At 61.6% G+C, this 56,654-nt stretch carries 53 protein-coding genes, 1 tRNA gene and 1 other RNA gene (1 of these 55 running past the window's edge); 21 read left to right on the forward strand and 34 right to left on the reverse strand.

Annotated features, from left to right (window positions below; translation table 11 throughout):
- Positions 1–219: 219 nt before the first annotated feature.
- Complete coding sequence (gene hisN / locus ABRA89_RS13250) at positions 220–996, reverse strand: histidinol-phosphatase (protein WP_349941974.1); 777 nt, start codon at positions 994–996, stop codon at positions 220–222.
- 51 nt (positions 997–1,047) lie between these two features.
- Positions 1,048–2,052 (reverse strand): asparaginase, encoded by a 1,005-nt coding sequence (locus tag ABRA89_RS13255; protein ID WP_349941975.1) that lies wholly within the window; start codon positions 2,050–2,052, stop codon positions 1,048–1,050.
- Between the two features lie 203 nt (positions 2,053–2,255).
- Here ABRA89_RS13255 and ABRA89_RS13260 point away from each other — a divergent pair, with 203 nt between their 5' ends.
- From ABRA89_RS13260 to ABRA89_RS13270, 3 genes are all read left to right on the forward strand, one after another.
- On the forward strand, positions 2,256–2,996 hold the full coding sequence (locus ABRA89_RS13260) for a DUF3750 domain-containing protein (protein ID WP_349941976.1): 741 nt from the start codon (positions 2,256–2,258) through the stop codon (positions 2,994–2,996).
- A gap of 93 nt (positions 2,997–3,089) precedes the next feature.
- Entirely contained in the window at positions 3,090–4,040 is a 951-nt protein-coding gene (locus ABRA89_RS13265; RefSeq protein WP_349941977.1) for a carbohydrate kinase family protein, read from the forward strand.
- A 150-nt stretch (positions 4,041–4,190) separates the two neighbouring features.
- Positions 4,191–4,595, forward strand: a complete 405-nt coding sequence (locus ABRA89_RS13270; protein ID WP_349941978.1) for a c-type cytochrome — start codon at positions 4,191–4,193, stop codon at positions 4,593–4,595.
- An 88-nt stretch (positions 4,596–4,683) separates the two neighbouring features.
- On the opposite strand, the gene ABRA89_RS13275 is transcribed toward ABRA89_RS13270, so the two are convergent.
- From ABRA89_RS13275 to ABRA89_RS13285, 3 genes are all read right to left on the reverse strand, one after another.
- Positions 4,684–5,079: a thioredoxin family protein gene (locus ABRA89_RS13275; protein ID WP_349941979.1), complete on the reverse strand. Its 396-nt coding sequence runs from the start codon at positions 5,077–5,079 to the stop codon at positions 4,684–4,686.
- Positions 5,080–5,219: 140 nt separating this feature from the next.
- Positions 5,220–6,131, reverse strand: coding sequence for a class I fructose-bisphosphate aldolase (locus ABRA89_RS13280; protein ID WP_349941980.1), 912 nt, complete (start codon positions 6,129–6,131; stop codon positions 5,220–5,222).
- 159 nt (positions 6,132–6,290) lie between these two features.
- The gene (locus tag ABRA89_RS13285; protein ID WP_349941981.1) at positions 6,291–7,535 is read right to left on the reverse strand and encodes a Zn-dependent hydrolase; all 1,245 of its coding nucleotides are present in this window, start codon (positions 7,533–7,535) and stop codon (positions 6,291–6,293) included.
- 184 nt (positions 7,536–7,719) lie between these two features.
- Between ABRA89_RS13285 and ABRA89_RS13290 the strand changes: the two genes are divergently transcribed.
- Positions 7,720–9,276, forward strand: coding sequence for an ABC transporter substrate-binding protein (locus ABRA89_RS13290; protein ID WP_349941982.1), 1,557 nt, complete (start codon positions 7,720–7,722; stop codon positions 9,274–9,276).
- Positions 9,277–9,397: 121 nt separating this feature from the next.
- Here the strand turns inward: ABRA89_RS13290 and mfd are convergent, their stop codons facing one another.
- The gene (gene mfd / locus ABRA89_RS13295; protein ID WP_349941983.1) at positions 9,398–12,916 is read right to left on the reverse strand and encodes a transcription-repair coupling factor; all 3,519 of its coding nucleotides are present in this window, start codon (positions 12,914–12,916) and stop codon (positions 9,398–9,400) included.
- Between the two features lie 182 nt (positions 12,917–13,098).
- On the reverse strand, positions 13,099–13,419 hold the full coding sequence (locus tag ABRA89_RS13300; RefSeq protein WP_349941984.1) for an FAD assembly factor SdhE: 321 nt from the start codon (positions 13,417–13,419) through the stop codon (positions 13,099–13,101).
- A gap of 618 nt (positions 13,420–14,037) precedes the next feature.
- Between ABRA89_RS13300 and ABRA89_RS13305 the strand changes: the two genes are divergently transcribed.
- Together ABRA89_RS13305 and ABRA89_RS13310 are read left to right on the forward strand one after the other, a co-directional pair.
- Positions 14,038–14,493 carry a response regulator gene (locus ABRA89_RS13305; protein WP_349941985.1) on the forward strand — a complete coding sequence of 152 codons (456 nt, stop codon included), beginning with the start codon at positions 14,038–14,040 and terminating at the stop codon, positions 14,491–14,493.
- 49 nt (positions 14,494–14,542) lie between these two features.
- Positions 14,543–16,825 (forward strand): HWE histidine kinase domain-containing protein, encoded by a 2,283-nt coding sequence (locus ABRA89_RS13310; protein ID WP_349941986.1) that lies wholly within the window; start codon positions 14,543–14,545, stop codon positions 16,823–16,825.
- A 172-nt stretch (positions 16,826–16,997) separates the two neighbouring features.
- On the opposite strand, the gene ABRA89_RS13315 is transcribed toward ABRA89_RS13310, so the two are convergent.
- The 17 genes from ABRA89_RS13315 to ABRA89_RS13395 form a co-directional block, all read right to left on the reverse strand.
- Positions 16,998–17,642: a universal stress protein gene (locus tag ABRA89_RS13315; RefSeq protein WP_349941987.1), complete on the reverse strand. Its 645-nt coding sequence runs from the start codon at positions 17,640–17,642 to the stop codon at positions 16,998–17,000.
- 767 nt (positions 17,643–18,409) lie between these two features.
- Positions 18,410–19,699 carry a UDP-N-acetylglucosamine 1-carboxyvinyltransferase gene (gene murA, locus ABRA89_RS13320; protein WP_349941988.1) on the reverse strand — a complete coding sequence of 430 codons (1,290 nt, stop codon included), beginning with the start codon at positions 19,697–19,699 and terminating at the stop codon, positions 18,410–18,412.
- 97 nt (positions 19,700–19,796) lie between these two features.
- Positions 19,797–19,952 carry a hypothetical protein gene (locus ABRA89_RS13325; protein ID WP_349941989.1) on the reverse strand — a complete coding sequence of 52 codons (156 nt, stop codon included), beginning with the start codon at positions 19,950–19,952 and terminating at the stop codon, positions 19,797–19,799.
- An 11-nt stretch (positions 19,953–19,963) separates the two neighbouring features.
- Positions 19,964–21,298 (reverse strand): bifunctional folylpolyglutamate synthase/dihydrofolate synthase, encoded by a 1,335-nt coding sequence (locus tag ABRA89_RS13330; RefSeq protein WP_349941990.1) that lies wholly within the window; start codon positions 21,296–21,298, stop codon positions 19,964–19,966.
- 126 nt (positions 21,299–21,424) lie between these two features.
- Positions 21,425–22,381: an acetyl-CoA carboxylase, carboxyltransferase subunit beta gene (accD, locus tag ABRA89_RS13335; protein ID WP_349941991.1), complete on the reverse strand. Its 957-nt coding sequence runs from the start codon at positions 22,379–22,381 to the stop codon at positions 21,425–21,427.
- Between the two features lie 63 nt (positions 22,382–22,444).
- The gene (trpA, locus tag ABRA89_RS13340) at positions 22,445–23,269 is read right to left on the reverse strand and encodes a tryptophan synthase subunit alpha (RefSeq protein ID WP_349941992.1); all 825 of its coding nucleotides are present in this window, start codon (positions 23,267–23,269) and stop codon (positions 22,445–22,447) included.
- A 150-nt stretch (positions 23,270–23,419) separates the two neighbouring features.
- Positions 23,420–23,743 (reverse strand): divalent-cation tolerance protein CutA, encoded by a 324-nt coding sequence (gene cutA / locus ABRA89_RS13345; protein WP_349941993.1) that lies wholly within the window; start codon positions 23,741–23,743, stop codon positions 23,420–23,422.
- A 70-nt stretch (positions 23,744–23,813) separates the two neighbouring features.
- Entirely contained in the window at positions 23,814–24,086 is a 273-nt protein-coding gene (locus ABRA89_RS13350; protein ID WP_349941994.1) for a type II toxin-antitoxin system RelE/ParE family toxin, read from the reverse strand.
- Positions 24,083–24,361: a hypothetical protein gene (locus ABRA89_RS13355; RefSeq protein WP_349941995.1), complete on the reverse strand. Its 279-nt coding sequence runs from the start codon at positions 24,359–24,361 to the stop codon at positions 24,083–24,085. The genes ABRA89_RS13350 and ABRA89_RS13355 overlap by 4 nt, the downstream gene beginning before the upstream one ends.
- A 41-nt stretch (positions 24,362–24,402) precedes the next feature.
- Positions 24,403–25,623, reverse strand: a complete 1,221-nt coding sequence (trpB, locus tag ABRA89_RS13360) for a tryptophan synthase subunit beta (protein WP_349941996.1) — start codon at positions 25,621–25,623, stop codon at positions 24,403–24,405.
- Between the two features lie 2 nt (positions 25,624–25,625).
- Complete coding sequence (locus ABRA89_RS13365) at positions 25,626–26,306, reverse strand: phosphoribosylanthranilate isomerase (protein WP_349941997.1); 681 nt, start codon at positions 26,304–26,306, stop codon at positions 25,626–25,628.
- Positions 26,307–26,391: 85 nt separating this feature from the next.
- Complete coding sequence (hrpB, locus tag ABRA89_RS13370; RefSeq protein WP_349941998.1) at positions 26,392–28,857, reverse strand: ATP-dependent helicase HrpB; 2,466 nt, start codon at positions 28,855–28,857, stop codon at positions 26,392–26,394.
- A 4-nt stretch (positions 28,858–28,861) separates the two neighbouring features.
- Positions 28,862–29,527: an ATP-binding cassette domain-containing protein gene (locus ABRA89_RS13375; RefSeq protein WP_349941999.1), complete on the reverse strand. Its 666-nt coding sequence runs from the start codon at positions 29,525–29,527 to the stop codon at positions 28,862–28,864.
- The gene (locus ABRA89_RS13380) at positions 29,524–31,224 is read right to left on the reverse strand and encodes an ABC transporter permease (RefSeq protein ID WP_349942000.1); all 1,701 of its coding nucleotides are present in this window, start codon (positions 31,222–31,224) and stop codon (positions 29,524–29,526) included. Before ABRA89_RS13380 ends, ABRA89_RS13375 begins: the two co-directional genes overlap by 4 nt.
- 85 nt (positions 31,225–31,309) lie before the next feature.
- Positions 31,310–31,660: an HVO_A0114 family putative DNA-binding protein gene (locus ABRA89_RS13385; protein WP_349942001.1), complete on the reverse strand. Its 351-nt coding sequence runs from the start codon at positions 31,658–31,660 to the stop codon at positions 31,310–31,312.
- Positions 31,636–31,944 (reverse strand): toxin-antitoxin system TumE family protein, encoded by a 309-nt coding sequence (locus ABRA89_RS13390; protein ID WP_349942002.1) that lies wholly within the window; start codon positions 31,942–31,944, stop codon positions 31,636–31,638. Before ABRA89_RS13390 ends, ABRA89_RS13385 begins: the two co-directional genes overlap by 25 nt.
- Before the next feature lie 9 nt (positions 31,945–31,953).
- The gene (locus tag ABRA89_RS13395) at positions 31,954–33,174 is read right to left on the reverse strand and encodes an ABC transporter substrate-binding protein (RefSeq protein WP_349942003.1); all 1,221 of its coding nucleotides are present in this window, start codon (positions 33,172–33,174) and stop codon (positions 31,954–31,956) included.
- A gap of 236 nt (positions 33,175–33,410) precedes the next feature.
- On the opposite strand from ABRA89_RS13395, the gene ABRA89_RS13400 reads away from it, so the two are divergent.
- Positions 33,411–34,166 carry an SDR family NAD(P)-dependent oxidoreductase gene (locus ABRA89_RS13400; RefSeq protein WP_349942004.1) on the forward strand — a complete coding sequence of 252 codons (756 nt, stop codon included), beginning with the start codon at positions 33,411–33,413 and terminating at the stop codon, positions 34,164–34,166.
- 75 nt (positions 34,167–34,241) lie between these two features.
- On the opposite strand, the gene ABRA89_RS13405 is transcribed toward ABRA89_RS13400, so the two are convergent.
- Genes ABRA89_RS13405 through ABRA89_RS13420 form a run of 4 tightly spaced genes read right to left on the reverse strand, consistent with a single transcriptional unit; the run spans position 34,242 to position 37,938 of the window.
- Positions 34,242–34,898, reverse strand: a complete 657-nt coding sequence (locus tag ABRA89_RS13405) for a nucleoside/nucleotide kinase family protein (RefSeq protein WP_349942005.1) — start codon at positions 34,896–34,898, stop codon at positions 34,242–34,244.
- A gap of 15 nt (positions 34,899–34,913) precedes the next feature.
- Positions 34,914–35,519, reverse strand: coding sequence for a recombination mediator RecR (recR, locus tag ABRA89_RS13410; RefSeq protein ID WP_349942006.1), 606 nt, complete (start codon positions 35,517–35,519; stop codon positions 34,914–34,916).
- Positions 35,520–35,568: 49 nt separating this feature from the next.
- A complete protein-coding gene (locus tag ABRA89_RS13415) occupies positions 35,569–35,892 on the reverse strand; it encodes a YbaB/EbfC family nucleoid-associated protein (RefSeq protein ID WP_349942007.1) in 324 nt (107 codons plus the stop codon).
- 6 nt (positions 35,893–35,898) lie between these two features.
- Positions 35,899–37,938 (reverse strand): DNA polymerase III subunit gamma/tau, encoded by a 2,040-nt coding sequence (locus tag ABRA89_RS13420; protein WP_349942008.1) that lies wholly within the window; start codon positions 37,936–37,938, stop codon positions 35,899–35,901.
- Between the two features lie 175 nt (positions 37,939–38,113).
- Here ABRA89_RS13420 and ABRA89_RS13425 point away from each other — a divergent pair, with 175 nt between their 5' ends.
- Positions 38,114–38,716, forward strand: a complete 603-nt coding sequence (locus ABRA89_RS13425) for a methyltransferase family protein (protein ID WP_349942009.1) — start codon at positions 38,114–38,116, stop codon at positions 38,714–38,716.
- A gap of 43 nt (positions 38,717–38,759) precedes the next feature.
- Here the strand turns inward: ABRA89_RS13425 and ffs are convergent.
- Positions 38,760–38,857, reverse strand: an RNA gene (gene ffs, locus ABRA89_RS13430) — signal recognition particle sRNA small type.
- A gap of 75 nt (positions 38,858–38,932) precedes the next feature.
- On the opposite strand from ffs, the gene ABRA89_RS13435 reads away from it, so the two are divergent.
- A complete protein-coding gene (locus ABRA89_RS13435) occupies positions 38,933–39,355 on the forward strand; it encodes an HIT family protein (protein ID WP_349942010.1) in 423 nt (140 codons plus the stop codon).
- Positions 39,352–40,299 (forward strand): NAD(+) diphosphatase, encoded by a 948-nt coding sequence (gene nudC / locus ABRA89_RS13440; RefSeq protein WP_349942011.1) that lies wholly within the window; start codon positions 39,352–39,354, stop codon positions 40,297–40,299. The genes ABRA89_RS13435 and nudC overlap by 4 nt, the downstream gene beginning before the upstream one ends.
- 12 nt (positions 40,300–40,311) lie before the next feature.
- Here the strand turns inward: nudC and ABRA89_RS13445 are convergent, their stop codons facing one another.
- Both ABRA89_RS13445 and ABRA89_RS13450 read right to left on the reverse strand, forming a co-directional pair.
- Positions 40,312–41,250, reverse strand: a complete 939-nt coding sequence (locus ABRA89_RS13445; protein ID WP_349942012.1) for a prephenate dehydratase — start codon at positions 41,248–41,250, stop codon at positions 40,312–40,314.
- Positions 41,247–41,981: a 3-deoxy-manno-octulosonate cytidylyltransferase gene (locus ABRA89_RS13450; protein ID WP_349942013.1), complete on the reverse strand. Its 735-nt coding sequence runs from the start codon at positions 41,979–41,981 to the stop codon at positions 41,247–41,249. Before ABRA89_RS13450 ends, ABRA89_RS13445 begins: the two co-directional genes overlap by 4 nt.
- Positions 41,982–42,186: 205 nt before the next feature.
- On the opposite strand from ABRA89_RS13450, the gene ABRA89_RS13455 reads away from it, so the two are divergent.
- From ABRA89_RS13455 to ABRA89_RS13500, 10 genes are all read left to right on the forward strand, one after another.
- Positions 42,187–44,049: a c-type cytochrome gene (locus tag ABRA89_RS13455; RefSeq protein WP_349942014.1), complete on the forward strand. Its 1,863-nt coding sequence runs from the start codon at positions 42,187–42,189 to the stop codon at positions 44,047–44,049.
- Positions 44,050–44,249: 200 nt separating this feature from the next.
- On the forward strand, positions 44,250–46,328 hold the full coding sequence (locus ABRA89_RS13460) for an extracellular solute-binding protein (protein ID WP_349942015.1): 2,079 nt from the start codon (positions 44,250–44,252) through the stop codon (positions 46,326–46,328).
- Positions 46,328–48,193: an extracellular solute-binding protein gene (locus ABRA89_RS13465; protein WP_349942016.1), complete on the forward strand. Its 1,866-nt coding sequence runs from the start codon at positions 46,328–46,330 to the stop codon at positions 48,191–48,193. Before ABRA89_RS13460 ends, ABRA89_RS13465 begins: the two co-directional genes overlap by 1 nt.
- A gap of 170 nt (positions 48,194–48,363) precedes the next feature.
- A complete protein-coding gene (locus ABRA89_RS13470; RefSeq protein WP_349942017.1) occupies positions 48,364–49,497 on the forward strand; it encodes a microcin C ABC transporter permease YejB in 1,134 nt (377 codons plus the stop codon).
- 114 nt (positions 49,498–49,611) lie between these two features.
- Complete coding sequence (locus ABRA89_RS13475) at positions 49,612–50,736, forward strand: ABC transporter permease (RefSeq protein ID WP_349942108.1); 1,125 nt, start codon at positions 49,612–49,614, stop codon at positions 50,734–50,736.
- Positions 50,733–50,984, forward strand: a complete 252-nt coding sequence (locus ABRA89_RS13480; protein WP_349942018.1) for a hypothetical protein — start codon at positions 50,733–50,735, stop codon at positions 50,982–50,984. Before ABRA89_RS13475 ends, ABRA89_RS13480 begins: the two co-directional genes overlap by 4 nt.
- 31 nt (positions 50,985–51,015) lie before the next feature.
- Positions 51,016–51,444, forward strand: coding sequence for a type II toxin-antitoxin system VapC family toxin (locus ABRA89_RS13485; RefSeq protein ID WP_349942019.1), 429 nt, complete (start codon positions 51,016–51,018; stop codon positions 51,442–51,444).
- On the forward strand, positions 51,441–52,463 hold the full coding sequence (locus ABRA89_RS13490; protein ID WP_349942020.1) for a cation diffusion facilitator family transporter: 1,023 nt from the start codon (positions 51,441–51,443) through the stop codon (positions 52,461–52,463). Before ABRA89_RS13485 ends, ABRA89_RS13490 begins: the two co-directional genes overlap by 4 nt.
- Positions 52,464–52,494: 31 nt before the next feature.
- Positions 52,495–54,150 (forward strand): ABC transporter ATP-binding protein, encoded by a 1,656-nt coding sequence (locus ABRA89_RS13495; protein WP_349942021.1) that lies wholly within the window; start codon positions 52,495–52,497, stop codon positions 54,148–54,150.
- Positions 54,147–54,800 (forward strand): NUDIX hydrolase, encoded by a 654-nt coding sequence (locus ABRA89_RS13500; RefSeq protein ID WP_349942022.1) that lies wholly within the window; start codon positions 54,147–54,149, stop codon positions 54,798–54,800. Before ABRA89_RS13495 ends, ABRA89_RS13500 begins: the two co-directional genes overlap by 4 nt.
- Before the next feature lie 6 nt (positions 54,801–54,806).
- On the opposite strand, the gene ABRA89_RS13505 is transcribed toward ABRA89_RS13500, so the two are convergent.
- From ABRA89_RS13505 to ABRA89_RS13515, 3 genes are all read right to left on the reverse strand, one after another.
- Entirely contained in the window at positions 54,807–55,475 is a 669-nt protein-coding gene (locus ABRA89_RS13505; RefSeq protein WP_349942023.1) for an endonuclease III domain-containing protein, read from the reverse strand.
- Between the two features lie 213 nt (positions 55,476–55,688).
- A tRNA-Ala gene (locus ABRA89_RS13510) sits at positions 55,689–55,764 on the reverse strand.
- Between the two features lie 178 nt (positions 55,765–55,942).
- A complete protein-coding gene (locus tag ABRA89_RS13515) occupies positions 55,943–56,347 on the reverse strand; it encodes a TIGR02300 family protein (protein WP_349942024.1) in 405 nt (134 codons plus the stop codon).
- Positions 56,348–56,618: 271 nt separating this feature from the next.
- On the opposite strand from ABRA89_RS13515, the gene aroA reads away from it, so the two are divergent.
- Positions 56,619–56,654: the 5' portion of a 3-phosphoshikimate 1-carboxyvinyltransferase gene (gene aroA, locus ABRA89_RS13520; RefSeq protein WP_349942025.1), read on the forward strand. It continues 1,326 nt past the right edge of the window; only the first 36 of its 1,362 coding nucleotides appear in the window; the start codon lies at positions 56,619–56,621; its stop codon lies beyond the right edge, outside the window.

Here is a 56,654-nt window from a genome sequence, read left to right on the forward strand (position 1 = left end):
CGGCGATCTGTTCTCTTTCGAGAGATGAAAGATGGACGTAGGATGGCAACGCAACACTCCAATTGGTCTGGACAACCGAGCCGATCATACATCGGCTCTGGGGTGTTGCACTTCGCGCTGGAACTCAGGCTCTCGCCGTTCATAGCTGCGTAAAACCGAACGATAGTCGCGCTCTACGCGATATCCACCGCTCAATAGGAGCGGATTGGCCGCCTCCCCCTAGCCGTTCAGCATCTCCATCGCCGCCGCATGCAGTTCCGGCGTTGCTGCGGCGACGAGATCGCCGCCCTCTTCCATGCGCCCGCCGCTCCAGTTGCTGACGACACCGCCAGCCCGTTCGATAATCGGGATCAGAGCGACGATGTCGTAGGGTTTCAGATCCCGTTCCACCACGAGATCGGCGTGCCCTGCCGCGAGCATGCAGAAGCCGTAGCAGTCCGTACCGAAGCGCGTGAGCTTCGTTCTCGCTTCCAAGGCCTCGTACCGCTCGCCAACCTCGCCAGTGAAATGGCGTGGCGTGGTCGAGAACATCACCGCGTCCTCGATGCGCTTCGTAGCCTTCACCGTAAGTCGCGTGACACCACCTCCCCGCAAATGCTCCGCGCCCCAGGAACCGGCTAGGTAGCGCTCGCCGGTATAGGGCTGGGACATGATGCCGGCTGTCGCCTGCCCGTCTTCCGTCAGACCGATCAGCGTGCCCCAGAGCGGAACGCCGGTGATGAAGAGGCGCGTCCCGTCGATCGGATCGATCACCCATTTGCGCGATCCTCCGCGATCCTCCCCGTATTCCTCGCCGAGAATCCCATCGTCGGGAAAGGTCTTTCGGATCAGTTCGCGAATTGCGCGTTCGGCACCGCGATCGGCCTCCGTCACTGGATCGAAATCCGTCTCCAGCTTGTTGTCGATCCCGATCTGGCGGCGAAACAGCGGCATCGTCACCGCATCGGCGGCATCGGCCAGTGCGAGCAGAAAATCGCGGTCGGAGACGGTGGTCATCAGGTCAGCTTTCCTTTGCGATCGATATCAATCCAGCTTTGAAGTCGGCCCTTATCGGCCCAGAACAGGACGCACTTCGCCGACTTCGATCTTCTCCCAGTTCTTCAGCACAGTGCGGCCGAGCGCGTCATAAGTTTGAGCAAGAGCCGCGTCCTCCGCACGAAATGCCTCGGCGATTACGGCAGCGGCCAGCGACTCGGCCGCCCGCGTTGCCCCGTCGTCGATCTTGAGGGCAAATCCCAGCCCGAGTTCTGGGATCGCGCCGCAATAGACGCCGTCGGCTCCGGTCTTCGCCAGCACGCGTCCGGGCGCGGCTTTCATCAACCGAAGGCAGGCGCGCTTGGTGCCGGACATCTCCCATGGATGCGCCATGCAGGCGTCGATCAGCCGCTGTCCGGCCCTTGCCCTGCCCGCATCGACTCCCTTGCCTGAGACGAGTTTGGCAAAGCCATGCGCGAAGGAGCAAAGCGGCGCTGCATAGGTGGGGATCGAGCAGCCGTCCGTGCCACAGACATCGGCGCCGAGTTCGGCTCCCGTCAGATCTTCGATGACCTGCCGCCCCCGCCTCTGCACAGGATGTTCTGCACCCACATAACCTTTGGGGTCTTCGCCCAGATGGGTGGCCGTGCAAAGGAAACCGGCGTGCTTGCCCGAGCAGTTGTTGTGCAGCGGTGTCGGGTTCTCGCCCGTCTTGGCGAGATCGATCGCCACCGGGAAGTCCAGCGGCCAGTGGCACCCGCATTCGAGCCGCGAGGCATCGAGCCCCGTCTTCGCCAGCATTCCTTCGGCGCGAACCACATGACCCGGCTCTCCCGAATGCGATGCACAGGCAAGAGACAGCTCGGCATCGCTCAGGCCGAAGCGATCCGCCGCGCCGGTCTCGACCAGCGGAATCGCCTGGAACACCTTGATCGCCGAACGCGGAAACACGAGCCGCTCGACATCGCCTTCGCTGCGAACGATCCGGCCATCGCCGTCGACGATCGCGAAGGCCCCGCGATAAAGGCATTCGGCGATTGAACCGCGTGTGGCTTCGACGAGAACGGGATTGGTCACTGGGCTTTTCGCCTTTCCTGGTCTTTTCTGTCAGTGCGGCGATGCGCCGGCGGGGGCTACTGCGTCATCGGGTCCGGAAGCTGCGATACGCGGCACGGCGCCCCATTTGCAACTCACTGCGCAGCTAGCAGGATGAACTCCGATCCGTATATCCTCGGCTGCTAGACGACTTCGCTTAAGCCCGCCACCGCTTCCACGCCGACATGAAAATCCTGCGAACCCTTCTTATTCTGTTTCTCGTCATTTTTGTCCTGCCCTCCGCCCTGTCGGCGGCGATCTGGTGGGTCGGGGACAATCCACGCTCCTGGCGCGAGGCAGACTGGTCGTCGGCCCGTGTATTACCCGCTGCGAGCGAAACGCCCGAACCTGCCGTCTATGTCATGGCCGCGCGAACGGGCGGGCTGAAAGGCGCAGTCGCGGAGCATTCCTGGCTTGTGCTCAAGGATGCCGGCGCATCGCGCTACGAACGCTGGGACGTCGTCGGCTGGGGCAATCCGGTGCGCCAGAACGCCTACGACGCGGACGGACGGTGGTATTCCAACGTCCCGCGCATCGTGGCGGAAGTTCACGGCGATGAGGCGTCCGCGCTGATTCCCCAGCTTCGCAAGGCGATCGGCGAATATCGGTTTTCCAATCGCGGCGATTACACGATCTTTCCGGGCCCGAACTCCAACACCTTTGTCGCGACGGTCCTGCGCGACGTTCCCTCCTTTCGCGTGATGCTCCCACCGGCCGCTGTCGGGCGGGACTTTCCCGTGGACGGATCGCTTGCCTCCTTTGACGAGGATCGATCGGAATTCCGCGCCTCGCTCTTCGGCTATGCAGGCCTTGTCGTTGGTCCGGAGGCCGGTCTGGAGATCAACCTCTTCGGTCTCGTCGCGGGAATCGACCCGCTGGATCTGTCCGTGAAGATCCCGGCCTTCGGCGCCTATTCCCTCTCCTGATCGGCTTGCGAGAATCCCCGACTTTCTTCCTCACTATGTCTGGCCTATCCATCCGGCTGCGATAAGGTGCCCGAAGAATCGGGAAGGAATGGCATGATGTATCTGTCCTGTGGCGACGCGTTGTTCGATCTGTTCGGTGGAAACGAGGGCGACGACATCGCCGCGATCGAACTCTCCGGCCGGGTGGGCGGATCGCCTCTCAACGTCGCCCTCGGCATTGCGCGTCTCGGCCATCCCGCCGGTTTCTTCACCAAGATTTCCAGCGACGTTTTCGGCAAGCGGCTCGCCGGCTTCATGGATCAGGAAAAGATCGACCGGCGCTATTCGATCCCGACCGAACGTCACACGACGCTCGCCGTCGTCTCGCTCGATGAGAACGGCACCGCCGTCTACGACTTCTACATCGAAGGCACCGCGGACCGGTCGATCGAGCCGAATGAACTTCCCGAAAACCTCGACGATGTCGTCGGCATTCATCTCGCATCCTACGCCACCGTCACCGAGCCGACTGCCTCGGCGCTCTCCGCCCTCGCGGAACGCGAAAGCGCGGCCAAGTTCATTACATATGACCCGAATATCCGGCTTTCGATCGAGCCCGACGTCGAGGTCTGGCGAGAGAAGGTTCGCCAACTCGTCCCCCATGCGACCTTGGTGAAGGCAAGCGAGGAAGACCTCGAAATGCTCTATCCGGGCCGCACGATCGAGGATGTTCAAGCCGACTGGCTTTCCATGGGGCCGGAGCTGGTCGTCATCACGCTTGGGGGCAAGGGCGCCAAGGCCGCATCACGCTCGGGGCTCAAGACCTTCGAGGAAAGCCAGCGAATCACCGTCGTCGATACGGTCGGCGCCGGCGACACCTTCCAGGCCGGACTGATTGCATGGCTGATGGAGAACGATCGCCTTTCACGCAAAGGCCTCGCGAACTGCTCCGAAGACGACATCCACGCCATGCTGAGCTTTGCCATGAAAGCCGCAGCCATCACCTGCTCCCGGCAGGGAGCCGATTTGCCGCGCCGGTCGGATCTCGGCCTTCCGCCGCTCTGACACGCTGGCTGTTAGCGGCCCCGGCCGGTGCATTTTTCCCGACTCTTGAGGCTTTTCTTAGTTTCTACTCTGGAACAATTGTAAACGGACCGCTTTGTCACATATGACTAACCTCGGCGGGTACCAAGCCACCACTATCGGGAGGACAATATGCGTTATCTCACTCTTTTCGCTGCAAGCGCCGGACTTGCCCTGGCGCTCGGTGCGCCGGCAAAAGCGCAGGATGCCGAAGCCGGCGAGCAGATCTTCAAGCGCTGCCAGGCCTGTCACAAGGTCGGCGAAGGCGCGAAGAACGGCATCGGCCCCGAGCTGAACGGCGTCTTCGGCGAGAAGCCCGGCGAGGTCGAGGGCTACACCTTCTCGTCCAATTTCAAGGAGTGGGCCGCCGACAAGGAGCAGTGGGACGACGAGCTGATGACGACCTGGCTCACCGACCCGCGCGGAACCGTGAAGGGCACGAAGATGGCCTTCGCCGGTCTGAAGAAGGAAGAAGAGGTCGCGAACGTGATCGCGTACCTGAAAACCTTCAACGAGGACGGCACGACCGCACAGTAAGCGGCTTTCTCTGATCGTATGACTTGAAAAGGCGTGGGCCCATCAGCCCGCGCCTTTTTCGTATGTCCTGCGGAGCGTCCCAAAGCTCCTATTCGGGAGCTTCAGTCTTCGCGCTGTTCTCGAGCCTGTCGAGCATCGGCTCAATTTCGCCGTAGAAATAATTCCGGCCCGGATAGCCCTTGAGGCGCCCCACTTCCTCGCCCGCATCGTTCATCATGACGAAGGTCGGCGTGAAGACGGCCGGTGCGATGTTCTCGTATCCGCCTTTGCGGTCGTCGGTGATGTCCACGCGCTTGAGGGGAGCGATCTTGCCCGCCTTGCTCTGCGGATAATCCGGCGCGATCTCCGCATCGAACTTCGCGCAATAGGGGCAGCCGTCCTGTTCGAATATCAGGAGTTCGGCCGCCGGAGATGCTGTGATCCAGCTCGCGACACCAAGCGCCGCCACTCCGGCAAGCCGCGAAACAGCCGCGATGAAATCCATGTCCGATCCTCCCCTGCCGACATAAACGATATCACGGATCGCTCGGCAGATTGAACCGGCCGGATGTGCTCTCATTGCCCAATGAAAAACGGCCGACCCGAAGGCCGACCGTTTGATGTCAATTCATCCGGAGCCGAGCTTCAGGCGTAGACTTCCATCACGTCGTTGAGGAGCTTGATCGCCTCCTTCTTCGAGCGCTGGAAGGAATTGCGGCCGATGATCGAACCGTTGCCGCCACCGTCGCGGATCGCACGGACCTCGTCCAGAAGCTCGGCCTCGTTCTTGTGTCCGCCGCCGGAGAAGACGACGATGCGCTTGCCGTTGAAGGCCGACTGCATGATGTGCTTGACGCGCTCGGCCGGCTTGCTCGTTTCGAGCGGATATTTTTCATATGTCGACTTCGCGGCGTCGAGATCGATGTGATCCGACGGCAGCTTCACCTTGATGATGGTAGCGCCCATCAGCGCCGCCATGTGCGCGGCATAGGCGATGATGTCGAGGCCGGTCTCCCCGTCCTTCGTCACCTTGCCGCCGCGCGGATAGGACCAGACGACGGTCATCAGGCCGCGCGACTTCGCCTGTAGGCTGAGCTCGCGCAGTTCCTCCAGCATCTCGTAGGAGGATTCCGAACCCGGATAGATCGTGAAGCCGACGCCGACGCAGCCGAGGCGCATGGCGTCTTCCACCTTGCCCGTCAGGGCCTGATCGTTGCCCGAAACGAGCGAATTGCCTGAATTGAGCTTGAGGATCAGCGGCACTTCGCCGGCAAAGGTATCCGCGCCCTGCTCCAGAAGACCGAGCGGCGCGGCATAGCCGGAAACACCGGATTCGATCGCGAGTTCGTAGAGATAATGCGGATCGTACGCGACCGGGTTCGGCGCAAAGCTGCGTGCGGGGCCATGCTCGAAACCCTGATCGACCGGAAGGATCACGAGACGGCCAGTGCCGGCGAGTCGTCCATGCATCAGAAGACGTGAAAGGTTCGATTTCAGCCCGGGCGTCTCGCCCTCGTACCAGGACAGGATGTTGCGGACGGTATCCGTTCTCAACATGGAATGCTCTCCTCCAAGCAGTTGAATCTCGCGGGCCGTTAACCGGCGGTCGTGGCCTACATGCCGCTTGATGGCGACGAGGTCCAGTCATCGGTCGTCACCCTGACCGATAAAAATCGGTTAGACTACGGATGCACCTCGGAAAAGCTTCGAAGATCGTTAAGTCCGAGCACCGGAAAGCTCGCGAAGCGTCTCCAGCAGAAGATTTGCGCCTGTGACGATTGCCGGCCACTCGGTTTGTTCTTCCGGCGCGTGGGAGATGCCGCCGATGCTTGGCACGAAAATCAGCGCCGATGGGCAGAGCGACTGCATCGTCTGGGCATCGTGTCCCGCACCGGACTCCATGCGCCGGTGACGGACGCCTTGCCGGATTGCTGCGGCTTCGATGATATCCGTGAGGCCGCCGTCGAGCTGGACCGGATCGAGCCAGGTCGCGGCGTCGAGGGTATGCTTCAAGCCATGCCGCAATGCCGAATCGGCCAGCGTGTTTTCGAGCATCCCCGCCAGCCGGCGCATCAACGCCGGGTCCGTATCGCGCAGAATGATGGTGAAGTGCGCCTCGCCCGGTATCGTGTGCGGAAAGTTCGGATCGAGCTCCACATGGCCGATCGTGATCCGCGTGGCTGCGGTTCCCTCGGCCCCTATGAGCGCCGGTATCTTCACCGCGAAATCGGCGAGGCCCGCGAAGGCGTCCGCCCGCATTGCCATAGGCGTCGTGCCGGAATGGTTGGCGCGTCCGATCAGCCTGCCGGAGAGCGAGGCCATGCCCGAGATCGTGTGGACGATCCCGATATCGAGGCGTTCTGCCTCCAGCACCGGCCCCTGTTCGATGTGGAGTTCGACAAAAGCTGCGATTTCGTCCTTCGATCGACGCGCATCGAGTGCCTGCAAGGGATCGAGGCCCTGCCCCCGCATCGCATCGCCAAGCAGCACGCCATCTGCATCACGTGCAGTCTGAAGCCATTCGTCGGTGACGAGGCCGGCGATCGCCCGCGAGCCGAGCATACCGCCAAAGCGTCCTTCCTCCTCCGCCGTAGCGACCACCTCGATCGCCTGCCGGGGCACCCACCCGGCGTCACGAAGCGAAAGCACCGACTCCAGCGCTGCTGCGACGCCAATCGCGCCATCGAACGCCCCGCCGGATGGCACCGTATCGAGATGCGAGCCAGCGACAATCGCAGGCCCATCGGGCGGCCCGAAGCGCCCCCAGACATTGGCGGCACCGTCGATCCGAACCGCCAGTCCTTCCGCCCGCATGAGTTCGGCAAACCATCGGCGAACCGCCATGTCCGCGTCGGAAAATCCGATCCTGTCGTAGCTGCCGGTGAGCGGATTGCGGCCAAAGGCATTGATGCCATCGAGGATGCTTCTCAGCCGCTCTTCATCGATCCGAATGTCTGGCATCAAAGCTCGCTCCCCCGATTCACTCCTGCCGAAAAAAGCCCTTGTGAGACCGATGTCACGCCACCGCCGTCTTCAGGGCGAATGATCGAGCCCGGCCACCGAAGCTTTAAGTTTTAAACACTTGCCGGTTGTCAGCCCCAAGGCGAGCCTGTCTACTGGCCGCCAGGAATTAAGAGGAGTGACCATGAAACGGCTCTTGGCTGCCGCCATCGCGGCAATCGGACTTTTGACGACCGCACCCGCGAGCGCGCAGAGCGATCCGAACGTGCTGCTCGTCGGCCAGATCGCCGAGCCGAAATCACTCGACCCCCAGGCCGTCACGGCCGTCAACGACTTTCGCATCCTGGTCAATCTCTATGACGGTCTCGTCCGCTTCAAGAAAGGCACTCTCGAAGTCGAACCGGCGCTTGCGACCGACTGGACCATCTCCGAGGATGGAACGACCTACACCTTCAATCTTCGCGAGGACGTCACCTTTCAGGACGGCACACCGTTCAACGCCGAAGCGGTGAAGTTCACCTTCGATCGGATGCTGAAGGACGACCACCCCTATCACGACACCGGCCCGTTCCCCCTCGCCTTCTTCTTCTCCACGGTCGATACGGTGACCGCCGTTGACGAGACCACGGTGGAATTCAAGCTGAAGGAGCCGTTCGCGCCGTTCCTGTCCAATCTCGCCTATCCGACCGGCCTCATCGTCTCGCCGGCCGCTGTTGAAGAGTATGGCGCCGATTTCGGGCGCAATCCGGTCGGCACGGGTGCCTTCAAATTCGAGGAATGGCAGGCCAATCAGCGGGTCGTCGTCACCAGCTTTTCGGACTACTGGGAAGGCGCGCCGGCCCTTCAGGCCGTAGTGTTCCGCCCAGTCGGCGACGCCAACACACGCGTCGCGGAGATGCTTTCCGGTGGTCTCGACTTGATGGTCGAGGTGCCGCCCGACAGCCTTCAGACCTTCGAGGACGACGCCAATTTCAAGGTCGACGAAGAGGCTGGACCGCATCTCTGGTTCCTGATCCTCAACACCAAGGAAGGCCCCTTCGCCGACAAGAAGGTTCGCCAGGCGGTGAACTACGCCATCGACAAGCAGGCGATCGTCGAGAACGTGTTGCAGGGTACGGCCGATGTCGCGGCAGGACCGATCCCCCCAGCCTTCGAATGGGCGAATGATGGCTCCGTCGAGCCCTATCCGCATGATCCGGAAAAAGCGAAACAGCTCATCGCCGAAGCCGGTGCCGAAGGCGCCGATCTCACCTTCTATGTCGCCGAAGGCGGCTCCGGCATGCTCGATCCGGTGGCTATGGCAACGGCGATCCAGGCCGATCTCGCCGAGGTTGGCCTCAAGGCCAATATCGAGACCTACGAGTGGAACACCTTCCTCTCCAACGTGAATCCCGGTCTAGAAGGCAAGGCCGACATGGCGGAGATGGCCTGGATGACGAACGATCCGGACACCCTGCCCTTCCTCGCGCTGCGCTCCGACGCACTGCCCTCCGAAGGTGGCTTCAATTCCGGCTATTACTCGAACCCCGAGGTCGATGAGCTGCTCGAAAAGGCCCGCCGCACGACCGATCAGGACGAGCGCGCCGAATTCTACAACCAGATTCAGAAGCTCGTGCACGACGACGCCCCCTGGGCCTTCGTCGCGAACTGGAAGCAGAACGCAGTAACCCGCGCAGAGGTGCAGGGCTTCTCGTTGGAGCCGAGCTTCCTCTTGATTCTAAAGGATGTCAGCAAGGGCTGAGACGGATCGAGCCTTCATTCGCCGAGGTCTGACCTCGGCGACGCTCCTCTAATTCTTCTAAACGCAGTGACCTCGGGAAAGCGCCCGAGGTTGTCCCTGATGGCTCAGGCTTCGACCAGCATCAAGCCGCCTGCTTCTGTCCCTCGTCCACCATCTTTGCCAGCTGACTGGCGATCGTGGCTGTCCCGTTGAGCCGCTTCTGAGGCGTCGGCCAGTCCCTGATGAGCACGATGGACTGATCGGGCCGGATCTTCGCGCTTGAGCCCTGTTCGGAGATATAGCGGATGAGCGCGGCCGGATTGGCGAAGTTTTTCTCGCGGAACTGGACGACGAGGCCCTTCGGCCCAGCATCCAGCTTCTCGATATTCGCCTTGCGGCACATCGCCTTGATTACCATCACCTTCAGGAGATGCTCCACCTCGTCGGGCATCGGTCCGAACCGGTCGATGAGCTCGGCCCCGAAAGCGTCGATCTCGCGGATTTCGGTGAGTTCGGCCAAGCGACGATAGAGCGTCATGCGCAGCTGGAGATCCGGCACGTAGCCTTCCGGGATCATCACCGCCGTGCCGACGGCGATCTGCGGCGACCACTGGCCGGCTGTTTCCGGCTCCGCGCCCTTCATTTCGGCGACCGCCTCTTCCAGCATCTGCTGATAGAGTTCGTAGCCGACCTCCTTCACATGGCCGGACTGCTCGTCGCCGAGGAGGTTGCCTGCGCCGCGCTGGTCGAGATCGTGGGTCGCGAGCTGGAAGCCCGCACCGAGCGTGTCGAGCGATTGCAGCACCTTGAGCCGCCGGTCCGCGCCCTTGGTCGGCGTCTTGTTCGCCGGGATCGTCATCAGTGCGTAGGCGCGCTGCTTGGAGCGCCCGACGCGGCCCCTGATCTGATAGAGCTGCGACAGGCCGAACATATCCGCCCGGTGGACGATCATGGTGTTCGCCGTCGGCACGTCGAGGCCCGATTCGACGATCGTCGTCGAGAGCAGCACGTCGTACTGGCCCTCGTAGAAGGCGTTCATGATGTCGTCGAGCTCGCTCGCCGCCATCTGCCCATGGGCGACGGCGACCTTCAGCTCGGGCACCTGATCGTCGAGGAATTCCTTCACGCCGGCGATGTCCGAGACGCGCGGGCAGACATAGAAGCTCTGGCCGCCGCGATAACGCTCGCGCAGCAGGGTCTCGCGGACCACCAGCGCATCGAACGGCGCGACGAAGGTGCGCACGGCCATGCGGTCCACGGGTGGCGTCGTGATCAGCGAGAGTTCGCGAACGCCCGTCAAGGCCAGCTGAAGCGTGCGCGGGATAGGCGTCGCCGAGAGTGTCAGCACATGGACGTCCGACTTCAGCTCCTTCAGCCGCTCCTTGTGCTTGACGCCGAAGTGCTGCTCCTCGTCGATGATGAGGAGGCCGAGGCTCTTGAAGTCGACGCCCTTGCCGAGCAGCGCATGGGTGCCGACAACGATGTCGACCGTGCCCTCCTTGATGCCCTTTTTCGTTGCCGCCAGCTCCTTGCCGGTCACGAGACGAGAGGCCTGTGCGACATTGAGCGGCAAGCCGCGGAAGCGCTCGAAGAACGTCTTGAAGTGCTGGCGGGCGAGAAGCGTGGTCGGCACGACGATCGCCACCTGAAGCCCGTTCATCGCCGCGACGAAGGCCGCGCGAAGAGCAACCTCCGTCTTGCCGAAGCCGACATCGCCGCAGATCAGCCGGTCCATCGGCCGGCCGGCGGCAAGATCGTCCACCACCGCATCGATCGCATTCGCCTGATCGTCGGTCTCCTCATAGGGGAAGCGTGCGGCGAATTCGTCGAACAGGCCCTCGGGAGGGTTCAGCTTGGGCGCACCGCGCATCGCGCGTTCGGCTGCGACGCGGATCAACCCGTCCGCCATGTCGAGAAGGCGCTTCTTCAGCTTGGCCTTGCGCGCCTGCCAGGCTCCACCGCCCAGCCGGTCGAGGGTCGCCTCGGTGCCCTCGCCGCCATAGCGGGACAGAAGCTCGATGTTTTCGACGGGGAGGAACAGGCGGTCATCGCCGGCATAGCGCAATTCGAGGCAGTCATGCGGCGCGCCCGCCGCCTCGATCTGTTTCAGGCCGACGAAGCGCCCGATGCCGTGATCCACATGAACGACGATATCGCCCTCGTCGAGCCCCGACACTTCCGAGATGAAGTCCGATCCGCGCCGCTTGCGCTTGGAGCGCCGCACCAGCCGGTCGCCGAGAATGTCCTGCTCGCCGACCACCACCATATCCGGCGTCTTGAACCCGGCTTCGATGCCGAGGATCGCGGTCACGACGAAATTCTTCGGGGCCTCGCGCACCTGTTTCAGGTTTTGCACCGGCTTGATCTGGCCAAGCCCGTGCTCCTCCATCACCTGCGTCAGCCGGTCGCGCGAGCCTTCGGTCCAGGCCGCGAGGACGACGCGCTTTCCGTTCGCCCGTTCGTTGGAGATGTGGTCGACGGCCGCCTGGAAGACGTTGGCGTTCTCCGCCTGCCGCTCGGCCGCAAAGTTTCGGCCGCGCGAGACATCGAGATTGAAAACCTCACGGGTGCCGGTCTCCGCCGAAGCATAGGCCGAGAAGCGGATCGGATCGACGATCGCCAGAGCGCCGTTGAGTTCGTCGTCGGTGAGGTAGAGTTCGCCCGGCTCGACCGGATTGTAGACGACGCCCTCGGCGCTTTTCGCCGCGTTCTCGCCGCTGGTGCGCTTCCTTGCCTCGTAGTGATCCTCGATCACCGCGCGCCGTTCGGCAACGCTTTCGATCGTCAGATGATCGAGGACGATCGGAAAGCCGTCGCAATAGTCGAACAGCGTATCGACACTCTCATAGAAGAATGGAAGCCAGTGCTCCATGCCAGCAAAGCGCTTGCCCTCTGAGATCGAGGCATAGAGCGCATCGCCCGGCTGGGCGGCGCCAAAGCGCTTCACATAGTTCGACCGGAACCGGCTGATCGTCTCCTTGGTAAGCGAGACCTCGGAGACCGGCGCCAGCTCGAAGCTCTTTCTCTGCTCGGTGGTGCGCTGGGTCGCCGGATCGAAGGCACGGATCGTCTCCAGCGTGTCACCGAAGAAATCGAGCCGCACCGGCTCTTCCGAGCCCGGCGCGAAGAGATCGAGAATGCCGCCGCGGACCGCGAACTCACCGCGCTCGCGCACAGTCGCCACCCGTTCGAATCCGCCGCGCGACAGGGCCTCGACGATGTCGTCCATCCGCGCGGAGCCGCCGGCCTCCGCCTTGATCGCCTCGCGCGCCAGAACATCAGCCGGCGGCATCTTCTGGAGAAGTGCGTTCGCCGTCGTCAGGATCACAGCGCGATGCGGGTTCTGTCTGAGCGCGTTGAGGGATGCCATCGCCGACAGCCGCCGCGCCGCCGCCTCGCCGGAAGGCCCGACGCGATCATAGGGAAGGCAGTCCCAGGCCGGCAGGGTGAGAACGGGAAGCTCCGGCTGCACGAAACGCAGCGCGTCCTCCACTTCGCTCATGCGCGTGCCGTCGCGCATCACGAAGACGATCGGCTTCTTGCCCCCTCGATCGCGCGCGATCTCGGCAAGAAGGAAGGCCTCGGTGCCGTCGAGCACATTGCCGACTTCAAGCCCGCCACCCTTCTTGAGGGCACGCTTCAATGGTTCGGGAAGGTTCATCGGCTGGCGTCTTTATCGCGGATCGTAAGGGGAAGCTTTTCAGCGTGTCGCTTCAATGGCCCTTTGCGCCGCCCGGTTCAAGGGCAGATGCGTTGCCCTGCGTCATCGCAGTGCTGAAGGCCACCGCGCTCCGCCATCATCCTCGGGACGGGAGCGGAAGATGACGATTACCGGAGCGAGACTCACGCTCCCTTCTCTGCCAGCGAGAGGTCCTCAACGTCGAACCGCGTGTAGAACTCCTTGATCCGCCGAAACACAGGCGTGTCGTAATTGCCCGGCACCGGCTTCTCGCCCGAGACCCATTTGAAGATCTCCGGGTCTGGCGCCAGCATCAGCGCTTCGTAGCTGTCCATGTCGTCGTCGGAAAGCGTCGCGATCTCGGCATCGGCGAAGCGGCCGAACACGAGGTCCATCTCCCGCGTACCGCGATGCCATGAGCGGAACAGTGCCTTTTTCCGGCGCGTGTCGAGATCCTCGGACGAGCGTACGGAACCGGTTTTCATGAGGCTGCCTTCGTCTTCATCTGGCGGGTCACCTCCAGATAAAGAGGATCGGGGAACAGCACAAATCCGCAGGTCGCCGCAGGCGAGACGCTTTCTTTCAGCTCGCGTCGAGACGCTCTCAAACGACCCTTGGGCTTTTCAGCGCGGCAAGCAGGTCCTCGCAAGAGGATTGGGCCGAGTTCCAGCGGCATACACCTGCAAAGCGGTCCGGAAAACTCTTCTACACCACTGTCCTCGAACGGCTCGTGTCCTGATCGACGCCTCGTGCGTCGGCTACCACAAGCGCCGCCCACCCAGCCGGACGCCTTATTGGTTGCAAGACACTCTCGCCCCTTTACAGCGCGAAAATCGCCTTACATGATCGACTAGACAGACGCCGCAAAGCGTTGCGATCGGTAGCGCTGCTGACTGGTTCACGTTTGGGAACTAACTTGAACCTTACGCGCTTCTAGAGCCGCGAAGCGCGCGGATGTACCCACGGCTGGATTTCGCCTACGTACTTCTCGTTTTACCGCGGTGGCTCTCAAAGGCGGCATGTGCAGAAGCTTAATAAGGCTTTACTAACGCTGCCGAAATCGAGATAAGCCCGCGTACTTTAGTGAAGGTGACTGATCGCCCATGACCATTGCCGCCCATCAGGAGTACAGCCTATCTGCTCCCGCGTCTCCGGGCGCGAGTGGACACTCTGCTGATGCCAAGCCCCGTTCGCTCGATATCCTCATCGTCGAGGATGAAATCCTCATCGCAATGGACGTCGAACAGTCGGTCGAAGAGGCCGGGCACAAGGTTATGGGTATCGAGACGACGGCGAGTTCCGCCGTCAAGGCCGTTGAGATGGCACGCCCCGATGTGGTGCTGATGGACCTCAAGCTCGCCGACGGCTCCTTCGGCGGGGATGCTGCCCGCGAAATCCTCCAGCGTTTCGGTATCCACTCGATCTTCATCAGCGGTAATCTCGATTCAGCGACACGCAGTCGACTGGCCGATCTCGAACCGATCGCGATGCTTTCCAAGCCATTCCGCGCCGAAGAGCTTCTCCAGGCGCTCAGGTCGGTCATGCAAACACAGAACTGACGTCTTTCGGGTCGGGTACAGACCCAGTGCCGAGTAGTGAGTAAGTGCGTTGGACGGCAAACCGAACCTGGCAGAAGATGAGTCGCCATCGGCCGATCGGCCGTCCCGGCATGTCTGGGACCTGACTCTTGCCCGTTCGATCCTTCTCGCAAGCCTTGTCGGAATCCTCATCGTCGTCGGCTTGAGCGCCGCAATTTGGCGGAGCCAGTGGGATCAGGCGATCGACAGGGCCAGCGCCGAAGCGCGTCGAACAGCGTTCTTCCTGTCTCAGCACGCGGAGCAGCTGTTCACCGTGACTGATCTCGCTCTCGAAAATGCGGTTCAGGTTGCCGATGAGGGCGACTGGGCAACGGTCGGGACCTCGCGTTCGGCCTATGAGCAGCTTGTCGCCCTGCGAAACGACATCGCCTATATCGACGACCTCTGGCTCAATGACGCCACCGGCGCGTTGCGGCTCACCAGTTTCAAATATCCGGCGCCACAAAGCAGCGCCGCCGACCGTGATGCTTTCAGGGCGCAAACCGAAAAGGACGCTGGTCTTTACGTCGGCGAGCGCATTACCGGGCGGGTGACTGCGAAGGGCACGTTCTTGATCTCGCGCCGGATCACCAACGAGGCTGGCGAATTTGCCGGCACCGCCCTTGCCACGGTCGAACTTGGCTACTTCAACGACTACTGGCGCCAGCTCACGCTGTCGGATGGTATGCGGGTCACGATTTTCCGGGCCGAGGACATGGGTGTCCTGACCTCTTGGCCGGAGCTTGGATCGGTTCCTGCCGATATGGGCTCACTCGCCAAGCAAGTTGGCGAAGCGGACAAAGCCGGCGAAATTCAATTCGCTGAAGCGGATGACATGCGGTTCGGCTCTTATCAACGGGTCGGCGACAGGCCGGTTTATGTGCGCGTCACCCAGTCGAGCAACGCGCTGGCGGAAGACTTCTGGAAGCGTTTCCGTCCGCTCGCCCTCTTCGCTGGCATCGGACTCCTGCCACTTCTCGCGCTGATGGTCGTCGCCTGGCGCATGGCGGTTTCCGCAGAGACCGCCCGCCTTCAGCTCGATCGCGAGGTGCGTCAGCGCACCTCCGATCTACGAGCCGAAACCCGTCTTCTCGACACGCTCAACCGGTCCGGCCTGTCACTCAGCGCCAAGCTCGATCAGGCGGGCATCGTCCAGATGGTCGTCGATTCCGCGACCGTTCTGTCGGGCGCCCGCTACGGTGCTTTCTTCTATCTCAAGAGCCAGCCGGACGGCGAACATCTCCGTCTCTACGTCCTCTCCGGAGCGAAGAAGGAAGACTTCGCCCGGTTCGCCGATCCGCGGGAAACAGCTGTCTTCGCGCCGACCTTCGTTGACAACCGCATCATCCGTTCGGACGACATCACGAACGATCCACGGTATGGGCGCGGCCTCGAAAACGGCGAACGGAATAAAAGCGAGGCTGCGGAGAGCGAGGACTATCCAGGCGGAATGCCACACGGTCACCTGCCGGTGCGCAGCTATCTGGCCGTTCCGGTGGTCAATTGGGAGGGCAAGGCGCACGGTGCCGTGCTTCTCGGCCATCCCGAGCCCGGTCGCTTCAGCAAACGCCATGAGGAGCTGATCCGGGGCCTTGCCGCCCAAGGCGCCATCGCGCTCGACAATGCCGGGCTCTTCGAGGAAGCCCAACGCGAGATCACGGCCCGCCGGGCAGCCGAGGATGAGCAGCGCATCCTGATCGACGAGCTGAACCACCGCGTGAAGAACATGCTCGCGACGATCAAGGCCGTCCTTAAGCTGTCATCGCGCTCAGCCTCGGATGTCACGTCTTTCACGGAGACCTTCGTCAACCGTCTCTCTTCGCTCGCCGCCACCCATACGATCCTCACAGAGGGCATGCGGCAATCGGCAGATCTGCGCGAGCTGATCGAGAACGAGGTCGCGCCCTTTGTCGCTAATACACATGAGGACGACGCGGGCGCGCGCGTCGTTCTCGATGGCCCCTCCGTCGAACTGCCGGCGACTATCGCGGTGCCCCTCGGCATGGGACTGCACGAACTTGTCACCAACGCCGTCAAATACGGCGCTCTCAGTGTCCCGGCAGGACGCCTGTCTATCGCTTGGTGGATTGTTGAGACGCCCGAGCACAGAACGCTCGAACTGCGCTGGCGAGAGAGAAACGGTCCGCCTGTCTCACCGCCTGATCGTAAGGGATTCGGCTCCCAGCTCCTGCAGCGCGTTCTGGTCGATCAGATCGGCGCCGAATGCGAGTTCGACTATGCTCGGCAAGGTCTATCGGCAATCATCCAGGTCGAATTGCCGGTGGTCTGTGCAAACGCGGACCAGTCCCAGTAGCGTTAAGTGGATCGTCGAGTGACCCCGGCTCCTGTTCAGAGACAGGAAGTCGTTCACCGCCTTGTGGACGATGAACTGTTTTGTCCGGAGCTATCAATCGGCTTCCATCCGCAATCTTCCTTCGCCGATCACTTATGCTTCGGTGATCGGCAATTTTCAGACAGTGGATCTTTTACCGCAATATGTGGACGGCGCACGGAGTGCTTCGCGTGACCCGGCCGGCCGTTGAGCCCAGGAACCAGTCTCTCACGCCAGGTTTATGGGAGCGGATGACGATGAGATCGTAGTTTCCCTCCTTCGCAGTCGAAATGATTCTGGCAGGCGGTTCACCGATGAAGGTTTTGACTTCGATATCGTCGAAGTCTTTCAAGATCTTCGCGAGCGCTTTCTTCGTCTTGTCGCTCGAGCGTTCGTAGACTTCTCCACCAACCTCAGCCACGACATAGTTGGGAATTCGGTTGATGACTGAGATTACGTGAATGATCGCGCCTTCGTCCGCAAGTGCTCGAGCGGCTGCGAGGGATTCCGAGGCAGCATCGAGATGATCGGGGGCAATCGCAATGAGAATCTTTTTGTACATGTGGGACTCCTTGTTCGGACGGAAGTGTCCTCCCTGATTTAGGTCGTGCCGGTCAAGTCGCGGTTTTCCGCCGGCGGCCCCATGTTTGACCGGCGAAGCGCTTCTCTTCGTCAGCGATCCTGCAAAATCAGCCTGTTGCCCGATAATTGAAGAAAATCGCCTTGGGCAGCGCCGCGCGAACCGACAGTCCCAAAACACCGACGCGCTCGACAGGAGGGAAAGCTCGGGCCGGGCCACAGTATTGATGATCGGGGTGAAAGACCGGACCTGGAGCCCGGTTTCATTTGCGTTGAGACTTTAAACCAACTCGGCACCGTAGCTCGAGCTGTTGGCGGAGTTTTCTTTTCGCCATCCAAGCCTTTGTGTGCGCACGGCCGCCATTCCGCCTACCGCTTAATCTCGCCGTCGTCAGCGATCGCGCACCTGATCTTCCTCAACCGTCATCCCACCAAACTAAAAACCTTATCCCCGCCCTCTGAACCACCCGCATAATCCCCCTCGCCACGCAGCCAGAGGGCACGGGTGATCGCCGGGATCGCTTCGGGTGCATGGCTTGCGGGTCTGCGGCGGTGTTCCTTCCGGAGGAACAGCGTCCCGGACGCCTCGCGGCTCCGTTGGTCCCTCGCGTATTACGGCGCGGGTGCGGATCGGTCCGCTTGAACGGGAGGCCGGCAAGGCTCCCCGTGAAGCACCAACAGCCGCCGATGGTTTGGGCCAAGCCCGACGTGGAACCTCAAGCTGGCATCCCCCGCCTCGGCAACGAGGCCGGCGTGCTGGCGGGGCGAAGCATCGGGCAAAGCGGGAACGATCGGCGAAGCGAGCGCGACAAATCCCGTGCGGAGCGCCGGAGGTGAGCCGCATACAAAACGTTTCGGAGGGCTCGCCTCCGGCGCTTCGCCGCCCTCATCGGGTGGCGCAATACCGAAAGCTCTCAACGCCCCGGCAGCGAAAGCGGCGCGGGAACGCCGAGCCATGTCCGCGATGAGGCCTGAACCGCGGAAGGATTAGCCGGAGATGCGGTCGATATCAGCACCGCAGGCGGTCAGTTTTTCTTCGAGCCGTTCGAAGCCGCGGTCGAGATGATAGACGCGATGAACCTCGGTCTCACCCTCCGCCACCAGTCCGGCGATCACGAGCGAAACGGAGGCGCGCAGATCGGTCGCCATGACCGGTGCGCCTTTCAGCGTCGGGACACCTTCGACGGTCGCCGTCTGGCCGGACAACGAAATTTTCGCGCCGAGCCGGGCAAGCTCCTGCACATGCATGAAGCGATTTTCAAAGATCGTCTCGGTGATATGCGAGATGCCCTCGGCCCGGGTCATGAGCCCCATGAACTGGGCCTGGAGATCGGTCGGGAAGCCGGGGAACGGATCGGTGACGACATCGACGGGGTGAATGCCGCCACCATTGCGCGTCACGCGGATGCCGTCTTGGGTATCCTCGACGCTCGCGCCGGCGTTCCGCAGGGCATCGAGCGCCGTATCGAGAAGGTGGGCACGGGTGTTGGTCAGCCTCACCTCGCCGCCGGTCATTGCGACGGCCATCGCGTATGTGCCGGTCTCGATCCGGTCGGGCAGCACCGAATGGCGTGCGCCGGAGAGTTGGGAGACGCCGGTGATCGTAATGGTCTGGCTTCCGGCACCCTCGATCTTCGCGCCCATGGCGTTGAGACAGTTGGCAAGATCGACGACTTCAGGTTCGCGCGCGGCGTTTTCGAGCACGGTTTCGCCCTTGGCAAGGCTTGCCGCCATCATCAGCACATGGGTCGCGCCGACGGAGACCTTGGGGAAAACGTACCGGTCACCGACGAGGCCGCCCTTGGCCTCGGCAATCGCGTACCCGCCCTCGATATCGATTTTGGCACCGAGCTTGCGCAGGCCGTCGATGAAGAGGTCCACCGGCCGTGTGCCAATCGCGCAACCACCCGGCAGCGAGACCTTCGCCTTGCCCATACGCGCCAGCAGCGGGCCGATGACCCAGAAGCTCGCACGCATCTTCGAGACGAGCTCATAAGGCGCGACCGTATCGACGATGTTGCGGGCGCTGAAATGGATGGTACGGCCGGTGGCGGCGCTCTGCCCGGCGCGTTTACCGGCCACGGTGTAGTCCACGCCGTGATTGGTGAGGATGCGGATCAGCTGCTCGACATCGGCGAGATGCGGCACGTTTTCGAGCGTCAGCTGGTCGTCCGTCAGCAGCGCGGAAATCATCAGCGGAAGAGCTGCGTTCTTGGCACCCGAGATGGGAATCGTCCCGTTGAGCGCGTTTCCGCCGCGTATGCGAATTCGGTCCATGTGTCGGTTCAGCCCACAAAAAGTCGAGGAATGATCAAATCCAGCGGTTCCTACACCAGCGCCGGAGGGATCACAAACATTCGGTCATGTCATGGTTTCAAGGGCGGATCATGATCGTGAGGCTGAAGACGACGAAACCAACGAGCGCGATTTTCCAGAAATCACCCCGCCGTTTCAGCCCCGGAAGGCCCAGGGGCCTCACAAGATGGATACCCATCAGGACGATGAAGAGAAGCGAGAAGACCTTGCTCACAATCGAGCCTTTCAGCGAGGTGCAAGCCCGCTTTTTTCGAGGGCCTCACCAACGAGATAGAGCGATCCGCAGATGAGGAAGCGCGGCGCAGGCTGGACCGCCCAGTGTTCCGAAACGAGCCGGATGGCGGCTTCGATGCTGTCGGTCGCTTCGGCGTCGAGCCCGGTGTCGAGGGCGAAATCGACGAGCTCGTTCGGATCGATCCCGGCATCGGTCGTCGCGAGCGGCACGGTGATCACCCGGCGGGCGATGCCGTGAAAAGCCTCGAAGAAGCCGGTCGGGTCCTTGGTGTTGAGCATGCCGCAAATCAGGAAGAGCGGTCGCGAGACCTTGTCTTCGAGATCGGCGAAGACCTCCGAGATCGCCGCCCCTGCCCCGGGATTGTGTCCGCCGTCGAGCCAGAGTTCACCGCCCTCGACGACTGCTTCAAAGAGCGGTCCGGACGTGATCTTGTGGAGGCGGCCGGGCCACTCGACGCTTGTCATGCCGGCTTCAATAGCCTGCTCGCTCGGCTTGAAGCCCCCCTTGCGAACGGCGGCGATCGCAGTCGCCGCGTTGGCGATCTGGTGGCGGCCATAGAGGCGCGGCAGCGGCAGGTCGAGGAGGCCGTCGTCATCCTGATAGACGAGGCGTCCGTGTTCTTCGAAGGCGAAGAAGTCCTGCCCGTAACGAGCAATCGGAGCCTTGTTGCGCTCGGCGATCCTGGAAATCACGTCGATTGCGATCGACTCGGGTTGGGGACCAACGACAAGCGGGACCCCCGGCTTGATGATGCCGGCCTTCTCGGCAGCGATCAGCTCGACGCTATCGCCAAGATAGGACTGGTGGTCGAGGGAAACCGGCGTGATCACGGTGACAGCCGGTTTTTCGAGAATGTTGGTCGCATCGAACCGGCCGCCGAGACCGACCTCGACGACAGCGGCATCGGCAGGATGTTCGGAAAAGAGCAGGAACGTCACGGCTGTCAGAATCTCGAAGACCGTGATCGGCAGGTCACCGACGGCTTTTCCGGCGCGAGACACCGCTTCGGCAAGAACATCGTCCGGCACGAGCATACCGCGCTCGCCATCACGTCCCAGCCGATAGCGCTCGTGCCACGAGACGAGATGCGGCGAGGTATGGACGTGGACGCTGGTCTTGTCCGCTTCCAGGATCGCGCGGCAAAAGGCGGAGGTCGAACCTTTACCGTTGGTTCCAGCAATATGGACCGTCGGCGGCAGTTTGAGATGCGGATCACCAAGCGACGCCGCAAGCTTGCGCACGCGATCGAGGGACAGGTCGTATCCCTTCGGCAGTCGAGCCAGCAAGGCCTCGATCTCCGCATGGGCCAATGAGGTCGTGGTCATCGCGCCGCCCTACGATGCAGGCTGCAGAAATGCAAAGGAAGGATCGTCACACTGGTCGCTTGACGCGCAGGTTCACGCGGTTCGGAAAGATGGGAGACCGGCAGAGATTGGAGACCTGTCGCCAAGTCAGGCCGCATCGGCGTTTGCGCGTTCGGTAGCATTCACGCTGTCGGCCTGCGACTGGGCTTCGCCCGTCGATCCATTTGCCGAGCGATCGGCTTTCTTCACGGTGGCCGGCTTCTTCGTCCAAATCTTCAATAGCGACGAAATCGTCGATTTCAACTCATGTCGATGAACGACCATGTCGACCATGCCGTGTTCAAGCAGATACTCGGCGCGCTGGAACCCATCGGGAAGCTTCTCGCGGATGGTCTGCTCGATGACGCGGGCGCCGGCAAAGCCGATGACGGCGCCGGGCTCGGCGATATGAACGTCTCCCAGCATCGCATAGGAGGCCGAGACGCCGCCCGCTGTAGGGTTCGTCAGGACGACGATATAGGGAAGCCCCGCTTCTTTCAGCATTTCCAGCGCCGCCGTGGTGCGGGGGAGCTGCATGAGCGAAAGAATGCCTTCCTGCATGCGTGCGCCGCCGGACGCCGAAAACAGCACCAACGGCTTCTTCTCGGCGAGTGCCGTCTCGAAACCCTTGATGATCGCTTCGCCAGCCGCCATTCCGAGCGAGCCGCCCATGAAGGCGAAATCCTGGACCGTCGCGATGATCGGGAGGTCTTCGATATCGCCCCGCGCGACAATCACTGCGTCGTCCACAGAAGTCTTCGAACGATATTCCTTCAGGCGGTCTGTATATCGCTTGGAGTCCCGAAACTTCAGAGGATCAGTTGCAACTTCCGGCAGATCGACCGTCTCGTAGAGGCCCTCGTCGAAGAACGCCTTCAGCCGGTCATGGGCACGGATTTTCATGTGGAAGCCAGACGACGGGACCACCCACTGATTGGCTTCGAGATCCTTGTGGAAGACCATTTCCCCGGTCTCGGGACATTTGATCCAGAGATTGTCCGGGACGGTTCGCGGCCCGAGCAGGCTCGAGAACTTCGGGCGAACGTAGTTGGTGATCCAGTTCATAGCTTAGCTTCGGGCTCGTTTCTTATGATCCGGGGCAGGATGTGGGCCAGAGCGAACGACTTCTCAAGCTTTGACGGTGCGCACGCCGCCAGCAATTTCGCGCACGATGCCGATTGCCGCGTCGACTGTCGAACTCGTAGCGGCGCCGCTGTCGAGCGAATTCTCGATCGCCGAAACAATCGCGGAGCCGACGACGACGCCGTTCGCACCTTTCCCGATCTCGGCGGCCTGCTCGGCGGTTCTCACGCCGAAACCGACACAGACAGGGAGATCGGTATGGTTCTTGATGCGCCCTACTGCAGCCGCGACCTTGTTCGCGTCGGGCGCCGCCGCTCCGGTGATGCCGGTGATCGAGACGTAGTAGACGAAACCGGAGGTGTTCTTGAGGACCGCCGGAAGGCGCTTGTCGTCGGTCGTCGGTGTTGCGAGGCGAATGAAGTTGAGTCCCGCATCAAGCGCCGGGATGCAGAGTTCGTCGTCCATTTCGGGCGGAAGATCGACGACGATCAGGCCATCGACGCCGGCTTCGAGCGCAGCCGGGATGAACCGTTCGACGCCGTAGATGTAGATCGGGTTGAAATAGCCCATCAGGATGACCGGCGTCTCGGCATCGGTTTCCCGAAATGCCTTCACGATGTCGATCGTCTTCTGGAGGCTTGCACCGCCCTTGAGGGCTCTGAGGCCGGCTTTCTGGATGGCCGGTCCGTCTGCCATCGGATCGGAAAACGGCATGCCGAGCTCGATGATGTCCGCGCCCGCCTCTGGGAGCGCCTTCATGATCGCGAGCGATGTTTCGTGATCGGGATCGCCGCCCATGACGAAGCTGACCATAGCGGGGCGGCCCTCGTCCCTCAGTCTGGCGAAACGGTCCTCGATGCGTGTCGTCATGATGCGCTTTCGGAAAGGCTGGTCGTCGGGCCAACGGTGAAAGGGATGTCCCACCATACCGTTGGCGTGGTTCGAATTCGCGCACTCATACGCGATCGTACCCGCCGCTGCCAAGCGGTCATCGCCAGCTGCAATCGAGCCAGTTGGCGATCAGGTGCCAGTGCAGGTCTCGTCGATCCAATCGCGCGTCGCCTGATCGACGAAGGGCACCGCAAAGCCGAAGATGGCGGGTGTCTCGTAGGGGTGATGTTCGCGGATCAGCTTCGCGATCCGCTCGAACAGATCGGCGCGCGTCTTGACGATCAAAGGCGTCTCATCGCCGCGATGCTGCTTGCCGTCGTACCAGTAACGGCTGTCGATCTCGCGGCCGATCTGGCAGCAGGCCGAAAGCTTTTCGTCGAGCAGGATATGCGCGAGCTGGCGCGCATCCTCGAGTGTCGGACAGGTGGTCTGGATTTCGATGATGTCGGTCATGGAGTTTCGCTCCCCGGGCCTTTCCAGAGCAGAATCTCGTGACCACGCAGGTCCCGAGCTACGGCCAGTCTTACGTTCGTTCAGCGCGATCGTCCCATACGCGCAAAACCTCCAGTCGCGCGTCTGAAACGCGGTAGACGACGATGAATGGCGTTCGCAAGATTACAAATTCGCAGCACTCATCGTCGCCCGGACGACCGGAGTATGGGTTGAACTCAAATGCTTCGAAAGCTTTTCTGTAGCGTTCCCTCGCTCCAGCCGCACCTTCGAGAAATATCCGCGTGTAGTAGCGCTTGAAACATATGAGATCTTCGACCGCTCTCTCGAGGAAGACGATCTTCATCGTTTGACGAAAATATCAGCCTTTGGAGGAGGAGGAACCCCATCATACGACCAAGTAGAAATCCAGCGATCGACCGCTTCCTTCGAGACAAACCGACCTTGGCCGGCCTCCGAGATCGCTTGCCGCACGGCTTCCCGCTTAGATCGACGGGATGCAAGATAGCTCGCGATGTCCTGTTCAGCGATATGTGACGCAGTCTGATTCGAAGCGCGCGCTTCGGCATCAAGATCAGCCTTTAGAGCGTCATCGAGCGGAACATTGAGTTCGATCGTCACCGCTTTCTCCTATTGGGCTCACCCAACGCTCGGCACTTGACTCACATCTCCACGCCGAGGTGCTTCGCAGCCGTATGCACATCCTTGTCGCCGCGGCCGCAAAGGTTCATCAGGATGATCTGGTCCTTGTCCATCTTCGGCGCGCGCTTGACCACTTCGGCCAGCGCATGGGCCGGCTCGAGTGCGGGAATGATGCCCTCGGTGCGGGTAAGGAGCTGAAAGGCTTCGAGCGCTTCGGTGTCCATGATCGGCACATATTCCACGCGACCTGAATCCTTCAGCCAGGAATGCTCGGGGCCGATGCCCGGATAATCGAGACCGGCCGAGATCGAGTGGCCTTCCTTGATCTGTCCGTCCGAATTCTGGAGTAGATATGTGCGGTTGCCGTGGAGGACCCCCGGTGCGCCGGCGGTGAGGGAGGCGCAATGCTCCTCGCCGTCGAGCCCCTTGCCGCCCGCCTCGACGCCGACCATGGAAACATCCTTGTCGTCGAGGAACGGGTGGAAGAGGCCGATCGCATTCGAACCGCCGCCGACGGCAGCGACGAGCATGTCAGGGTGACGGCCCTCGGCGGCCATCATCTGCTCCTTGGCTTCTTTACCAATCACCGACTGGAAGTCGCGAACGAGCTCCGGATAGGGGTGCGGGCCGGCTGCGGTGCCGATCAGATAATAGGTCGAGTCGACATTGGTCACCCAGTCGCGCAGCGCCTCATTCATGGCATCCTTGAGGGTGCCATGGCCTGCGGTTACCGGGATTACCTCAGCGCCGAGGAGCTTCATGCGGAAGACGTTCGGTGCCTGCCGCTCGACGTCGGTCGCGCCCATATAGACCACGCAAGGCAGGCCGAAGCGCGCGCAGACGGTGGCTGTCGCAACGCCGTGCTGGCCGGCTCCGGTCTCAGCGATGATCCGCGTCTTGCCCATCTTCCGGGCGAGCAGGATTTGGCCGAGGCAGTTGTTGATCTTGTGCGAGCCGGTGTGGTTCAACTCGTCGCGCTTGAAGTAAATCTTCGCGCCACCGAGCTTTTCCGTAAGCCGCTCGGCGAAATAAAGCGGCGACGGACGGCCCGTATAGGTGGCGTTGAGGCCGTCGAGCTCTCGCTTGAATTCCGGATCGGTCTTCGCCGCGTTCCAGTGATCCTGGAGGTCGAGGATCAGCGGCATCAGGGTTTCGGCGACGAAGCGGCCGCCGAACATGCCGAACCGACCTTCCTCGTCCGGACCGGCGCGAAACGAATTCGGCGTCAATGGCTGGTTCATCGTCACATATCTCCCTGCAACTCGTCTTCTCCGATCCGATCGAGCGCGTCGAAGAAACGCTGGATGCGGCCGATATCCTTGACACCGGGACCGCTTTCCACGCCCGAAGATATGTCGAGACCCGAGGGTCGCGCAATGCGCACCGCCTCTTGGACATTGTCGGCATCGAGCCCGCCCGAGAGCATGAAGGGGATGCTGCGGTCAAGCGCGGCCAGAAGTCGCCAGTCGAAGGAAACGCCGTTGCCACCGGGTAGGTTCGACCCCTTCGGCCGCTTGGAATCCAAAAGGATGCGATCGGCGATGCCGAGATAGGGGCTGATCCGTTCCAGATCCTCGATATCGGCGACAGGGAGGGCCTTCATGATGGAAAGACCGGTCGCCGTCTTGAGCTCGAACACGCGGTCGGGACTTTCGCGGCCGTGCAGCTGCACCCAATCAGGGGCGACCTCCGAGACCAGCCTGTCGACTGTCGCGTCATCGGGATCGACAGTCACCACGACCGTCTGCGCTTGTCCGTTCACATGCCTTGCAAGCGCGGCCATCTCTTCGATTGCGACATGGCGCGGGCTCTTTTCGAAGAAAACAAAGCCAATATGCGTCGCACCGCGCGCAAGCGAGGCGTCGATCGCTTCACGGGTAGAGAGGCCGCAGATTTTGACGTCCAGTTTGGTCATCCTGCCCATCCAATAATGCTGGGGCCAGCGGTAGCACCGGTTTCGGAGTTTTTGCAAAATCAGCTCGAAGAGCGGGGACCCCCGAACCTGCGAGCTAGCTCGATTTTCGCTTTGCTCGTGCCGTCGGCGCTGCGCCTGCCGGGTCTTCCGGCCATTCGTGTTTCGGATAGCGGCCTCTCAAATCAGCACGCACGTCCGACCATGAGCCCGACCAGAAGCCGGGCAGATCGCGCGTGATCTGGATAGGGCGATGGGCCGGCGAAAGGAGTTCGATCGTCAATGGAAGGCGGCCATCTGCGATGGCCGGATGATTCTTGAGGCCGAAGAGTTCCTGCACGCGGATGGAAAGAACGGGCGAATCCTCGTCGTAGCGGATCGGATGGCGGTTGCCCGTCGGCGCTTCAAAATGGGAGGGTGCCAGATCGTCGAGCCGGCCTTGAAGGTGGCCGGGAACGAGGGCATTCAGCGCCTGTTTTAAATGGCCTTCGGCGATGTCGGACAGAGCGGTTGCGCCGGGGACGAAAGGCGCCAGCCAGTCGCAGAGCGACCCATGGAGCGCTGCATCGGACAGGTCTGGCCAGGCATCGGGGTCGGACTTGGCGAGAAAGCGCAGACGGCGGAGCAGGCGCTCGCCCTCTTTGTCGAAAGGAAGCGCGTGGAACGGCAGGGATTTAAGCCCCTCCATCAACGTGTTCGTCGCATCAAGGCCGCTCGGGTTCGGTAGGGGTTTTTCGGAAAGGATGATCCGGCCAAGCCGTTCGATGCGCCGGGCGCGAACCGCCCTCGCTTGCTTGTCGAAGATCAACGTCTCCTCGGTTATGCCCAAGCTGGCGAACAAGTTTCCAAGCGCTTCGTCCGAAAGAGGGGCAGCCGAGAAGATGCGCCCTGCCCGCGCGGCTCCCTGAAGCTCGGCGACCACGACTGCGCGGTTCTTGGCGAGAGCCTCGATCGGATCGAGTTGGCCGCCGCGTCCATTGACGAGAACGTAGGAGCCAGGCGCGCCGCGCTGAACGGCGACACGATCCGGGTAGGCGAGCGCGAGGAGCGCGCCCGGTTCCTTCGCCGTATCATCTGAAGAGGCACTACCACCCTTCGGTGCGCTGTCCGCAATGCGGCGCGCAAGGTGTTCGGCGCCTTTCGCGCGCGGGCTTTTCTCGCGTTCAAAGCGTCTCAGGCGTTCGGAGAGATCGGCGTCGTTTCCACCCAGACCGCGTTCGGTTAGAAGGACGGCAAGCCGGGCAGCCGTCAGCCGGGCATCGTCCGGTGCGGCGACGACCATGCGAGCCAGTCGTGGCGGCAATGGAAGGGCGCGCATCGCCTCGCCGATTTCGGTCAGGCGGCCGTCCTCGTCGAGCGCACCGAGTTCGAAAAGCAGCTTCTTCGCCTCGGCCAATGCCGGTGCAGGCGGCGGGTCGAGAAAGGCCAACTCGGATGGATCGGCGACACCCCAGGCGGCGCAATCGAGAACGAGGCCGGAGAGGTCCGTCGCGAGGATTTCGGGCGGGTCGTAGGCTTGCAGCGAGGCGGTCTGCTCTGCGCGCCAGAGGCGGATCGCTATGCCCGGTTCGGTGCGGCCAGCGCGACCTGAGCGCTGATCGGCCGACGCTTTGGAAACGCGCACCGTTTCGAGGCGCGAAAGCCCGGTCGCGGGTTCGAAGCGGGGCCTGCGGGCAAGGCCTGAGTCGATGATGACGCGCACACCTTCGATCGTCAGCGAGGTTTCGGCGATGGAGGTGGCGAGGACGACTTTTCGGATACCGTTGCCAGCCGGTCGCACCGCCAGGTCCTGCGCAGCACCTTCCATGGCGCCAAACAGGGGAGCGATGAGAACGTTTTCGGGAACGCGGCCGTCGAGGCGTTCCGCGACCCGTTCGATCTCGCGCTGGCCCGGCAGGAAGGCGAGGATGCTGCCGGTCTCGGCCTCGAGCGCTTCGCGGATTGCGGCGGCCATGGCATCCTCAATCCGCTCTGTACCCGAATGCTCGCGATGGCGGATATCGACAGGAAAGGCCCTGCCTTGGCTCTCGATCACCGGTGCGTCGTTGAGGAGTTTTGCGACACGCGCACCGTCGAGCGTCGCCGACATGACGAGAAGCTTCAGGTCCTCGCGCAACGCGCCTTGGACGTCGAGTGCGAGTGCCAGACCGAAATCGCCATCGAGGGAGCGCTCGTGGAATTCGTCGAAGATGACGCACGCGATGCCGGAGAGCTCGGGATCGGCGAGGATCATGCGCGTGAAGACGCCTTCGGTGACGACTTCGATGCGGGTTTTGGCAGTGACCTTCGTGTCGAGGCGCATGCGCCAGCCGACGGTTTCTCCAACCGCTTCGCCAAGGATTTCCGCCATGCGCCGGGCGGCGGCGCGGGCCGCGAGACGACGCGGTTCGACGAGGATTATCTTGCCTTGGGACGGCGCTATTCGATTGAAAAGATGGAGCGGTGCGAGCGTCGTCTTGCCGGCGCCGGGCGGCGCGACCAGGACCGCGGCATCGCCCTGCTCCAGCGCCTCCGCGAGCTTCGGGAGCACTTCGGTGACGGGAAGCGACGGGAGATCTCGCACGGTCCTATTCCCTCGCCGGCGCGATTTCGACCAACGGACCGCCTGCGGCATCCGCATCCTCTCGGTCGTGAGTCACAAGCAAGGCTGGTATCCCGCGCTCGAGAACGAGGCCGAAGACGAGTTCGCGCATGGATTTCCGCAAGGGTGCATCAAGCCGCGAGAAGGGCTCGTCGAGAAGCATTGCCTTTGGTTCGGCGAGCAGGGTGCGGGCGAGAGCCACACGGGCCGCCTGTCCACCGGAGAGTGTCGCGGGGTCGCGATCGAAGAGGCCGTCGAGGCCAACGCGGGCCAGCATTTCTTGAGCCTTGTGGATCCGGCTTGCGCGGCCAGTCAGACCTCCCGGCAAGGCGAAGAGGAGGTTCGAGCCGACGGACATGTGCGGATAGAGTAGCGCATCCTGAAAGAGGAGGCCGACGGAGCGCTGTTCCGGCCGTTTGTCGTGGATTGGCGTGCCATCCAGCAGGATTTGTCCCTCCGCATCGAAGACCGGATCGAGGAAACCGGCGATATAGGCAAAAAGCGTCGACTTTCCCGAGCCGGACGGCCCCATGACTGTGAGAACCTCGCCGGGTTCGATCAGCCGGTCGATTTCGAGCAGGATGCGCCCGTCGAGACGGATGGAAACATCGTCGAGGCCGAGGCCACGCTGACTCTTGGAGGATTCGCTCATGCGCCTTCCATGCCGCGTCTGCCGCGAAAGATGAAGCCGGGCAGAAGGCTGGCGGCGACAAAGACAAGTGCCGGGATGAGCGTTTGGAGGAGCGCATAAACGCCGATGACGCGGCGGTTCCCGCCTGAGGCGAGCGCGACGGCCTCCGTTGTGATCGTGGTCAGGCGGCCCGCTCCAATCAGCACGGTTGGCAGATACTGGCCGACGGAAACCGCAAAGCCGATCGCGAAGGATGTGAGAATCGGAGCGAGAAGCAGTGGCATCCGCACGCGCAGGAGCGCGGCAAGCGGGCCATGTCCAACGCTAGATGCGACGACCTCGTAGCGCGGGTCGAGAGCGTACCAGGGGCCGACAAGAGCCAGGGCGACATAAGGGGCGACGAAGATGAGATGGACGGCGACCAGAAGCGTGAGCGAGGGCTGCACGCCGGAGGCCACGACGAGGATCTGAAGCCCGAAGACGAAGGCGATCTGCGGCACGATGAGTGGCAGATAGAGAAGCCCTGCGATCAGCGAGGGCAGAACGGGCCGCTCGCCAGCAAGGCGCGGTTCAGCGCGGCGATGGGCTTCGAGCATGATGATGACGGCGATCAACGCGATGATGCCGGAAAGGCCAGCAACGAGCGCGGTGGTGACCAACGGGTCTTCAGCCCGAGGCAAAGCTCGCTGCCATGTGGTCAGGGAATAGGATGGCGGCAGAGGCTCGGGGAACCCCCAGAAGCCCGCGAACGACCAGAGGCAGAGCATCAAGATGCCGAAGGCTAGCGAAAGTCCGGCAAGAACGACCGGGATGGAGGCGATTGCGCGAACTCCGCGGTCGAAGGCATATCGATTGCCGCGCGCGGCAACCATCTCGCGAAGCGTGGCGCCAAATCTTTCAAGCATGATCCAGGCTGCGAGCGCTACCGCTGTGACGGCAAGCTGCAGGATCGCGCCCGCCGACGCCAGGAAACGCATGGAAAGGTCGGGATCGCCCATCCATTGCAACAACCGGACGGCGAGGGTCGGAGGAACCGAAGGACCGAGAATCAACGCGACATCGACGACCGAGGACGCGAAGGCGACGACCGCAAGCACGGGAAGTCTGATCTGACGATAGATTGCCGGCCAGACCGTGAGGAGGAACGCGGCCATGCGACCGTATCCCAGAGAGCGGGCGAGCATCGTTCGGCGTTCCGGATCGGCCTGCGGAAGCGCTGCGAATGCGACGAGGAGAAGAAACGGGACTTCCTTGGCAATGAGCCCGACCATCATCGCTAGGCCAAGTGGATCGCCGACGATGAGGAGATCCGGCGGGCTCGTGAAACCGAAAGGAAGCGCGAGCAGCCGGACGATCAGGCCGGATGGTGCGATCAGGAAGACCAGACCGAAAGCGGCGGCGGCATGGGGGATGGCCAACAGCGGCCCGAGGCTGCGGCGCGCGATTCGCATCGGACGCGTACCCGCAAACGCAGCGAGGAACAGCGCAACTGAGACGACCGACACGACGGTGGTTACGAGGCCGGTCGCAAAGGACAGCGCAGCCGAGCCGAAAAGACCTGAGCGGGAAGCGAGATCGCGAAATGGATCGAACGTGAATTCTGTGCCGCCGAGCGCCGGCAGATAGCCGAAGGCCGGAAGGATGACGCCCGCCAGACCGATGAAGACCGGCATCGCAAGAAGTGCGGCGATGAGCCATGGGATGAGGCGGAGGTTCAACGATCGAGCATCCAATGCGCCTCAGTTGGCGCTCGGCTTTTCCGAAGCAGATTGAATGTTGGGACCCGCTTTGAAAAAGCTCGCTTCACGCGGCAGCGAGCACAAAGTCGACATGGACTCCGTCATAGTCGAAGCGAAACGTGTTGCCGTTTCCGCTGATCAATCCGGCATCGCGCAGCACGGAGAGATCATCCTCAACGTCTTCAATTTTCCGGCCCTGAAATCGGGCGATCGTTTCGGTGTTCGATCCATCCGTTTCGATCATGAATTGGAGAATTGCCCATCTTTCTGGCGACAGCACCGACCAGAGCATTTCAGCCGAAGGAAAGGTGAGCCATTCGCCCTGGTCCTCTCCGCGCATGGCACCCTGGAAGCGTCCCTTCACAGCGTCGTCGGATGCAACCGAGACATTCAGATATCGCTTTGACGACGCCATTCGGCGACCTCCATCCAGAAATCCTCGATTAATCGCTCCGCATCGACGAACCGATAAGGCTGCTCGCCCGACATTGTATGTCGGTGATCTCCTTTTCCCGCCTCGTTATCGTATCGTAGCACGCAGACACCTCGAAACACGAGAGCGAGGCGATATTTCAGATCATGGTCCGAGCCATGCAGCGAACGCGGTACCCGCCATACCACGAGCTCCACAAATAGCTCTTCGGTGAGTACCCTGCGCTCCCGTAGAAGAAGCTTGGCCTTCGCACCGCGCTTCGCCATTTTTCGCGGTCAACTGCCGTAGCGCTTCAACCACTGGTCTTCGATGCGTGTCATCCAGGATGGATGCGGCTCGGGTAGAACGGGGCCGAGTTCGTCTGGGCCCAGGGTTGCGACGCCGCGATCGATCTCCTGAAATTCCTGGCGCTGTTCATCGGTCAGCCTTTCGACGTCGAGGATGGTCGGGTCGCCCCATATCTCCGGGCGTTCCTTGCGGACCTGGGCTTCCGGCGACATCAGGAAGTTCGCAACGACCTTGGCCGCTTCCTTCGAGCCCGAATTATAGGGAATGGCCACGAAGTGGGTGTTGCCGAGGGTGCCGCCGGAGAAAACGAAAGAGCGGACGGTTTCGGGCAACTCGTAATTGGCGATCGCGTTCGATGCCTCGGCCGGGTTGAAGGCGAAGATGATGCCGAGTTCGCCGTCAGCCAGGAGCTGCTTCATCGCCGGATAGTTTTCAGGATAGTCGCGGCCCGAGCGCCAGAGGGCTGGCTGAAGCTCGTCGAGATAATCCCAGAGCGGCTTCGAGACCTCTTCGAAATTCGCCTCGTCGACCGGCGCTTCAAGGAGACTCGGATCTTCGATCGTCTCGGAAAGCACTTGCTTGAGGAAGCTGGAACCCATGAAATCGGGCGGGGCCGGATAGGAGAAGCGGCCGGGGTTGGCCTTGGCCCATTCCAGAAGCTCGTCTGTCGAGTCGGGCATCGTATCGAGATCACCGAAGCGCGCAGGATCGGTGAAGAAGACGAATTTCGCGCCGCCCCATGGGCTTTCCTGTCCTTCGGTGGCTACCGTGAAATCCGTGGTTACGCTCGGATTGTCCTGATCGACGAGGGACCAGTTCGGCAGGTCGGTGGCAAATCCGTCGGCGAGAAGGTCCTGGTCCTTCATGGAGGCAAAATTCTCGCCATTGATCCAGATGAGGTCGATGCCACCATCATCGTTACGGCCCGCGGCTTTCTCAGCGACGACCTGGGCGACGGCGTTCGCCGTGTCGTCAAGCTTCACGTGTTCGAGCGAGACATCGTAGCGCTCCTCAACCTGATTGCCGACCCATTCGATGTAGTCGTTGATATTCTGAGACCCGCCCCAGGCATTGAAGTAAACCGTCTGGCCCTTCGCCGCTTCGAGCGTCTTCTCCCACGCTTCGCCGTCGTCTGACTGTGCGAAGGCGTGCGCGCCGAACGCGCCGAGTAAAGCTGCTCCGAGAAGCGCTGTCTTCAGAATTTTCATTCGGTTCCGTCCCTCTTGATTCGGCCCGACGCCGTTGGTGCGCCCTGGTGAATTCTTCGTATTATCCGCACTCGACATTACTTACGTGCCATATGATGTCGCGGACGCTCTTTGCATCCGCTGTTCGCTTGTCTTTGGTTCTCGCCATAGTGCCGTCAAAGGAGTATCGACGGCGAGGGCTGATCGACCCAGCCGGACCATTTATCAAGACCCAAGCTATTTCAGGAGATTGCTCCATGTCGCAAGCGCCGCTTGATGAACGCAAGACGCTCGTCCTCACCGGCGCATCGCGCGGGATCGGCCACGCGACGGTCAAGCGATTTTCCCGAGAAGGCTGGCGGGTGATCACCTGCTCGCGCCAGGAGTTTGCCGACAATTGCCCATGGCCGGCGGGACCGGAAGACCATATCCGCGTCGATCTCTCCGACCCGGAAGACGTGGGATTTGCGGTATCGGAGATTCGCCAGCGGCTCAGCGCGAACGGCTCTACACTGAATGCGCTCGTGAACAATGCGGCGATCTCTCCGAAGCTGGAGGGCGGCGCGCGCATGGATTCCTTCAAGACGCCCATGCACACGTGGCGGGACGTCTTTCAGGTGAACTTCTTCGCGCCGATCATGCTTGCGCGAGGTCTGTTCAAGGAGCTTCAGAACGGCAAGGGCTCGATCGTCAACGTGACCTCGATCGTCGGCAGCCGGGTGCATCCCTTCGCCGGCACTGCCTATGCGACGTCGAAGGCCGCACTGAATTCCCTCACCCGCGAGATGGCCGCCGACTTCGGACCGTCCGGTATCCGTGTGAACGCGATCGCGCCTGGGGAAATCGAAACGGCCATCCTATCGCCCGGCACCGAGCAGATGATCGATGACATCCCGCTGCGCCGGCTCGGGCAGACGGCGGAAGTCGCTGACGTCATCTACTTTCTTTGCTCGAACCAGTCGTCATACGTGACCGGGTCGGAACTCCACATCAATGGCGGCCAGCACGTCTGACAGTTTCGGCAGTGAAAGCTCCGCAGGCTGGCTGGACATCGGACCGATTGCCGATGCAGGACCGGTGGACATGGGTCACCTATCCGCACCGGCAGATGCCGATCGGATGATGAACGTGTCCTCGCCTCCCCCACCCTTGTCGAGCACGAGACGCACATTCGGCAAATCGTTGTCTTCCATCTTTGCCCGGAAGGCTTCGCCCTCCAGCCCGAACCCGATCCAACGCGCCGTCAGGCGCTCTTCCAGAATGCTCTCCGGCTCGTCGAGATAGGCCGAGATATCGAAGAACTCTCGTAGTGGCGTCCAGTCGGGGTCATCGAGCAGCAGGTAATTGCCCTCGACGACGATAATCGAAATCGTCTTCTCGATGATGCGGGCGCCGGCGCGGGCGATTTCGATGGAGCGATCGAAGACGGGAGACGCGATGAAGGCCTCGTTGTTGCGCTTGAGGCGTTCGAGGGTGGCTCGCAGGCCTCCGATATCGAAGGTGTGAGGTGCGCCCTTGCGGGGGCGATGGCCGCGCTCTTCGAGCACGATGTCGTCGAAGTGAAATCCGTCCATCGGCAGGACCGCGGCGCTCCCGGCCTCGTCGCGATTAAGCTTATCAACGAGCATCTCGGCAAACGTGCTCTTGCCGGAGCCTGGTGCGCCGGCGATCGCGACGATCGTCCGCTTTGAGCGATCCAGTCCGCTGATCATCTGGAGGAATTTGTCGGGCGAGATCGTAGTCATGGAGAGTCCTACCGATCAGAGCGCCGTGCGTGAGCGCATGGCGGCCGAAAGCGTGCCTTCGTCCAGATAGTCGAGCTCGCCGCCGACTGGAACACCGTGTGCGAGCCGGGTCGCACGGACGTCGAGGCCTTCGAGCTGGTCCATCAGATAGTGGGCGGTCGTTTGGCCTTCGACGGTGGCGTTCACCGCGATCACCAGCTCCTTTACCTCACCTTTCGAAACGCGCTCGACGAGCTGGCGTATCGTGAGGTCCTCCGGGCCGATGCCTTCGAGTGGCGAGAGGACGCCGCCCAGAACATGATAGGCTGCATTGAGCGCCTTTGCGCGCTCAAGCGCCCAGAGGTCCGAGACGTCTTCCACCACGACGACGACCGACTGGTCCCGCGTCGGATCGCAGCAGATCGTGCAGGGATCGCTCGTGTCGATATTGCCGCAGACCGAGCACTCACCGACCTTTTCCAACGCATCCGCCATGGCGGCGGTGAGCGGACGCAGGATCGGCTCGCGCTTCTTGACGAGGTGAAGCGCCGCCCGGCGTGCGGACCGAGGCCCGAGGCCCGGGAGCTTTGCGAGCAGCTGGATAAGCCGCTCGATCTCCGGCCCGGCAATCGTCTTTGCCATCAGGTGCGGACCTGCGGTTTGAAGGGGCGTTCGAGAAGCGGGGACAAACTTAGAACGGAAGCTTCATGCCGGGCGGCAGGCCAAGGCCGGCGGTCATTGCCTGAGTCTTTTCCTGGATCGCGGCTTCGAGCTTCGTCTTGGCGTCGGCATGCGCCGCGATGACCAGATCCTCGACAATGTCGCCCTCGTCTTCCTTCAGGAGCGAGCGGTCGATCGAAAGGCTGGTCATGTCGCCTTTGCCGGTGAGCGTCACCGTGACGACGCCACCGCCCGACTGGCCGGAAACGGTCATTTCGGCCATCTCCTCCTGGAGACCGGCCATCTTGTCCTGCATGGCTTTCGCCTGCTTCATGATGTTCATCATGTCTTTCATCGGGTCTCACCTGTCTTCGCTGTCGTCGTCTTGATCGGAGAAAGCTCCGTCGCTTTCGCCGATATCGTCGCCGTCGGCTCCATAGTCCAGCCCCGGCTCGAAATCATTGAGTTCTGCCAGATCGTCGGGCGCCGGTTCGAGGCCCGCAGCGAGATCGGCCTCGGCTTCTTCGGCGACCATATCTCCGCGCAGCCGGACATCGGCGATCTTGGCGCCGGGAAAAGCCTTGAGGACCGCCGCGACCGCCGGGTCCTGCTCGGCATCGCGCAGAAGGGCCAGACGCTTCTCCGTTCTGGTCTCTTCCAGGGTTTGGCCCGAAACGCCGCCGGCCACCGTCACCGACCAGCGCGCGCCGGTCCAATCGTGGAGTTTGCGGGTGAGTTCGCCGGCGAGGGCCTCCGGCGCCTCCTCTGTGACGCCGATTTCGAGGCGGCGCGGCCCGATGGATTTCAGCCGGACATAGCGGCGAATCCACGCTTCAAGCCGCGAATCCCGATTGGACTTCGCAAGGTCTGCAAGGGCTGCAAGATCGGCGATCTCGATATCCGGCGTTGTCGGCTGGTTCGTCGGCTTTTGCTGGGGCGAGACTTCTGGCGCCGCGCTGGTTGCGAGCGAGAGGGGGGCGCGGGCTGGTCTCGAAGCTGCCGCTGCATGGCTGAGGCTCGGAACTGACTGAGCTGAAGAGGTTGCTTCCGCCCGGGCGGCCGGTGCCGCGGGTGCCACCGATGCCTTTTGTGCAGGCGGCTCTGCCGATTTTGGCGGCTGAAAAGGGCGTGTAGACGTGAATGAACCAGATGCGGATGCCTGCGCTGCCGGTTTGGCCTCTGGCTTCTCCGCTTTGGGAGCTGGCAGACCGTCCATGTCGCCGTTTTTCAACAAGCGCAGAAGATCGTCGGGCGATGGCAGGTCGGCGGCATGGGCAATGCGGATCAGTGCCATCTCGGCGGCCTGACGCGGGGAATCGGCGTTGCGGGTTTCTTCCAGCGCTTTCAGCAACATCTGCCAGACCTGGCCGAGCGTGCGCACGGACAGGCTCTTGGAATAGGCAAGCCCACGCTCGGCTTCGTCCGGCGATAGGACCGCGTCCTCAGCCGCTTCAGGCGCGTAGCGAAGCGTCGTCACCAGATGGGTGAAGTCGGCAAGATCACCGAGAACGATCGCCGGGTCGGCGCCGACGGTATACTGGTCGCGCAGCTCGGCGAGCGCCGACGCCGCGTCGCCCTGCATGACAAATTCGAAGAGATCGATGACGCGCACCCGGTCGGCGAGGCCCAGCATGTCGCGCACCGCGCCTGCCGTTACGGCCCCTGCCCCGTGGGCGATGGCCTGATCGGTGAGCGAGAGCGAGTCGCGAACCGAGCCTTCGGCTGCGCGGGCGATGAGCCGCAGCGCGTCATCCTCGATCTCGACCTTTTCCTTACCCGCGATCTGCCTGAGATGGCCGATCAGCGTCGCCGGTTCGACACGGCGGAGATCGAAGCGCTGGCAGCGCGACAGGACGGTTATCGGCACCTTTCGGATTTCGGTCGTCGCGAAGACGAATTTCACATGCTCCGGCGGCTCTTCCAGCGTCTTCAGCAGGCCATTGAAGGCCTGCGTCGACAGCATGTGGACCTCGTCGATGATATAGACCTTGTAGCGCGCCGAAACCGGGCGATAGCGGACCTGCGCGATGATCTCGCGGATGTCGTCGATACCGGTGTGGGAGGCGGCGTCCATCTCGACAACGTCGACATGCCGCCCCTCCATGATCGCCTGGCAATGGACGCCCGGACCCCGCATGTGGATCGTCGGCTGGTCGATCTCACTGGTTTCGTAATTGAGGGCGCGGGCGAGGATGCGGGCCGTCGTCGTCTTGCCGACGCCGCGGACGCCGGTGAGCATCCAGGCCTGGGCGATGCGACCTGTCTCGAAAGCATTCGTAAGCGTGCGGACCATCGGCTCCTGGCCGATGAGGTCCTCGAAGGAATGCGGCCGATATTTTCGCGCAAGCACGCGGTAGGCGGCATCCGGCTCGGCGGCTTCAGTGGCAGACGTGTCGCTCATGTTTTGCCCTGTCCGCGAACTTTATGGAGTGCTGGCCGCTCGCAATAAGGCTACGCCCCCGCGAACCGGCTGCCGGCCCTTGTAAACCGGTCTCCGCGCGGAACAGGCTATGCGCCGCACGAGCCTGGATGTATCAAGATCGGAGCACAATCTCAAATCTCGACGATCGGTGATCATGGCACTCCATACATACCAGAGGCGCCGCCGAATGGCGCTCGCGCTCGCTCTGCTCGCTGCCATTATCGGTCTGCTTTTCGTTGGTTCGAGCCAGTCCGAACGCATGCACGAAATGGTGGAGGCTGTCGGCCTCGGTTTCATCGTTTTGGGGATCGCCGGACGCATCTGGTGCACGCTCTACATCGGCGGGCGGAAGGCGCGTGAGATCGTCGATCTCGGACCCTATTCGGTGAGCCGCAATCCACTTTATGTCTTTTCGACCATCGCGGCTGGAGGTGTCGGCGCCCAGAGCGGCAGTATCACCATCGCCGTTCTGGCAGCGGCGGCCTGCGCACTGGCTTTTCACTTCGTGATCCTGCGCGAGGAGCGCTTCCTTACGGGCGAGTTCGGCTCCAACTACCGATCCTATCTCGGACGCGTACCGCGATTCTGGCCCAATCCGAGACTGTTCAGCGATGCAAACGAGCTCATCGTCAAGCCACGGCGGGTCTATTCGACGCTCGCCGATGGCCTCGTCTTCTTCGCGGCGATGCCGATCCTGGAAATTGTCGAATGGGCACAACACGACCACCTGATCGAAATTGTCGTGCGCCTTCCGTGATGAAAAAAAGGAAGGCGATCGTCGTTCGGATGGTTTGAAGAAGGTGGGAGGCTGGCACGGTGACCCGTGCCGGATCTCGTTGGGGCTGCTTCCTTCCGGACCTGACCCGGTTGGCGAGTGGCGCGTCCACCACCAACCTCCCGGCCTCCATATCGCCGATGACTACCCTAATTGCAAGGAGGATTGGGCAGAGATTGGAGCGGTAGCGGCAAAGACATGGCGGCGAAGAAGCGGTTCGAACTGCATCCACGACTGGAGGCAGACAGTTACACGATCAAGAAGTTAGGACTTTGCGAGCTTCGGCTCATGGACGACAGCCGGTGGCCGTGGCTGCTCCTCATCCCCCGAAGGCCAGATATCGTCGAATTCTTCGATATGACGAATCTCGATCAGACCATGCTCAGCTTCGAGCACGGCCTCGTCGCAGAACCGTTCAAGAAGCTGACGGGGTGCGACAAGCTCAATATCGGAATTTTGGGCAATGTCGTTCCGCAGTTTCATTCCCACATCATCGCCCGTTCCGAAGGCGATTCGAATTGGCCGGGTCCGGTCTGGGGCTATGGCGAGCGCGTGCCGTATGAGCCGAACGTGGCGAAGGCCTTTATCGACGATATTGTGAAAGCCATCCTGCCCGCATGACGCAATCGACTGACAACCGGACCGATGCGCGGAAAGCGCTGATCGGATTTACCGGCAATACGCTCGATCGCAGGACCGAAGATCGACAGCCCGGCGAACTCGAATCGGCGCTGGCCCATCCGGAAGCATGCTTCCACCTCCATTCGGCTTCGGGTTTCCTGAACGATGTCAGCGGAGAGCGGCCCGATCCGGCCTTCGTCCGCGCGGCAGCGGAAAACCTCGGCTACCTTTCCCATCCCGACGTCGTACTTCTCGGATACGACGCGGCCGATAATCCGGTTCTCGCCTCACCTATCCCAGACGACGCAGCACTGCCGGAGACGATCAAGCAGATCGACCTGCGCTCACTTGCTTCACAAGGCGTGCTCGACCCGGAAACGGAGGGCCGACTCGCCCAAGCGCAGCATCTTCTGCTCTGGCATCGCGACAACCGCTTCTGCGGCAAGTGTGGCGGTCAAACCGAATTGCAGGCAGCAGGCGCAAGCCGGCAATGCCTTCAGTGCGATGCGGTCGTGTTTCCTCGAATCAATCCGGTCTCGATCATGTTGATCCATGACGACGCAGGGCGGTGTATCCTTGGTCGACAGCCCCATTTCCCCGAGAATTCCTGGTCCTGCCTTGCAGGGTTTGTCGAAGCGGGCGAGACGCTGGAAGGGGCCGTACGCCGGGAAACTCTGGAGGAAGCCGGCGTCGAAGTCGGCGAAGTGCGCTATCGCTTCAGCCAGCCCTGGCCGTTTGCGGGAAACCTGATGATCGGTTTCACGGCACGGGCGCTGAGCGTGGATATTCGCTTCGACTCGAACGAACTCGAAGCCTGCCGCTGGTTCGAGCGGGACGAAGTCACGATGATGCTGGAACGCACGCACCCCGATGGGCTGGTCGTTCCGCCTCCGCTCGCGATCGCGCACCACCTGATCCGCGTTTTCGTGGAGGAGACGGTCTAAGGTGCCTTTGCCCTACCCATCGATCGCGACGAGCGATTCCCGGTCGCTCGCCGCCGGATAGACACCGAGATTGCGATATTCCGCCGTGAAGAAGCGCAACTCCTCCAATGCCCGGGCGAGCGCCGGATCATGCGGATGGCCTTCTACATCGGCATAAAAGAGCGTCGCCGAGAAGGTGCCCCCGAGCTGATAGGACTCCAGCTTGGTCATGTTGATGCCGTTCGTCGCGAAACCGCCGAGCGCCTTGTAGAGAGCTGCTGGAATGTTCTTCACGCGGAAAACGAAGGTGGTGACCACGTTGCGGCTGATATAGTTGCGGCCGCCAGCGTCGAGCGTGGCATCGCGCGCTGCCCACAGGCCGAGGCGGCTTTCCTCGATATCGGCGAAGCCCTGATTAGCGGGATTTGCCAGGATGACGAAGCGCGTCACATTGCTCGCTTCATCCTCGACATTCTTCTCGATGACATCGAGACCGTAATATTCGGCCGCGAGAATGGGCGCGAGTGCGGCCTGATGGCGATTGCCCGATTCCGAAACTTCACGTGCCGCGCCTGCCGTGTCACCCGCGACAAGCGGCTTCCAGCCGTTGCGCCGCAGATATTTGCGACACTGACCGAGCGCGTGGATGTGGCTTTTGACTTCGGTGATCTCCTCACGCGCGACGCCCGGCAGCGCCATCAGCTGAAAATGGATCGGCATGAAATATTCGCCGACGATCTGAAGTTCGGAGTCCGGCATCAGGAGGTGGATGTCCGCGACGCGGCCTGCCAGCGTGTTCTCGATCGGGATCATGGCGAGCTTGGCCTCGCCATTGCGCACGGCGGCGAAGGCATCATCGAAGGATGGGCACGGTAACGGAGTCATTTTGTCGCCGTAGACCGTCCTACACGCCATGTCGGAATTGGCGCCAGGCTCACCCTGAAAGGCGATGTACGGCTTGGAGTCACTCATGATTGGCTTTCCAGTATTTTGCGCGCCGTCTCGAGGTGTTCCGCAGTATCCACGCCCAGCGGGACTGTCCTGACGATCTCGGCATCGATCCGCATTCCGGATTCCAGCGCGCGCAGCTGTTCCAGTTTCTCACGCCGCTCCAGGGTCGAGGCCCCGAGTGCGACGAAGCGTTCGAGGCTCGATCTGCGATAAGCGTAGATTCCGATGTGATGGTAGAGAGGCCCCTCGCCCCAAGGCGCAGTCGCCCGCGTGAAATAAAGGGCACGCAGCCGGTTCTCGAGGATCGGCGTGCCGACGATCTTGACGACGTTGGGATCAACTTTCTCACGCTCATCCGTGATCTCGACGCCAATGGTCGCGATGTCGCAGCCGGGATCTTCGAAAGGTGTAACGACCGCCTTGATGGTCGAGGTCCCAATTGTTGGAAGATCGCCCTGAAGATTGACGACGGTCTCGACATCGCCGTTGGGATCGAGCGAACGGAGCGCCTCGTGAATTCTATCCGATCCGGAGGGATGTTCCGCGCTGGTCATGACGGCTTCGAACCCCGAGGTCCGCACGGCTTTGGCGATCGCCGCATCGTCGGTCGCCACGGCAACCCGGCCGATATCGGCTTCCTGTGCACGTTCGGCGACGCGCACGATCATCGGTTTGCCGGCGATATCCGCAAGCGCCTTTCGCGGCAGGCGTGTCGAACCGATGCGGGCGGGTATGAGAATGAGTGTCGTCATGATCAGCGGGATGCGTAAAATTACCAAACAAGTGCAAAAGTCGAACGCTTCTAAGCTTGATGAAACCGAAGCGTGGTGACAAAAGGTCCGAGCCGCAGCGCCACATAGCGCTGTTGCCTGGAGTTAGCAAAACCCATAGGTTCCGCGAAAATTTCGTGGGCTTTGCCGGAGTCCACCGGCAGACTGAGGAGGGATCGTCCCGCCAATGGATTCGTGGCAGTTCAACAAGATCGCCGGCGCCGTGCTCGGCACAATCTTCCTGATGTTTGGCGGAAGCCTGATCGCAGAAGGCATTTTCCACTCGGAAGCACCCGAAACGCCGGGCTACGAAATCGTGGTAGCCGAGGGCGGAGAAGGTGGCGAGTCGGGCGGCGAGGAGGCGACTGTCGCTCCGATCGCAGCGCGCATGCAGGAAGCTGACGCAGCAGCCGGCGAGAGCGATTTCAGAAAGTGTTCCGCGTGCCATTCGGCTGACGAGAGTGGCGAGAACAAGATCGGTCCCGGTCTATGGAACGTCGTCAATCGCCCGATCGCCTCGCATGAAGGCTTTTCTTATTCGCAGGCCATGAGCAGCTTCTCAGAAGGCGGTTCGGTGGTCTGGGATTACGAGCACCTCGACCAGTTCCTCGCCAATCCGAAAGGCTATATCGACGGAACAGCCATGGGCTTTGCCGGCATCAGGGATCCGCAGGACCGGGCCGATACGATCGCTTATCTGCGTTCCCTAGCAAGCGAGCCAGCCGCCCTGCCCGAGCCCCCTGCCGAAGGTGAGGAGGCCGCTGAGGCCGAAGAAGGCGGCGAAGGCGAAGAGGTCGAGGCCAGCGGGGCAGCGACGCAGAGCAGCGAGTCCGACGAGGACATGAATGCTCAGGCCGCCGGAACGACCGACCCCGATACGGCTTCGTCCATGCCCGGTCAGGATCAGGCGCCGGTTGCAAGCGACGAAGCGCAGCCCGAGACGCAGGCCAACGAGGTTCAGGAAAGCGGCGACGATTTCGCAGCGGCAGGCGGCGTGCAGTTCGCCGGCGATCCGGCTGCCGGCGAGAGCGTCTTCCGTAAGTGCCAGGCCTGCCACAAGATCGGCGAAGGTGCCTCCAACGGCATCGGTCCGGAGCTCAACGGCGTGATGGGCGAAAAGCCCGGCGACGTCGAAGGCTACAGCTTCTCGTCGAATTTCCAGGAATGGGCCTCCGACAAGGAGCAGTGGGATCCCGAGCTGATGACCACTTGGCTCAGCGATCCGCGCGGTACGGTTCAGGGCACCAAGATGGCCTTTGCCGGTATCAAGGACGAGGATGACCTGAACAACGTCATCGCCTATCTCGCGACCTTCGCAGAAGACGGGTCGAAGCAGGAGCTTCCGAGCGGTTCGGGTGGCGGAGCCAGCGAATCAGGCGATGGGTCCGATGGCGCTTCGGCCGGCGAGGACCAATCCGGCGAAGACGCTTCTGGCGGTTCCGAAGAAGAGGCGAATGCCGCTTCTGACGGTGGTGAAGAGCAGGTTGCAGCAGCCGATCAGGCCGCTTCGAGCGAAGCTGAAGGTTCCGGCGACAACGCCGAAGCCTCTTCAGGCGAGGAAGCGAGCGCGAACGCCGGCGGTGAAGCCGAAGGCAGCAGCGAAGAGGCTGCTTCCGGCGATCAGGCAGCGGCTTCCGAATCGGAGGGAGAAGAGACGGCGGAGGCTGCAACAGCTGAAGGCGAATCCGGCGGTGAGGCCGTTGAGGTCGCCGGTGACCCGGCTGCGGGCGAAAGCGTATTCCGCCGTTGCCAAGCCTGCCACAAGATCGGCGAAGGTGCGAGGAACGGCATCGGTCCAGAGCTGAATGGCGTGATGGGTGAAAAGCCCGGCGATGTGGAAGGCTACAGCTTCTCATCGAACTTCCAGGACTGGGCCTCCGACAAGGAGCAGTGGAACGCCGAGCTGATGACGACATGGCTCAGCGATCCGCGTGGCACGGTTCAGGGCACGAAGATGGCCTTCGCAGGCCTCAAGAGCCAGGAAGACATCGACAACGTGATCGCTTATCTCTCGCAGTTCGCAGAGGACGGCTCGAAGAGCGGCAACTGATCCGCTTCCGATCGCCTATTCAACTTATAAAGCCCCGGTGCAGAGCCGGGGCTTTTTTCGTTGATGGCCTAAATTTGCACGCCCCGTTGTCTGCGGCGACATGACCGTTTCGTCACGTGACATTCCTGCCGCATCAGGGGCATAAAGAACGTCAACGACGACGCTATTCGCCATCCGCAATTCTCTTGAGGGTTCCCGACTTGCTCCTGACGCACCCGTCTCGTCATCTTTCCCGCAGCATTCTTCTTTCCGCCGTATCGGCTCTGAGTCTCACACTGTCGGTTCCAGCATTTGCGCAGAACGCAGAAAGCCAGCCGACGACGAGTGAACCGTCATCCGAGGAGACTGGCGCCGAACCTACGGCTCCCACCGGTGCAAGCGAAGCCACTTCAGCCGAAGCCGAGAAATCGGAAGCACCCGTTGACGCAGAGTCAACGGGATCAGGCGAATCCGCTTCAGAAACCGGCGAATGGCGGACCACCGTTTCGCTCATAGGCGAATACAAATATCCCGACGATTTCGAGCACTTCGACTACGTCAATCCGGATGCTCCGGTCGGCGGAACGCTCAACGAGATCGCGCTCGGATCGTTCGACAGCTTCAACCCGTTCATCGTGCGCGGCACACCACCTGCGGGCCTGCCGAATTTCGGCGGCGGCTATCTCTACGATACGCTCTTCGAGCAGTCGCCTGACGAACCCTCGACCTCCCATGCGATGATCGCCGAGGCCATGCGCTATCCGCCGGACTTCTCGTCGGTCACATACCGGCTCGATCCGGAAGCGCGCTGGCACGACGGTGAGCCGATCACGGTCGAGGATGTGATCTGGAGCTTCGACAGGCTGAAAGAGCTGCATCCGCAGTGGAATGCCTACTACCGCAATATCGAAAAGGCGGAAAAGACCGGCGAGCGTGAGGTAACTTTCACTTTCGACCAGACAGGCAATCGCGAATTGCCTCAGATCGTCGGCGATATGACGGTGCTTCCGAAGCATTATTGGGAGGGCAGCGACGAGAACGGCAATCCACGCGATATCAGCCAGCCGACAAGCGCTCCGCCTCTCGGCTCCGGCCCCTACAGGATCGCCGGCTACCAAACCGGCCAGTCGATCGACTGGGAGCGCGTGCCGGACTACTGGGCCTGGGACAAGCCGACCCGCGTCGGCCGCTATAATTTCGAGCGGATCGACTACACCTATTTCCGCGACGAGAACGCCTCTTGGGAGGCATTCAAGAAGGGCGGACTCGAAGACTACCGGATCGAGAATTCGTCTCAGCGCTGGTCGGAGGGTTATGACTTCCCGGCTGCCCGAAACGGCGAGGTGATCAAGAAGGTGGTGCCGGATGGCCAAGTCGCTTCGATGCAGGCCTATGTGCTCAACAACCGGCTCGAGAAGTTCGAGGATCGCCGCGTCCGCAAGGCCCTGACGCTGATCTACAATTTTCAGGAGATGAACCGGACGCTGTTCTACGGCCTCTATCAGCGCCAGGACAGCTATTTCGACAACAGCGAACTCGCTGCGACTGGCCTGCCGAGCGAACGCGAGTTGAAATTCCTCGAACCCTTGCGCGGCGAGATACCGGAAGAGGTCTTCACCGAGGAGTTCACCCTCCCCGACTACACAGATCGCAGCCAGTCGCGCACCTATCTGCGCGAGGCGCTGAGCCTCTTCCAGGACGCTGGATATAAACTTCAGGGCAACCGCCTGATCGACGGCGAGACGGGACAGCAGTTCGCGATCGAGATGCTGGGCAGCGACCCGCGCGACAGCCGCACGCTGGAGCCCTACGCGCGCGATCTGCGCCGGCTGGGGATCGACGTAAATATCCGCATCGTCGACTCCAACCAGTATGTCGAGCGCATGCGCAATTTCGACTTCGAGATGGTGGGGATGCGATACTATCCGCAGTCGCTCTCGCCGGGCAACGAGCAGCGCGACTACTTCTCGACCCAGGCCGCGGACTCGCCCGGCAGCCGTAACTATGCCGGCGTCAAGAACGAGGCGGTCGATAAGCTGATCGACAACATCGTCTATGCGGAGAGCCGTGAGGATCTGGTAGCGGCGACCCAAGCGATGGATCGGGTCATGCTGTGGGAGTATTATGTGGTCCCGCAATGGAACAAGCCGGAGACCTGGCTCGCCTATTGGGATAAGTTCGTGATCCCTGAGGATAGCCCGGACTATGCGGGCATCGATCCGTTCTCATGGTGGACGAAATCAGCTGCCGAACAGCAGGCTGCTGAAACCACATCCGACGAAGGAACGGCGGCGAACTGATGGCGACTGCTGCGACGCATCTTACGCGCCGGCGGTTCGGACAGCTGGTCATCGGCTCTGCGGCCACCCTCGCTCTGCCACTGCGCGAGGCGCTGGCGAATGTGGAGACCGGCGTTCCGCTGCACGGCCTGTCGGCTTTCGGCGAGTTGAAATACGCCGAGGGCTTCGATCATTTCGACTATGCGAATCCGGATGCGCCGCAGGGAGGGACCTTTGCATTTTCGGCACCAAACTGGGCCTTCAACCAGTCTGCGCTCACCTTCGATACGCTGAATACGCTCGTCCTTAAAGGAAATGCGCCGCCTCGCATGACCTTTCTGTACGAGGGACTGATGACCAGCAGCCTCGATGAGCCGGATGCGATTTACGGCGCGCTCGCTGAAAGCGTGACGGTATCTGAGAACCGGCTCGAATTCGATTTCGTATTGCGCCCGGAAGCGAAATTTTCGACGGGCAAAACCGTAAGTTCAGACGATGTCGTCTTCTCATACGAAACGCTTGCCGAGAACGGCCATCCATCCATCCAGATAGCGCTCCGGGACTTCGAGTCAGCCGAAGCGCAGGACGAGCGGACGGTTCGGATCGTCTTCAACGAGAACCAGAATTATCAGGATGCTATCGGCGTTCTGTCGCTCCCAATTCTCTCCAAGGCTTTCTTCGAGGGGCGCTCGCTCGATGAGCTGACCGACGAGATCATTCCAGGCACCGGACGCTACACAGTGGGCCGCTACGAGTTCGGACGGTTTATCGAATACGAGAAACGCGACGATTACTGGGGCAAGGACCAGGCATTCGCGAAGGGACTGGATCATTTTCAGACGCTGCGGCTCGATTTCTTCCGTGAGCGGCAGACAGCACTCGAAGCCTTCAAGAAGGGCCTCATCAAGTTCCGCGAGGAGTTCACATCGAAAAGCTGGGCGACCGAATATAATTTTCCGGCTATTCAGTCCGGCGAGGTCGTGAAACGTGAATTTCCAGCAGAGCTCTATCCGAAGTTTCAATGCTGGGCTCTGAACCAGCGCCGCGAACGGTTCTCCGATCCGCGCGTCCGGCGCGCGATCAATCTCTGCTTCGACTTCGTGTGGACCAACGAGAACATGTTCTACGGTCTCTACAAACATTCGGAATCATGCTTCGAGAATTCCGAATTCAAGGCGGAAGGCATGCCCTCGGAGGCCGAACTCGCGCTGCTGGAACCCTTGCGCGGAGAGTTGCCCGACGAGGTATTCGGAGAGCCTTGGACACAGCCGATATCGGATGGATCCGGCCGCGATCGTGAACATCTGCGCGAAGCGCTGAGGCTGCTTCAGGAAGCGGGTTACGAGCGGCAGGGCGGCCGTGTTCTTGATAAGGATGGACGGCATTTCCGGCTCGAATATCTGGTGGACGATCCGGGTTTCGCTCGCGTCTATGGAAAGTTCGTGCAGACTTGCCAGGCAATCGGGATCAATGCCTCAGTACGCGTGGTCGACGCGGCGCAATATACGGACCGGACCAACCGTTTCGACTTCGACATGATCGGACATGCGGCAGGGATATCCCCCACCCCGACCACGAACGGCCTGCGCTCGCTGTTTGGCAGCGAGACGGCGGACCGGCAGGGTTCGTCGAACTATCCCGGTATGAAGAGCGAAGCGGTGGATAAGCTGATCGAGAATGTCGGACGGGTGACCAGCCGGGAAGAACTGGTGGCCGCCATGCGCGCGCTCGATAGAGTGTTGCGGGCGCGGCTCGACTGGATCCCCAACATTCATTCGGATGCCCATCGCGCCTCCTATTGGGACATTTTCGGCTTCGACGAGCCGAAGCCCGATTATGGCTGGCCGGTGGAGCGGCTGTGGTGGATCGACGAGGCCAAGGCCTGACCGAAAGCCGAGAAAGCGGATCATTGCCTCTTGCGCGGGGCTGGCCGCCGCCGCATCGCCGGTTTTGCCGACGCTGGCGAGGCTGCTAGATAAGTCGACCGGTGTGAAGCGGGGGCTGCCGACGGCGATTCCCGGTCGCATTACAAGAGTTTCAGGAGACCGACCCCCGAATGGGCGCCTATATCCTCCGCCGACTGCTTCTGATGGTGCCGACCCTCGTCGGTATCATGGCGATTTCCTTTGTCGTCATCCAGTTCGCACCGGGAGGGCCGATCGAGCAGGTGATCGCGACTCTCCAAGGCGATGCTGGTAGCGCGACCGACCGGGTTTCCGGCGGTGGCGGCGGCGATTTCGGCGGCGGCGGACAGGGCGGCGAGAGTTCGAGCTATCGCGGCGCCCAAGGGCTCGACCCGGAATTCATCCAGCGCCTCGAAGAACAGTTCGGCTTTGACCGCCCTCCGCTCGAACGCTTCGGCATGATGCTATGGGATTACGCCCGCTTCGATTTTGGCGAGAGCTATTTCCGTTCGATCTCGGTCTGGGACCTGATTCTGGAAAAGATGCCGGTCTCGATCTCGCTGGGCATCTGGATCACGCTTCTGTCCTACCTGATCTCGATTCCGCTCGGCATCCGCAAGGCGCTGCACGACGGATCGAGTTTCGACATCTGGACATCCGGCATCGTCATCGTGGCCTACGCCATTCCGGGCTTCCTGTTCGCGGTGCTTCTCATCGTTCTCTTCGCAGGCGGATCGTTCTTCGACTGGTTCCCCTTGAGAGGCCTGCTTTCAGACGGCATAGATGGCCGATGGTGCGCACCCTGGGAGCCGGCTTTCGATCTGCCGAACTGCGTGACACGGGTTGTGCCGGACTATTTCTGGCATCTCACCCTGCCGCTCATCGCGCTCGCCCTCTCGGCGTTTGCGACGACGACGCTGCTGACGAAGAACTCGTTCCTCGATGAAATCCGCAAGCAATATGTGACGACTGCGCGCGCCAAGGGTCTCACAGAACGCCGCGTGCTGTATGGCCACGTTTTCCGCAATGCGATGCTGATCATCGTCGCAGGCTTTCCGGGTGCGTTCATTTCGGCCTTCTTCTCCGGTTCGCTGCTGATCGAGACAATCTTCTCCCTCGATGGGCTCGGCTATCTCGGCTTCCAGTCGATTTACCAGCGCGACTATCCGGTGGTGTTCGGCACGCTCTACATCTTCTCGTTGATCGGCCTGGTCACGACGCTGATTTCCGACCTCACCTATACCTGGATCGATCCGCGGATCGATTTCGAGAGCCGGGAGGTCTGAGCGATGGATGAAGCATTGAAAGACCGGCTGAAGAACGATCCGTCGAACCGGCAGGAGCATGCCGACGATCGCGCTGCCGATATCGCGCGCGAGGAGACGAGCGGCATCGCGCAGATGGCGCCGGAGTCCCAGCAGGTGAAACGGCCGAAGCTTTCGCCGCTCAACAAGCGCCGATGGCAAAACTTCAAGAGCAACCGACGGGGGTTCTGGTCGCTCTGGATCTTTCTGATCCTCTTCGTGCTGACCAGCTTTGCCGAACTGATCGCCAACGACAAACCGCTGCTCGTCTCGTACAACGACGAGTTCTATTATCCGATCGTCGTCGACTATCCAGAGGAGGTGTTTGGTGGCTTCCTGCCGGTGACGAATTATCGCGATCCCTTCGTGCAAGACGAGATCGACGCCAATGGCTGGGCGATCTGGCCTCCGATCCGTTATTCGTATCAGACCGTCAACAACGAGATTCCTTCGCCTGCGCCCTCCCCGCCGACATGGACTATGACCGACGAGGAGGCCTGTTCACGCTATGCGGAAGGTGTCCCCGACAAGAATTGCACCTTCGGTAACATGAACTGGCTCGGCACGGACGATCAGGGCCGAGACGTCGTCGCGCGACTGATCTACGGTTTCCGTATTTCCGTGCTCTTCGGGCTGATTCTGACAGCCGCTTCCGCGGTCGTCGGCGTTGCGGCCGGAGCGATCCAGGGCTATTTCGGCGGCTGGACGGACCTCATCTTCCAGCGCTTCATCGAGATCTGGTCGTCGATCCCGGTCCTCTACCTGCTGCTCATCATCGCTGCGATCCTGCCGCCGGGGTTCTGGATCCTGCTCGGCATCATGCTGCTCTTCTCTTGGGTCGCCTTTGTCGGCGTGGTGCGCGCTGAATTTCTGCGCGCGCGCAATTTCGAATATGTCAGCGCGGCGCGGGCGCTCGGGGTCGGCGATCTGACGATCATGTGGCGGCACCTGTTGCCGAACGCGATGGTGGCGACGCTGACCTTCCTGCCCTTCATCCTGAACGGCTCGATCACCACGCTCACCTCGCTCGACTTCCTCGGCTTCGGCCTGCCACCCGGCTCGCCCTCGCTCGGAGAGCTCCTCGCTCAGGGCAAGAACAACCTTCAGGCCCCGTGGCTCGGCTTTTCCGGCTTCATCGTGATCAGCCTCATGCTATCCTTGCTGGTCTTCATCGGCGAAGCGGTGCGTGACGCCTTCGATCCGCGCAAGAGCTTCGGATGAGCGAAAGGACGGCAACGATGGGCGAGATCGTGAGAACGGTGAAGGTCGAAGACCTGCCGGATGACGTGCGCCCGCACTTCAAGCCGGGATCGGCGGTGACGACGATCTATGAGGGGCTCATCGACGCCACCTCGGAGACGAAACGACGGAGCGCCAATTTGACACCAGAGGAAATCGAGGCGCAGCGCGCGCGCGAAGCTATATGGGCGTCGGCAAGGAAATGGGCACGACGAGCGAGGAGGCTGTGACCCGGATCAGGACGCTTCGGGACGAATGGGATTGAGCAAAAGGCGTCTCTATCTCCATACGAATATCTTTATTGCAGGTGTCGAGCAGGCAGGGCCGCGAGCCATCCGCCTGTTTGATCCTATCGCAGCCGGAAGCGTGAAAGTCGTGACGAGTGAAATCACTCTCAGCGAGACATTGGTTAAACCGCTGGAATTGCTTCGAGAGGAGGTCGCGTTGATCTATACGCGATTTTTCGCGGACGATACGGGCGTGGAGAGCATACCCGTATCCCGCTCCATCCTCCTGCGCAGCGCGGAAATCCGTGCGCGCGCCGGTGGCAAGCTGCCTGATGCAATCCATGTGGCGACGGCGCCCGACTCAGGCTGCGAAATCGTCGTCTCGAACGACCGCAAGATGCCGCTGCTCGATCCGCTCAGGCGCATGGCTCTGGAAGAACTCGACGTGGAGCCGTTCGTATGAGCCACCACGACCACGACCACGACCACGACCACGACCATTCAGACCATAGCCATTCGCACGGCTTCAAGGGCCATGCCCATGGCGCGAACGAGAAGCGGATCGCGATCTCGGCCGTGCTGACGGGCGTCTTCATGCTGGCGGAGGTCGTCGGCGGGCTGATCTCCGGCTCGCTGGCCTTGTTGGCTGATGCCGGCCACATGCTCACCGATTTTGCGGCGCTCGCTCTCGGCTGGTTCGCATTCCGGCTGTCCCGGAAGCCGGGCGATCGGGAGCGGACCTATGGATACGATCGGTTCGAAGTCCTCGTCGCCTTCGTCAATGGGCTCACCCTCTTCGCCATCGCGGCCTTCATCACCTACGAGGCGGTCCATCGGCTGATGACGCCCGGCGAGGTGCTCGGCGGCACGATGCTGGCGGTCGCAATCGCCGGGCTCGTCGTCAACATCGTCGTCTTTTTTGTGTTGCACGGCGCGGACCGCGACAATCTCAACATTCGAGGTGCCGTGCTGCACGTTCTCGGCGATCTTCTCGGCTCGGTCGCGGCGATCGTTGCGGCTGGCATCATCATCTGGACAGGGTGGACGCCGATCGATCCGATCCTCTCCGTCCTGGTCTCTGCGATCATACTCGTCTCGGCCTATCGGCTTGTCCGTGATGCAGGCCATGTACTGCTAGAAGGCGCTCCGCAGGACATCGATGTGAAGACGCTGAAAAGCAGGCTGATTTCTGAAGTCAATGGCCTCAAAGACGTCCACCATGTCCATATCTGGTCGCTGACGCCCGAGCGTCCGATGGCGACGCTTCATGCCTGCATTGACGAAGCGGCGGACGGCCCCGAAATTACCCGAACCATCAAGGCCGAGTTGAAGCAGCGCTTTTCGATCGAGCATGCGACGGTCGAGGTCGAATACGGAAGCTGCGCCGACGACGCAGTGCATCATGCAGAGCACCGTCACGGATCGCACGACCACCACCACGCCGAAGCCGACGAAGTTTCACCCGCTCACCAGCCCGCCTAAGGCTTTTACACCGTCCCGAGGACATGCCGCCGTGAGTCAGACGCAGACGAAGATCAGAAGTGATAAACCGATCCTGACGGTCGAAGATCTTCAGGTCGCTTTTACCCAAGGCGGCAACACGCAGATTGCGGTCGGAGGCGTTTCGTTCACGATCGCGCCGGGTGAGACGCTGGCGCTTGTCGGCGAATCCGGATCAGGAAAGTCCGTCTCGGCGATGTCGATCCTGAAACTCCTGCCCTACCCTGCTGCAAGCCATCCGGGTGGCGCGATCCATTTCGACGGGCAGGATCTCCTGAATGCATCGGAGGAAAATCTGCGCAAGACGCGTGGCAACCGGATCTCCGTGATCTTTCAGGAGCCGATGAGCTCTCTCAATCCACTGCACACGATCGAGAAGCAGGTCACCGAGGTTCTAAGCATTCATCGCGGCATGCGCGACGAGCAGGCGCGCAAGCGAACGCTCGAACTTCTGCATCAGGTGGGCATTCGCGATCCCGAAAAGCGACTGAATGCATATCCGCATCAGCTTTCCGGCGGACAGCGCCAGCGCGTGATGATCGCGATGGCGCTCGCAAACGAGCCGGACCTTCTCATTGCCGATGAGCCGACCACGGCGCTCGACGTGACGGTGCAGGCGCAGATCCTCGAACTTCTGAATAAGCTCCAGCTCGAAAACGGCATGGCGATGCTGTTCATCACCCACGACCTCGGCATCGTGCGCAAGATCGCCGATCGGGTGTGCGTGATGACAAAGGGCAAAATTGTCGAGGAAGGCCATACGCGGCAGATCTTCGACAACCCTCAGCACGAGTATACCCGCCATCTGCTAGCTGCCGAGCCGAAGGGGCATCCGCCAGCGGCGAACGCCAATGCGGAAAAGGTGATGGAAGCCAAGGACGTGAAGGTCTGGTTTCCGATCAAGACCGGCTTCTTCCGGCGCACGACCGACCATGTGAAGGCTGTCGATGGAATCGACTTGACGGTGCGCGCCGGGCAAACGGTGGGCGTCGTCGGAGAGTCCGGATCGGGCAAGACGACGCTTGGGTTGGCGCTCACGCGGATGATTTCGTCGAAGGGCGAGATCATCTTCGACGGGAAGCGCATCGATGAGCGTTCCTTCAAGGAGATGAAGCCGCTTCGAGAAAAGATCCAGATCGTGTTTCAGGATCCATTCGGCTCACTCTCGCCGCGCATGCCGGTCGCCGACATCATCTCGGAGGGCCTGCGCATTCATGCACCCAAACTCTCGAGCGATGAGCGGGATGATCGCGTTGTGCAGGCTTTGAAGGAGACCGGGCTCGATCCATCGACCCGTTTCCGCTTTCCGCACGAGTTTTCCGGCGGGCAGCGCCAGCGCATCGCGATTGCCCGTGCCATGGTGCTCAATCCGCGCTTCGTGATGCTTGACGAGCCGACGAGCGCGCTCGACATGAGCGTTCAAGCGCAGGTGGTAGACCTCCTCCGTGACCTGCAGGAGAAGCATAATCTCGCCTATCTCTTCATCAGCCATGATCTGAAGGTCGTGCGAGCGCTCGCCAACGAGGTTATCGTCATGCGCAACGGCAAGGTCGTCGAGCGCGGCTCGGCGGATCAGATCTTCGACGCACCGCAGACCGACTACACCAAGGCCCTGATGGCGGCAGCCTTCGACATCGAAACGCGGCATATGGGGGCCGTATCGCAATGAGCCGGCACTCTTATCGCGACCAGCTCGCCGACCAGCCGCTCGATTTCGAAATCAGGTCGAAGGAAGCAATTGCGGACGGCTTCTGGCCTTACACGCGCACGATCCTCGATCATGAAAAATTCGACGGAGAGACCCGCGCGAAGGATGTGCGGCGCGATTTCCTCGAAACCGGCCAGGTCGTGGTGGTCATTCCCTACGATCCGAAGACGGATTCCGTCGTGGTCATTCGCCAGTTCCGTATCGGTTCGGCCCTAGCGCTCGACAAGGCGGCGGCCATCGAGCTTCCGGCAGGGCTCGTCGATCCGGGCGAAGAGGTGGAGGCGGCAGCCGGACGGGAGCTGACGGAAGAGACGGGCATGACTGCCAAGGCTATCGAGCGATGCTTTTCGATGCTGAGCACGCCGGGGCTGACGACCGAACACGTCAACGTTTTTCTCGCCATTGTCGACGCGTCCGAGATGCGGGCAAACGCCGGCAAGGCGGACGAAGACGAGGACATACATCCGATTCTCACTCCATTCGACGATCTCTTGCGTGCGGTCGATGATGGATGGGTGGAGAATGGCTTTCTGATTTGCTGCACACACTGGTTTGCCAGGAAAGGCCGCGCCCGTGCGCAGGCGCTGTTGGGCACGATCAGCGAGGACTAAGCAGACTCAGGCCGTGCCTGTTGCAGTGAAATAAAGGCAGAGATCGTTGACCGGGCAGGTCTCGCATTTCGGCTTGCGCGAGACGCAGATTTTCTTGCCGAACTGAATCAGCCAGAAGTGCCCGTCGTGGAAAGCCCAGTCCGGCGCGTTCTGCTCGAGTTGCGAGGCCGTCTGATCTGCGGTCTTTGCGTCTGTGAGGCCGATTCTGTTGCAGACGCGGTGAACGTGGGTATCGACCGCGATGATGTCGGCGCCGAAGGTAAAGCTCATCACGATGTCGGCGCATTTGCGACCGACGCCCGGCAGGCTCATGAGGCCGTCGCGCGTCTGCGGCACTGTCCGGTCATGCTTCTCGATGAGCGCGGTGCAGAGCTTTCGGAGCGACTTTGTTTTGTTGTTGTAGAGACCGCAGGGCTTGATCGCTGTGGCGATCTTTTCGTCGTCTAGGGCGAGGATACCGTCCGGCGTCTTGGCCAGCGCGAAGAGCTGATCAGTGGCCGTTTTCGTGTTGGTGTCCCGGCTCTGGGCCGAAAGGATGCACGAGACCACGGACCGGAAAGGGTCGGGCTGGTCCTTCGGGCCTTTCGCGGTCTTCGTGCGGCCGGGCATTGCCTTCGACAGTCGCTGGAAGACCGTTTCGATCTCTTCGCTCGAAAGAACCTTGTTCGCTGCCATAGTCCAATTCCGCTCTCACAATCCGGCGAAGTAGCGCGGAGGGTCGATGATGCGAGAACGAACGGTCTCAGTGGCGAATCCGTCGCACCTGGTCGGGCAAAGGGGTTCGTGGAAGCGCTCTCGACGTCGAATTTCGGGAGCCGAATTGACTGGAAAGCGGATCATCGGCACCGACCGAAGTCTTGCGCGCCACCGAGAGAATGAGAAGAAGATTGGTGGAGCTAAGCGGGATCGAACCGCTGACCTCTACAATGCCATTGTAGCGCTCTCCCAGCTGAGCTATAGCCCCACGCCGCGATTTGATCGCGGTCCGTCGCGGTGCCCTGAGAAGCACCGCGTCGTGATGGCGGCGGTTTAGTCGAGAGGTGCGGACGGGTCAAGCGGTTTTCCGCGCTCCCGTCCGGACAATATTCTCGCTTGCCGCGGCGATGCGTTATCCGCCGCGCAAACCGCCGTTCGACAGCAGATCAGGACTCTTCGTCGTCGTCCCGGCCGCCGCCCAAGATGTCGGAGACATCGTCGTCGTCATCGTCGTCATCGGCAAGGAAGGTGTCGTCGTCATCGTCGTCGTCGTCCACGGTGACGTCTTCGTCGTCGGACGCGTCGATGTCAGGCGATTTGGTGTCCGCCTTCTCGCTTTCCTCGTCTTCGACGTCGTTCAGCGAAACGGTCTTCTCATCGGACTCGGCCTCGACTTCCGTCTCTTCCTCTTCTTCCTTTTCTGGGGCCTTATGCTCAGGCTCACCCTCAAAGAAGGACAACGGATAGCTCTTTCCCGTATAGGGAGAGACGATAGGGTCCTTGTTCAGGTCGTAGAATTTGCGGCCCGTTTCCGGGTCGATCCGTTTGGTTCCAAGTTCGGGTTTGGCCATATCTGCCTCGTTTGAAGACGTCGTCGGTCTGCTTCGTTTCATGGGGTACGCTGAAAGGACGCGGAGGGTTTCAGACCCTGCGACGCGCCACCCAGCACACCTTTGTCCGGCTGCTGCTCCATGACATCCTTTTCGAAGATCATGGGGCCACGTAAAACGGACTTGGCCTTACGTGTTGGTCCCCTCCTTGTCAAAGCATCCACAGAGAAGGCAATAAGGCGCGGCAAAACGGGCGGACCGCGTTCCGCAAAGGACCGAAGAGAAGACGTTCATGCACAGCGATACACAGGCCCCCCGACCCTTGCGT

The sequence above is a fragment of the Fulvimarina thalattae genome (assembly GCF_040239565.1).
Lineage (GTDB): Bacteria > Pseudomonadota > Alphaproteobacteria > Rhizobiales > Rhizobiaceae > Fulvimarina.

What these genes read in the sequence shown, in the direction of transcription:
- hisN (WP_349941974.1), bottom strand. Translation starts at nt 996, where the DNA reads ATGACCACCGTCTCCGACCGCGATTTTCTGCTCGCACTGGCCGATGCC.
- ABRA89_RS13260 (WP_349941976.1), top strand. Translation starts at nt 2,256, where the DNA reads ATGAAAATCCTGCGAACCCTTCTTATTCTGTTTCTCGTCATTTTTGTC.
- ABRA89_RS13265 (WP_349941977.1), top strand. Translation starts at nt 3,090, where the DNA reads ATGATGTATCTGTCCTGTGGCGACGCGTTGTTCGATCTGTTCGGTGGA.
- ABRA89_RS13270 (WP_349941978.1), top strand. Translation starts at nt 4,191, where the DNA reads ATGCGTTATCTCACTCTTTTCGCTGCAAGCGCCGGACTTGCCCTGGCG.
- ABRA89_RS13275 (WP_349941979.1), bottom strand. Translation starts at nt 5,079, where the DNA reads ATGGATTTCATCGCGGCTGTTTCGCGGCTTGCCGGAGTGGCGGCGCTT.
- ABRA89_RS13280 (WP_349941980.1), bottom strand. Translation starts at nt 6,131, where the DNA reads ATGTTGAGAACGGATACCGTCCGCAACATCCTGTCCTGGTACGAGGGC.
- ABRA89_RS13285 (WP_349941981.1), bottom strand. Translation starts at nt 7,535, where the DNA reads ATGCCAGACATTCGGATCGATGAAGAGCGGCTGAGAAGCATCCTCGAT.
- ABRA89_RS13290 (WP_349941982.1), top strand. Translation starts at nt 7,720, where the DNA reads ATGAAACGGCTCTTGGCTGCCGCCATCGCGGCAATCGGACTTTTGACG.
- mfd (WP_349941983.1), bottom strand. Translation starts at nt 12,916, where the DNA reads ATGAACCTTCCCGAACCATTGAAGCGTGCCCTCAAGAAGGGTGGCGGG.
- ABRA89_RS13300 (WP_349941984.1), bottom strand. Translation starts at nt 13,419, where the DNA reads ATGAAAACCGGTTCCGTACGCTCGTCCGAGGATCTCGACACGCGCCGG.
- ABRA89_RS13305 (WP_349941985.1), top strand. Translation starts at nt 14,038, where the DNA reads ATGACCATTGCCGCCCATCAGGAGTACAGCCTATCTGCTCCCGCGTCT.
- murA (WP_349941988.1), bottom strand. Translation starts at nt 19,699, where the DNA reads ATGGACCGAATTCGCATACGCGGCGGAAACGCGCTCAACGGGACGATT.
- ABRA89_RS13330 (WP_349941990.1), bottom strand. Translation starts at nt 21,298, where the DNA reads ATGACCACGACCTCATTGGCCCATGCGGAGATCGAGGCCTTGCTGGCT.
- accD (WP_349941991.1), bottom strand. Translation starts at nt 22,381, where the DNA reads ATGAACTGGATCACCAACTACGTTCGCCCGAAGTTCTCGAGCCTGCTC.
- trpA (WP_349941992.1), bottom strand. Translation starts at nt 23,269, where the DNA reads ATGACGACACGCATCGAGGACCGTTTCGCCAGACTGAGGGACGAGGGC.
- cutA (WP_349941993.1), bottom strand. Translation starts at nt 23,743, where the DNA reads ATGACCGACATCATCGAAATCCAGACCACCTGTCCGACACTCGAGGAT.
- ABRA89_RS13350 (WP_349941994.1), bottom strand. Translation starts at nt 24,086, where the DNA reads ATGAAGATCGTCTTCCTCGAGAGAGCGGTCGAAGATCTCATATGTTTC.
- trpB (WP_349941996.1), bottom strand. Translation starts at nt 25,623, where the DNA reads ATGAACCAGCCATTGACGCCGAATTCGTTTCGCGCCGGTCCGGACGAG.
- ABRA89_RS13365 (WP_349941997.1), bottom strand. Translation starts at nt 26,306, where the DNA reads ATGGGCAGGATGACCAAACTGGACGTCAAAATCTGCGGCCTCTCTACC.
- ABRA89_RS13375 (WP_349941999.1), bottom strand. Translation starts at nt 29,527, where the DNA reads ATGAGCGAATCCTCCAAGAGTCAGCGTGGCCTCGGCCTCGACGATGTT.
- ABRA89_RS13385 (WP_349942001.1), bottom strand. Translation starts at nt 31,660, where the DNA reads ATGGCGTCGTCAAAGCGATATCTGAATGTCTCGGTTGCATCCGACGAC.
- ABRA89_RS13390 (WP_349942002.1), bottom strand. Translation starts at nt 31,944, where the DNA reads ATGGCGAAGCGCGGTGCGAAGGCCAAGCTTCTTCTACGGGAGCGCAGG.
- ABRA89_RS13395 (WP_349942003.1), bottom strand. Translation starts at nt 33,174, where the DNA reads ATGAAAATTCTGAAGACAGCGCTTCTCGGAGCAGCTTTACTCGGCGCG.
- ABRA89_RS13400 (WP_349942004.1), top strand. Translation starts at nt 33,411, where the DNA reads ATGTCGCAAGCGCCGCTTGATGAACGCAAGACGCTCGTCCTCACCGGC.
- ABRA89_RS13405 (WP_349942005.1), bottom strand. Translation starts at nt 34,898, where the DNA reads ATGACTACGATCTCGCCCGACAAATTCCTCCAGATGATCAGCGGACTG.
- recR (WP_349942006.1), bottom strand. Translation starts at nt 35,519, where the DNA reads ATGGCAAAGACGATTGCCGGGCCGGAGATCGAGCGGCTTATCCAGCTG.
- ABRA89_RS13415 (WP_349942007.1), bottom strand. Translation starts at nt 35,892, where the DNA reads ATGAAAGACATGATGAACATCATGAAGCAGGCGAAAGCCATGCAGGAC.
- ABRA89_RS13420 (WP_349942008.1), bottom strand. Translation starts at nt 37,938, where the DNA reads ATGAGCGACACGTCTGCCACTGAAGCCGCCGAGCCGGATGCCGCCTAC.
- ABRA89_RS13425 (WP_349942009.1), top strand. Translation starts at nt 38,114, where the DNA reads ATGGCACTCCATACATACCAGAGGCGCCGCCGAATGGCGCTCGCGCTC.
- ABRA89_RS13435 (WP_349942010.1), top strand. Translation starts at nt 38,933, where the DNA reads ATGGCGGCGAAGAAGCGGTTCGAACTGCATCCACGACTGGAGGCAGAC.
- nudC (WP_349942011.1), top strand. Translation starts at nt 39,352, where the DNA reads ATGACGCAATCGACTGACAACCGGACCGATGCGCGGAAAGCGCTGATC.
- ABRA89_RS13445 (WP_349942012.1), bottom strand. Translation starts at nt 41,250, where the DNA reads ATGAGTGACTCCAAGCCGTACATCGCCTTTCAGGGTGAGCCTGGCGCC.
- ABRA89_RS13450 (WP_349942013.1), bottom strand. Translation starts at nt 41,981, where the DNA reads ATGACGACACTCATTCTCATACCCGCCCGCATCGGTTCGACACGCCTG.
- ABRA89_RS13455 (WP_349942014.1), top strand. Translation starts at nt 42,187, where the DNA reads ATGGATTCGTGGCAGTTCAACAAGATCGCCGGCGCCGTGCTCGGCACA.
- ABRA89_RS13465 (WP_349942016.1), top strand. Translation starts at nt 46,328, where the DNA reads ATGGCGACTGCTGCGACGCATCTTACGCGCCGGCGGTTCGGACAGCTG.
- ABRA89_RS13470 (WP_349942017.1), top strand. Translation starts at nt 48,364, where the DNA reads ATGGGCGCCTATATCCTCCGCCGACTGCTTCTGATGGTGCCGACCCTC.
- ABRA89_RS13475 (WP_349942108.1), top strand. Translation starts at nt 49,612, where the DNA reads ATGGCGCCGGAGTCCCAGCAGGTGAAACGGCCGAAGCTTTCGCCGCTC.
- ABRA89_RS13480 (WP_349942018.1), top strand. Translation starts at nt 50,733, where the DNA reads ATGAGCGAAAGGACGGCAACGATGGGCGAGATCGTGAGAACGGTGAAG.
- ABRA89_RS13490 (WP_349942020.1), top strand. Translation starts at nt 51,441, where the DNA reads ATGAGCCACCACGACCACGACCACGACCACGACCACGACCATTCAGAC.
- ABRA89_RS13500 (WP_349942022.1), top strand. Translation starts at nt 54,147, where the DNA reads ATGAGCCGGCACTCTTATCGCGACCAGCTCGCCGACCAGCCGCTCGAT.
- ABRA89_RS13505 (WP_349942023.1), bottom strand. Translation starts at nt 55,475, where the DNA reads ATGGCAGCGAACAAGGTTCTTTCGAGCGAAGAGATCGAAACGGTCTTC.
- ABRA89_RS13515 (WP_349942024.1), bottom strand. Translation starts at nt 56,347, where the DNA reads ATGGCCAAACCCGAACTTGGAACCAAACGGATCGACCCGGAAACGGGC.